We start from the raw sequence: 55,680 nt of genomic DNA, 5'->3' as shown, positions 1-55,680 counted from the left end.
CACATCCATCAACTTAAGGATTTAGACTATTTTTGAAGTTAAAAGCACGTTACTATTTTCTTATGTTAATGAGAAAGGGTGACGTGTTTTTTATGAATATGAATCAAAAACAAGAATTATCTTTATTCGCTGAAGAGTTATATCGATATATGTCTCCCGCTACACTTAATCAATTAGCCATAGAAGCAGGCGGAATGAAACGAAAACGTAAGTGCCACGGGCACCATTTCTTATCTTTGTGTGTATGGCTAAATCAACAAGTTGCTACTACCTCTCTTACTCAACTATGTAGTCAATTAGAAACTTCAACAGGAGTTTTATTAAGTCCGGAAGGACTTAATCGGCGATTTAACTCTGCTTCTATAGCCTTCTTTCGAACTGTATTTACTACACTTCTACAAGCTAAAATTGGAGGCGTATCTAAGATTTCTCATTCTCTTTCTTCCTACTTTGAGCGCATTCGCATCCTTGATTCTACAACCTTTCAGGTTCCAGATCGATTCGCATCTACCTATCCTGGTGCCGGAGGATGTAGTCATAAAACTGGTGTGAAAATTCAACTAGAGTATGACTTGTTGAGTGGGGAATTTTCTGATGTGAAAATTGAACCAGGAAAACGAAGTGATCAGGCGTATGGTGCGACTCGAACAGGCATGATACAAAAGAATGAGCTGTATATTCGTGACTTAGGATATTTTCGTCTACAAGACTTTAAGTCTATTCAAGACAAGCAGGGGTATTATTTATCTCGTCTTAAGTTACCAACTAAAATATATAGAAAAGAGTTCGAAACAGTGGTATTTAAAACAAAACCCTCTCAATTGAAACCGGTATATATACAAATTCATTTGGAAGACATTATGAAACAACTACAACCTGGCCAAGTGTATGAATTACACGATGTATATGTAGGGAGTAAGGACAAATTGCCTACTCGTATTGTAGTTTATAGGTGTACCGAGGAGCAAAAACAGAAACGCCTACGTAACCGAGCTATTCGTGAAAAGAAAAAAGGAATTACATATACAGAGCGTACAAAGCTTTTACAAGGTATTACGGTATATATGACAAACATTCCTACGGAATGGGTACCAAAAGAGAAAATCTATGATTTATATTCATTACGTTGGCAAATTGAGCTTTTATTTAAAATATGGAAATCTTGGTTTCAAATTCATCGTTGTAAATCTATTAAACAAGAGCGATTAGAATGTCATCTTTATGGGCAACTCATTAGTATTCTATTATGTTCTTCTACTATGTTTAAAATGCGAGAACTTCTATTACGTAAGAAACAGAAAGAGCTAAGTGAATATAAAGCGATGTACATAATTAAGGATTATTTTTCACTTTTTTACCAAGCATTACACAAAAACACCCAAGAATTATCAAAGGTTCTCCTTCGTCTGTTTAACCTCCTACAGCACAACGGACGAAAATCTCATCGATACGAGAAAAAGACAGTCTTTGATATTTTGGGTGTTGTCTATGAGTATACCACTTCTACTCATCAGGTAGCATAGTAAAAAATTGAAACCCGTCAGGGTTTATTTGATATGCCCGCTTTTATAAAATCTACAAAAGATAATAAAAAACTATATGGAAAGACCGCATTTTGTTTGAAAATATACCTTAAGTTGATGGATGTGTGGCGGACCCCCATTTTCAGCTTGTTTCAATTCCTTTCTTACTAGATATCCACTCATTTGCCCATGTATTGGCGGAAAAATTCTATTTGTTCGTTGTTAAGTATTGTTGCTTCGTCTTTTCTTAAGTCAAGGTGGAATACATGACCGCTAGCTTTGTCATTATGACCATATTCCTTGTAAATATAATGAAGTCCTGCAGATTCTAATTTACTAAGGAAAACAGGTTGAATCCCAACCAATCCATCATTAACACTACAAGTCACAAAGGACGGAGGAAAAGATGACGTAATGTTTGACTGAAAATCCATTTCCTTTTCATATTTATAAATTTCTGTTCCAAGGTAGTCCTTCATCAAAGCATTTAAAAGACTCCTGTACCATTCTTTCGTTTCTTTGTTTTTTATTCTATCGAGAGGATCATACATTCCGTGGTTTAATCCCATTGCTTTTATTTTTATATCAGGCATTTTGAAGTCAAACAGTTTTGCATACTTTAAATTAGTTATAATTGCTGCATACTGACTTGCAATCTGGGCTCCCGCTGAATCACCTACAATAAACAAATTATTTAAGTCCATATGAAACTTTGTTGAATTATTCTTCACCCAATGAAAAACCGAATTTACATCTTCCAGAGTCGCTGGAAATTTATATTTTGGTGCAAGACGGTAGTTGAAGTTTACTACCGTAAACCCGTACTGGGCTAAATTCATGCAGTAAAATTGATAAGCTTCCTTGTTCCCGTACACCCAGCCACCACCATGAATCGATATAATTACTGGCAAAGGTTTGTCCGTATCCTTTGGATAATACACGTCAAGCAAATGGTCTTCACTTTTATCCCCGTAGTAATCAAGGTTGTCAAACCTTTCGATATTTTCTGGAGTAGTTAACCCTTTATCTCTTTTAGCATCACCCTTTTTAAATAACACATTTAATAAAACTGATGTTAATGACATTTTTCCACACCTCTTTTTGTGCAATGAGAATTACTTAACGGATTATTTTGTTTTGGGGATTATATTTCGATAGAAGAAATAATTTATTCTTGTTCTATTAATCCGCCCCTTTAATGGAATAAGGAATGATTATTTGTTCCTTTCCCATAGCTTTCTATAGTCACCTTTAGGGAGGCATATTAATTTACTAAAAGAATACCATATTAATTTGGATAATGTAGTATCATTAGATTCTTTAAGATCACTAAAACTCTCTTGGTGTTGTTAAAAACTAGGAAATCGTTTTAAAAATGGGCTTATCGTTGTATATCCGCATTTTCCTGATGGTATCCCATGCTCATCAACTCAAGAATTTTATAACACCCCAAAACAAAAAGTCATTAGCTAACGAGCCCATGACTTTTTATATGCTATATCACAAATAATCTGGGAACACTTTACAGCCCTTTTCTTGCTCCATATCATGTCCAAAGAAAATAATCGGATTTTCTTTCCTAACAACATCTTTTAAACGTTTTATTGAAGATAAAGCTAAATCCGAATTAAATCCAGCAAACGGTACTTCATCTTCAAAGTTTTCTTTCGTATATGATGCATCAATAGTTAGTAACACTGGACCTGATTTTTCCGTCTCAATTAATAATGACTGATGCCCTGGCGTATGTCCCGGTGTATATATTAATTGCACACCTGGTACTACTTCATAATCCCCTTCAATTATTTTATAGTTTAAATTCGGCAATATACATTCTTTCAAATATTCCTTTCTGTGGAGTGCTACCTCATATTCAGCACGCTGTACAATAATTAGTGTATTTGTAAAAACACCATTTCCTCCTGCATGATCAAAATGCAAGTGAGAACTAATGATATAAAGAAGATCTTCTGGCTCATATCCGGCACGCTTTAAAATATTTACGATCCTATCGTTCTCATTCATTTTTGGTAAAACTTGTCCTTCAACCCTTGTCACTTTCCTCATTCCACTTTTTTAATTTCTTATTAAATAATTTGATAATAACTCCATAAACTAAACTTACTTGTATCCCATAGGAGTGTATTATTCTTGAAAAAAAATTGGATAGTCCTCATTCTTTTAATCATTTCTTTTTGTTCCACAGAAATACCCATATATGCTTTTACAGATAGTCGTAAAGCGTATGAAAAAACAGGGAAGGTAATTTGGGAAGTAAACGCAAAGGAAAAAACAGTTGCGATAACATTTGATGATGGGCCTCATCCTGTTTTCACCCCACAAATACTTGATATTTTGGCTAAATACAATGCGAAAGCAACTTTTTTCGTAGCAGGTAATAAAGCTACAAGGTTTCCCTCTATATTAAAAAGGCAAGTAAAAGAAGGACACGAAATTGCTAATCATACTTATAATCATATTTATGATAAAAATATTACCGTCGCTAGATTAACTGCAGAATTAGATCAAACGGATAAAATTATCAAGCAAATCACTGGTTATAAACCAACTCTTTATCGTCCAGTTGGAGGCCTTCATAATGATTTAATTATTAATACAGCTATGCAGAATGAGAAACTTGTTAATCTATGGTCATGGCATCAGGATCCTCAAGATTGGAGAAATCCAGCAGCTAGCAAAATTTCTAGATATATAACAAAAGGTGTTAAACCCGGCAATATTATTCTACTCCATGATTGGAATGGGAGTGAATTTTCTCAGACCTCTCAGACAGTTGAAGCTTTAGAAAGTATCATGAGATATTTATACAGAAACGATTATGAATGTGTAACAGTATCTGAAATGCTCTATCGTTCCATAAAAATAATTCCCTCCTCCTTTGATCCTTTTTATTAGTGAATCTAGGCTTATTTACGGAAATTTATGAGAATTTTCTAGAGGATAATATTTTTAGTAACTTTACATACTAGAGATTATAATGAAAAAGGAGAGACGATATGTCTCTCCTTTTTCTCCATGTATATTTAAAGTTAGCGATTAACTCCACTGCCAAGTTGTTGTTCAGCCATTCCCAAAACGCAAATTTTTTGCATTTTGGGGTAACTAGTTCTTTTAGCATAATAGCGATGTGTTAGTTCTAAAAACTCAAGATAGCTTTAGAATACTCTTATAGTTGGTCAAGTACATGAACTAGACATCTAATTATTTCAGAGGATTTCTCGATTTGCTCTGCATCAAAATCTGAAAGGTTCGCATTAAGAATATGTTTTAGTTTTTTCTCTCTTTCTAAGTGACAATTTAAACCACTAGGCGTAAGTTGGACATTGACAACTCTCCGGTCGTTATTTGAACGAACACGCTCAACGTAACCAGCCTGTTGTAATCCATTGATTAATTGAGTAATACCAGCGGCGGTAGTTTCTGCTCGATCAGCTAATTCTTTGACTGACAATTCGCCTTCTTCAGCTAATACTTTAAGGGTTCGAGCATGGACCATTGAAACTGCCCCTAATGTACGAGTAGCTCGCCCTCTTAAACGTCCATCGGCTGCAGTCAAACTATATATAGCCTGACTAAGTTCGTCTATCGCAGTTAACTTATTTGAAGAATTTGTCATAACATCACCATTTTCTCATTAACTAAGTACTTAATTATACGAAATTAACATTAACATATGAAAAAGAGTAGAGTCAAATTAAGTAGAAACTGACTATTCATTATCCAAGCAATATTATATATGCTCACCTTAAGTCATCAATAAAATAATAAAATGACTTGGTTTGTAGTCTTGACAAAAGTACATATTATACTTCATTATTTTAGTTAAGTACTTAATCGTTAAGTACTTAACTAAAAATGTAAAGGATGATTATTATGACTCAACGTTCACAATCTCAAGGATGGGCTTTAGATATAGCCCTTGCACTTGGTGGGTTTGATGCTTTGCATCCTGAAGCAAAGGCAACTATGGAACAGTTAGGGCACGACCACACTGATTTTGATAAAGTTTTTTCTCAAGTAAAGAGTGGAGCAATGATACCAAAAGCATGGGCTACGGTTGCTTCTCAGGCTCAACAACGCGCAAAACATTATGAACAAAAAGGATTCACCGTTACTGCTCGTGATCTATATCAGCGAGCTGCTGTTATGTGGGGACGTGCACAATACTCATATTTTAATGATGATCCACGAAAATTGGCATTTCGAGAACGTTGTAACGAATGTGTGGCAGCTATTTCATCACTTGGAGGAGGAACAGTACAACGTATAGTACTAGAATTTGAAGGCAAACAGATATATGCACTACTTCATTTGCCCTCAGGTGAAGTTCATAATGCACCAGCAGTAATATTAGGTCCAGGTATGGATATGATTAAGGAAGACTATATACAGATTGCGCAACGTTATTATACGTCTCGTGGTATCGTAGCTCTATCAATTGAAGGACCGGGTCAAGGTGAATCTGTATCTGAAGGTCTAAAAGTTGATTTGACTAATTACGAACGCGCCGTTAGTTGTTATATCGATTTTCTATTAAAACGGCCTGAGGTTGATCCAAAGCGGATTGGATTTTTTGGTATCAGTATGAGTGGGTATTGGGGGATGCGAGCTGCTGCGAGTGATAATCGTATAAACGCTATAGCGACTTTTGAAGGTGTATATGGTGAATTTGATACCATCTTTAACAGAGCGCAGCCGAGTTTCAAAGCAAATTTTATGTACATGTCTGGTTACACGGATGAAGTTGCTTTTGAAAACGAATTGAGTAGCCAGATGAATTTGTGGAAATTGGCGCCAAAGATTACTTGTCCAGTCTTCATGGGAATAGGAGAATTTGATGAACTTACCCGTTTGGAAGAAGCATTAAGTCTTTATGAGTTTGTAGAAGCACCAAAGGAAATACGCGTCTATGAGAATGAATTTCACCCGCTTGGTGGAGTAGCTGCAGAAATTTTTCGTTTTGGTGCAGAGTGGGTGGAACTTGCACTTGAAGGAAACTTTAAAGCTAACCATGATGAGCGTTATTACATGCATCGTGATGGCGGTGTTACTGAAGGGACTGCTTTTCCAACTTATTGGCTTGGTGCCCAGCCGGCGGAAATTAAAGGACGAAAAAAGTGTAATACATTAAACGCTTGTAATAATTAATAAATTTATACTGATTAAAAAAGAAAACAACAAAATAGTATGTAGCTTTTATTTACACTATTTTTGTTGTTTTCTTCAAAATTTAGACTCCTCATAATTATGGTTATTGGTGAGGATATTCAAAGTGCGGAAGACTTCGAATTGACGAAAAACATGGAAGAAAGTGCAGGAAATGTTAAGGAATTTATAAAGTAGGGGCTACATACTATGTTTTTTCTTGAGCACAACTAGCATACATATATTCTCTAGGAATTAAGTCCAGAATTGTGGAGACAGACAATGACAAATCTACGATCTGAGGAACATGACTTTCATAAAATGCTAGGTATCATTGGATGGGATTGCAAGACAAATCAAAGTTCCTATTTTTGAATTTTTAAGCTGATGGATGTGGGGTTCGCCACATCCATCAGCTTAAAAATTTTATAACGCTCTCAAAACGTGTAAAGTTTACATTTTTCATCCATCAGCTTAAAAATTTTATAACGCTCTCAAAACGAGTAAATTGTACATTTTTACCTGGAGATATCAATTTTCTCGTTTTGGGGTATTTGCTTTTCTTAGCTTGATAGCGATGTGATGATACCCCACATCCATCAAGCTAAGAAAAAACTGTGTTCCAATAGGAAAATTAAAGAAAAGAATCTCATTGATTTACCGATGCCAGTATCATAATGAATCCCTCCTTCTCCTCTTTTTATCAGTATTGTTAGGTAAAGGGGGGGCCAGGCACAAAAACAGGTTGTGGAGAAAGTCTTCTTCACAACCTGAGAGTAAATTATATATCCAAATATGACCTGTTCTTTTAACTATTAAGTCTTTTATAATCTGTTATAGTCGATATAACTAGAGTCATAATAAATCCACTGCCCTGTTCCAATTCTTAGCCAGCCGTTCTTTTCTTCATATACTGTAACTTTTTCGCCTTTACTTGTCTTTCTAACAATAGAATAGTTTGTACCTGATCCGCTTCGAACATTTACCCCAATACCATTAATTTGAGCCGTTCCAATTACCTTTTCAACACTACCATTTTCAATTACTTGTAGCATATTTAGAATGAATGTTGCTGTTTCACCACGAGTTGTTGTTCCTTTAGGGTCGTATTGATTGTCACCCTTACCTTTTACAATACCTAGGCCATGCAGTCTTTGTACGTCTTCTTTATAAATAATTTGGTCTTTATCTGAGAATGGTAGGTTTACAACTGGTCCCCATATACCTTTATACTGTAAAGCCTTGTTTACAATAATTGCTGATTCTTCTCTTGTAATAGGTGTGTTTGGGTCAAAATAACCATCTCCTCTACCTTGAATGATACCTGCACTTGCAGTACGTTTAATACCATCTCGTAAAGTTGAATTTGCATCGTATAGGTCTTTAAATGAAGCATCTCCAGCTGGCAGGTTTAGAGATTTAGAGATTAATTGAGCAAATTCGGCCCTTGTTATCGCTCTATTGGGTGCGAAAACCCCGTTTCCTTCCCCTATCATAATACCCCTTCTATTTAACTCTCGGATAGCTTCTTCATACCAACCTCCTGTAATGTCATCTTTTGGTTGATAAAGATCATTATAATACCCCTCAACGCTATTTAGGAATACATCCCATTGCCCATTATTAATCATGTTAGCAGGGCAGATTTTACCGCTCCATTTTTGATGTTTTACAATGTTATTTAACGATACACCAGTTTCTTTCATTAAATAAGCTACAAGTTTCTTAGCGTTATCTACCGCTTTACTGTAGTTTCCGTCACTGTTAACTGCGATTTCAATTGCAATAGATTCTCTATTACCTGGACCATCACCGTCTCCTGCGTGCCATCCGTTCTCGTTTAATGGTAGGTGTTGATAAATCTCTTTATCGTCTACTGTAAAATGCCACGATGCAGTTCTGTCTGTGTTGCCTACTGCTTGGTTATATAGGTATTGGGCGTGGTTTCTAGCACCTGCTCCTACACTTGTATTATCAGTTTCATGAATTGTAATGTACTTTGGACTCATATAGTTTTGAGGACGAATATTATCGTTACCTGCTGGAACAATCCATTCAGTGAATGGAACACCATTTATTGTACTAGAGGTGCTAGGTGATATGGGAGACAGACTACGTTTTGTTCTGCTTGAATTGTTAGGAACAGTTAATGTACCTGTTTCTTCATGAATACCTTCTGAACGTTGAAGACTATCTGCTTTCTTATTGTCGACAGTACCTCCACCACGTCCGTCTACCTCTTCAAAACTAGCTTCAATACTTTTTAAAGCCTGTTCATCTGTTGGTTGAAGTTGGTCTGTGTTATCTTGCACTTGAAGGCTTGTAGATTGCTTATTGTTTACTGATTGTTGTTCCTCTGCAAACGATACCAATGGTGAAGATAATACCGTTAATCCTGCCGTGAATGCTACTACTTTTTTATTAAATTTAATATTCATTTTGAATTTGGTATATCTCACTACTTTAATAGATATACCTTCCTCCTTGTACTTCTTTTAGTCTAAATAATAGTGTGAATAATAGTTTAAATAATCATAGCCTAATCCTCAAAGATAATGGATTAATTTTCCACTTCATATGATAAACCGAAATCTTTAAGTCCTACTAGATATATCAGTATTTCAGAATTATAACACAGCACGATTGCAAAAATATAATTAAATAACATAAATAACCTTTAGTGTATAAAACGGTTCTGGTGCAAAAATCCCAAGGCTCTTACAACTAATATCTTAATCTTGAACATACTGATAGTATGACTCTAAAAAGGAGCATAATCAGTTAATCTATTTTTACACCAAAACCATGTTAGCTCCTATATAAAAAATACACCCCTTCTTTTCATTTTAATATTTTTTTACCTAGCGATTTAAGACCACGTTTAATAACATCATAGAAACTTAGAGATTGTGCCATATGACCTGGATCTACATATTCTCGTATAGCCCGAAGAACTCTCTTAGGTTCCTTAGAAGAAAAGGTGAAGATTCCATTTCTCTTGGTTTCAATAGCATAACGTGGAATCCATTTCCCCTTAAACATTACAGAAGCTATAACGTAATCTACTTCCTCCCACGGAATTTGAATAAATTTACGCGTATCACGAGAATTATAAAATTCAAACCCTTTATCACCAATCATAATTTTCCCATAGTCCGTAAGTCCCGTAAAAGCGGTAGCATCTATTACTAAATCTACCTTTGTATTAATTGATTGAACCATCATATCCACTCCATTTCATTTATCCTATTTATAATTCGTAACTTCAAACAATTAAGTCAATACAAAAAGTGGCTGAAGCGATAATCACCAGCCACTTTTTGTATACGAACTATTATCGATTCACAGGCTACTAACCTATACTTCAATCTCAACAATTCCTAAATAATAAATTTTAAGAATTGAAAACGTGAGCAACTTAAATTATAAAAGTCCGATTACGTGACCAACTACCCCAACTACGAATAATGAAAGAATAATAACAATTGGACTGACTTTTTTCTTCAACAGCCACATACAGAAGAATGTCAGAAGCAATGCAGCTAAACCAGGAATTAATTGATCTAAGTTATCTTGCAAGGTAGTTACTTTTGTAGGTGACAGTGCCATTCCTGAGTTTACTTGTTCAAAAGATTGACGAATCCCTTCACCATTTCCAGGAAGTTTGTCCCACTCAACATACGCACCTTTATCTAACTGAACTTCAGATACAACTGGCTTGAATTTAATTGATACCCACCGTTCCACCAAGGCTGCAAGTACAAACATACCAAGGATTGATGCACCTTTTGTAATATCTTGTAATAATCCACCTGAAAGATCATCAGTGATTTTAGAACCGGCTTTATAACCAAACTCTTGTGTATACCACATAAATCCCCAACGAACCAGATTCCAAGCTAAGAAGAAAAGGATTGGCCCAAGGATATTCCCCCCCATTGCTAATGATGCTCCTAAAGCACCTAACATCGGACGTAAAGTAAACCAGAATACCGGATCACCAACACCGGCCAAAGGACCCATCATCCCAACTTTAACCCCCTGAATTGCCACATCATCAACTTCTGCACCATTAGCACGTTCTTCTTCAAGTGCTAATGTAACTCCTAGAATTGGTGAAGCAATATAAGGATGTGTATTGAAGAATTCCAAGTGACGTTTTAATGCTGCTTTTCGATCTTCTTTTGATTTATATAACTTTTTAATCGCTGGAATCATCGAGAAGGCCCAACCACCATTTTGCATACGTTCATAGTTCCAAGAGCCCTGAATAAATGTAGATCGCCATGCAACGGCTAAGCGATCTCTTTTTGTTAATTGAATTTTTTCTGCCATTTGTCTTCTCCTCCTCCTGAATTAATAATCGTTTAAGATATCGTCAAGCGGGTCACCAGAGTTACCTCCACCACCATTTGAAGAACCACCCATTTTAGAAAGACTCAAATAAATAAGAGCTAAAGCCACACCCAATGCACCAAGAGCAATAAGTGTTAATTGAGAAATCGCAGCTATTACGAAACCAATAATGAAGAATGGCCATACTTCTTTTGTTGCCATCATATTAATAACTAATGCATAACCAACAGCAACAACCATTCCGCCACCAATAGCCATTCCATCAGTTAACCATGCGGGCATTGATTCCAAGAATCCTTGAACGCTTTGTGCAGGGATAAATAAAAGTGCTCCGGCAGGAATCGCAATTCGGATGCCTTGTAAACACACCGCAGCGATGTGTAACACTTCAATTTTTTTTATATTTCCTTCTTCAGCTGCCGTATCCATCATGTGTACAATAGGAACAGCAAGTGTACGAACAATCATTGTTAAGAAAAGTCCTGCTACTGCAAGTGGTACCGCTACTGCAATTGCTGATGCAACACCGCTAACACCTTGTCCGCCTAGTACTAAAATGATCGCTGATGCAACTGATGCCAATGCAGCATCTGGCGCTACGGCTGCTCCAATATTTGCCCATCCAAGTGCAATCATTTGAAGTGTACCGCCAAGAACAATACCAGCCTCCAGGTTACCTGTTACTAAACCGATTAGTGTACATGCCACTAGTGGTTGATGGAATTGAAATTCATCTAATATTCCTTCCATACCGGCTAGAAATGCAATTAGTATCACTAAAATTATTTCTATAGTAGACATTATGATCCCCCATTTCATTTAAATTTGCTATGTAACTACGATAATTCAACCTTCGCTTTTTTTAGAATATCATCCATGTTTGCACGAGAATCATTAGGTACTTTACGTACATCAAAATGAATGCCTTTTGCTTTCATTTTCTCGAAAGCCTCAACATCTTCTCTTCCCATAGAAAGAACCTTATTAACAACAACCTTTCCAGTTGAATGAGCCATAGAACCAACGTTAACTTCTTTAATATCCACACCACCCTCTATAACTCTCAGGACATCTAGTGGGTTTTCAAATAATACCAGTGCATTAGTATTACCAAAACGGGGATCTTTTTCAACTTCAATCATTTTGCTGATTGGAATAACATTGGCCTTAACCCCTGGTGGTGCCGCCTGTTCGATTAATTTTTTACGAAGATCGTCTTTAGACACTGCATCTGAAACTACGATAATACGATTTGGTTGTGTAGACTTTGTCCAGGCAGTCGCTACCTGACCATGCAATAAACGAGAATCCACACGGACTAAAACGAACTTGATTTTCCCATCACCAACTACTGTACCGGGAGCTAGTCTGCCTTTTGATTTTCCATCTTTAGCAACTGCGATATCAGTATTTTCTTTGGGTTCCAGCTCTTCAGGTTTAATTCTGACCCCTTCCTTCGCTGTTTTAATGATATGTGCTGCGATCTCTTGAGCAGACGTAATTGATAAACGGGATGCATAAGCTTCAATCACCATTGGTAAGTTCAAACCAGCAACGATTGCCCAATTGTCTTTGTGTTCTTCATACAAGCCATTAGCTTGATTGAATGGAGTACCGCCCCATAGATCGACTAAAAATAATACCTCATCTTGATTATCAAAAGATGCAACTGCTGCTTCCATTTTTGCTCTCAAATCGTCTGGCCCTTCATTTGGCATTAAGGTAACAGCTTTAACGTTCTCTTGCTCTCCAAAAATCATTGCGCCAGATTGTAAAATGCCTTCAGCAAATTGGCCATGGCTTGCTAGGATAATCCCTACCATCTCTCTACCTCCTAAATGTTTCATCCTAATTTTTTTCTGAATTGACGCAACCAACACAACTTTTCTTCTTCATTTCATCAATCTTTAACTATTAAAAACCAACTTTTTCTATCCTTGAGAAAACCACCTCCTAGGCTATTTAAATCTCACTTCTTTTATAAAATTTTGTTTACTACTAAAAATGAGTTTGTGAATCTCCAATTCATCATTTTTCAAATCATTACTTAAAACACATAATTTCTTAGGTAAAAGGTTCATAATCTTATAAAATAACCCACTATAAGAAAACGCTTTCAAAATATAGAAAGAACATACCGTTGAAAATCGTTGTTTCAAATACACTTACTCTAAACCTAACCAACTATAAATAGACTGAGTTGCGTCAAACCAAAATAGGAGTAAAACTCCACTTGCAAATTGCCTTATTGATAAGGAAAACGTTTATCTCGAAAAACATGATTATTAATGCAAACGAACATGACAGAAATCAATTTAAAGTTCTTTCGAATGATAAAAATACCATGTAAGTTTTTAATTACGTATATGTTACTCACCAAAAGTTCAATTGAATGACAGACTATACATATTTATCCTTTTCCTAACTAAAGAAAAGCACTGTTATTCGTATAATGAAATCGATTCCACTTACTAAAAACATTGCCGTTCTATCTGATAAGATGGTTTATATCGCCTGCAAACAAAATTGCAAAGAGAATGGTCTTTGCCTTCTTGAAGTTGTTAATACAAATGGAAATGCACTTCTACTCATCACCTTTCCCTTATACATTTTGGTTAAATAGCAAATAAAAAACAATAAACCTCTCTTACGAATCATACGTTTGCTAGCAGCTGCTTTCTGGAAAACATCTTATACTTGTTAATAGAAGAGCTGGCCCATCGTAAAGGAAAATTTGTCATTAGCATTTTAAATTTTGCTTAAAATGGATATTTTATCAAATTTAGAGAGAGTATGTATCTAAAAAATCACAATTATATTTATAGAATTCTGGCACATAAATATAATAATATGAAAGCAGCTCGTTTATCAGTTCTTAAAAAGTATAAACTCTATAATTCTTGAAAACAGTTATGTTTATATATATTCATTATATCTATTGTGAAAATTTTCACAATAGATATAAATTGAACATTTTATGAATAAAATTTTCAATTTTATGTAGCGTCACATCAATATCAAATTTAACTTATGTAACGTCAACTATAGTAGAGATTGTATTTTTCTAAAAATTATGGATACTTATACACATATCATGATAGTTTGTTATCCTTAGAACAAAAAAGAGACCCTTAAAGGATCTCATAATTAGCTATATTGAAACTGACACACATTTGTCTATTAGAGAGTAAGGCATAAACGCCTAGCTGGAGGGAATGTCATGTATACCAACATAAGAATTTTTCTCAATAAATTTGCCATCAGCAATGCGTAAAAGCATCATAAGAGCGAATCTAATGCCTTTTTAGCCACCACTTTTTTATTTTGGACACTATTAGTATAAGTTTCTAGCTATTTCATCTTTTACTGTGATCCCTACAGCTTCTAACTCCGCAATTTTTTCAGCAAATTGTGGCAGATATCTTTTATGTGCAATTAATAGTTCATCTAGTACACATTTTGCTGTTTTGCCGCTAGGGATTAACGGGTTTATTATAAACGCTTGTAATGCTAATCCGTAATCTCCGGTTACTGCTGCTTCTTCTACACATAGTTCCATATTTTTCATTACTTGCAGCCATCCTCTTTCAGCCGGTTGAAGCGTACCGAAAGCAATCGGTCTTGCTCCTGCAGCACCAATATATGCAGAAACTTCCACAACATCGTCCGGAGCCAAGTCTGGAACAGCACCGTTATTTTTTGTTGAAACTACAATGTGTGTATTTTTATTTGCATAGATGGAAGCAATGGTTTCACATGCTGCATCTGAATAGTGGGCGCCTCCACGTTTAGCCAACTGTTCAGGTTTATAATTTAAGTTAGGATCCTTATACAATTCAAATAGTTCTGCTTCTGTCTGTTTAACTTGTTGGGCTCTTGTTCCAACGTTTGAATCATTGTATTCTTCTAGCAAATGTTCTAACATCTCGTCATAACGGTAATAATAACGGTGATAGCCGCAAGGAATCATGTTCATCTGTTTCAATTGTTCTTTAAAAAACGGAACATCAAAAATATTTGACGGTATACCGGAATCTCCATCATACAATTTATCGATGATTTCGGAAGTTACATCATTTCCCGTCACATCTTTAACTCGATGCCAATGAAAATGATTTAAGCCAGCAAAAGTATATATTAGCTCATCCAAGTTTTTTCCTATTAATTCTGGTTCAGCAATCATGGCATTAACCGGAACATTGCACAAGCCAATAACCCTTTCCCATTTACCATAACGAATAATTGCATCCGTAACCATTCCACTTGGGTTTGTGAAGTTGATTAACCAAGCATTCGGACATAATTCTTTCATATCTTCCACAATGCTTAAAATAATAGGAATCGTTCTGAAGGCTTTGAAAATTCCACCTGCCCCGTTTGTTTCTTGACCCGCCATCCCATAAGATAAAGGAATTCTTTCATCTTTAATCCTAGCATTTAGTAAGCCAACTCTAAATTGGGTAGTAACAAAGTCAGCATCTTTCAATGCTTCACGACGATCTAAAGTTAAATGGACTTTGACATCATATGGAGAAGCGTCCCACATTCTTTGAGCCATCTTACCAACAATTTCAAGTTTTTCCTTTCCAACTTCAATATCAACAAGCCACATTTCACTAATTGGCAATTCTTCATATCTTTTAATAAACCCCTCCATTAATTCAGGAGTGTAACTGCTGCCTCCACCAATTGTTACAATTTTTATACCTTTTGTCATTTTATTTTTCCCCCTTTTTCTCTTTTCATTTTTGTTATCTTTTAATCCCTATTAAGAAAGTGAGCGTTTCTCTTTAGTGCTGTATTTACATAAAAACAAAAAATTTGTAAATTTAATTTAAGAATGGGGATAGTAATATTAAATAGATTGTTACTTCCTCCTTTCTTACCTGTAGTATAAAATAAGGAGAAATATAATCAATATAATAAAGAGGAAATCATTCTTCATTTACATTCTTATTTACAAAATCAAATCAATTTTGTAAATGTAATTTACAAACGGAAATATTAATAGAGGTGATTAGATATGTTACTGATAGAGAAAATGAAAGAAGATATTTTTTCTTCATCTGAAAGTGAAATAATTGTATATTTGTTTAAACAGAGAGAGAATATTAAAGACAAAACAACTAAACAAATTTCTAAAGAAACTTATACTCACCCATCCACCTTAATTAGAATTGCCAAAAAACTAGGATATAGTGGATGGGTGGAATTAAAAAATAGTTTTCTTGGCGAAATTGAATATCTAAATAGTCATTTTTCTTCTATTGATGCTAATTATCCTTTTGACGATCGGGATAGTATCATGACCGTTGCAAATAAGATGGCTTTATTGAATCAGACAACTATTAGCGATACTTTGTCTCTCTTAAATCATAATGATTTGCAAAGGGCAACTAATATGTTGGATGAAGCAACTCATATTAAAGTATTTTCTATGTATCATAATTTATTGATTTGTCATGATTTTAAATCGAAGATGAACCGCATTGGAAAACATGTCAGTCTATGCACAGTTGATCCTCATTTCGAAGCAGTAAATTCTAATACTGAAACTTGTGCAATTGTTATATCTTATAGTGGGGAAAGTGAGGATATTGTCAGTCTGTTGCCATTTCTCAAGAGAAAGAAAGTACCTGTCATTGCTTTAACAAGTATTGGAGAAAATACCCTAACAAAATACGCTGATTGTATTTTGCGAATTACCACTAGGGAGAAATTGTATTCAAAAATAGGCAGTTTTAGTTCGAATGAATCCATCTGTTTTCTTTTAGATCTTCTCTATGCTTGTGTTTTTTCCGAAGACTATAAAAATAACCTCGAATATAAAATTCGTATTTCTAAATATTTCGATCACAGAAAAAGTTCCAATAAAGTTATGCAAGAGGTTAAACACGATAATGTTTAAATAAAGTTGTAACAATTCGTATTATTAATCAGTTAACAATGACACCTCAAAAGGCTTATTTTTTATATTGTAAAGCATTCCACTTAAACTATCGGGTGCTTTAATTTCATTTTCCTTTCCATAATAACAGCTAAAATAATTAGTGGTTTATTTAATTAAAGGGTGCGATTGTGGAGCAACATAGATAGGAAATGATCAAACTTGTTTATAAAAGAATGATCCAACTGAAAATATTAAGAGCGTGTTTTGATCAAACTTTTTTTCAAAACACGCTCTTTTCTATGATCGTTTATCAAGGTTATTAGTATCAATTTGATTAAACTTTATTTTAAAGCAACACCCCCACCATCCGCTTTATCACTTACTTTTATTTCTCCCCCTATATTATAACCAATAGAGGAAGTTATAGTTTTTGTGTCTATCGTATTTATTGGCGAAACTTTATAAAATTGAAAGTTTTCATTTGTTAACTCCATTCCAATGTTATAAGATGAAGCCCATTTTAAAACAGCTGACATATATCCAGCCTCATGTCCATATTCATCTGTTAATCCTTCTACCGATTTATTTGCACTAATATCATTTCCATCGGTTTTAATGACAGCGATTTGTTTATTACTGTATGGATTATCAATTATTGAAACTAAAAGAGAAGTTTTTATTTTTGTTGGTCCATCGAATAGAGTAGAAAAATTATTATATACCTTTGCATTTTGTCCATTTTCTCCAATATCTACAATACTTTCTATTTTTGTATCAGCGTGTGCTGCCGGTAAATTTAAGGTAAAACAATTCCACATTATAATCAAAGTTATAGTAATTTTTTAGCATACATTTTTTATTGTTAATTTAAATACCCCTTTGCATTATATGATCGATAGTAAACGTGGTTAACTAATTACTTTCTAATTGAAGTTTAATATATTAATTGCTTAATAAATCAATTGAAAACATATAGCTCCTATGATTCCTCCTATGGTACTACCAATTATAGGAATCCATGCATATCCCCAATCCGAAGAGCCTTTATTACATATTGGTAAGATTTGATGTGCTAGTCTTGGCCCAAAATCTCGAGCTGGATTTAAAGCAAATCCAGTTGTTCCACCAAGAGAAAAACCTATAGATACTATTAACCCTCCTATTATTATTGGAAGTAGTCCATCTGTAATTTTATTATGACTCATAGCTAAAATTGAAAATACAAATACCGCAGTGCCAATAATTTCACTTAACAAATTGGACGGCCAACTTTTTATTGCAGGGCTTGTAGAAAATACCGACAATATAATTTCTTGATTTTTAGTTTCTTTCCAATGCGGAAAATACTGGAGCCAGACAAATATTGAACCTAAAAAAGCCCCTATCAACTGTGCACCAATATAGGAAGGAACTTCACTCCAAGGAAATAACCCTATACAAGCAAAAGCAATTGTAACTGCAGGATTCAAATGCGCACCACTTATGTTATCTACTATATATATAGCGAATGTAACTGCTAATCCCCAGCCAAGGGTAATTGCAACCCATCCGGAATTTTGTGCTTTGGACTTTTTCAGCAAAGTACCTGCTACAACGCCGTTCCCTAATAAAATAAGAACCAAGGTTCCAATTAATTCCCCCATAAATGGAGACATATTTATGACCCCCTTTGTTATTTCAAAAACCATTGTATAAACACAAGGGCATCATCAGCATCTTCCCCATCAAGAATTACATGTATTTCTGCTCCTCTTTTTACTGCTAAATCGATTAGTTGAAGAGTACTTTTTGCATTAACTTTTTTATCTTTAAATATAAACTGAACTGAACAATCATAATCCCTTAAGCCATCTACAATTTCACTTGCTGATTTTGCATGAATTCCATCCTTACGAGTTACAATTAATTTTCTTTCGATTCTCATAAGATTAGCTCCTTTTATATTTTTATAATGGTTTTCGCTTCAAGTACAGCCTTAAATCTTATATATTTCTTCTAATGTTTTGCCAAACCCTAATTCAACAACTGCTACGTAGGACCCTCTATTGATGGTGAATCTGCTATTTTGATTTAATCACTCTTAATTAGAGCACCTTCCAAATTTATGAATAGCCTCTTGAATTTATCTAATGCTTCAACCTACTTCATCGTTATCTACTTCTCCTGCAGAAACTATTAAAACACTGGAACTTAATTGGACGAGTAAAGCTTTTAAATCTCTTAACTAGTAGATAACCATTAGAAACTAAAGCTATTCCTGCATTACTCATCACAATTGCTCCCTAAGTTCATTAACAATTTCTTTTTCACTTATAAGAGATAAACATAGAGTTTCAAAGATAATAAAAGATGAGACTGCTCCTGGATCTAAATGACCAATAGACCTTTCTCCTAGAAAAGAAGCACGTCCTTTTTTAGCTAATAATGGCTTAGTTTTTTCCATTTGTTCTCTTGCAAAAATGATAAGACCAATAGGTTTTATTTTTTCTCCATTTCTTTGGATATACTTCAAAACAGGATCCCAAACATCAAGCATTGTTTTATCTCCTATCTGAGTTTTTCCCCTTAGACAGATGCCATCTACAGATTCTTGAAAAGCAATCCCCAATTCATTGATTGTAATTTTATTTTTCCCTTTCAAAACACTGCCAGCCCTCAAAAAGGCTGTTCCATATAAAGGCCCTGATGCACCTCCAACCTTTGAAATAAGTATCATTCCAATATCATGAAATACATTTCCAATATCATCATAAGCTGTATATGATATCTTTTTTTCAACCTCTTTAAACCCTCTATTCATATTAATACCATGATCTCCATCACCTATGAATTGATCAAGTTGCGTTAGATTTTTTTTTTGATACTCAAGTTGTTTTGCAGTGAGTTGCATCCAATTGATGATATGTCTTGGTGTAATATACATGTTGCCCCCCTATTGTACTCGCCAGTTAGTCGTATTTGCTGGATCATTAAGCAAAGCAGTTAATTGTTCATCTAATTTTAATAAAGTAATAGAAAAACCGGCCATATCAATCGCTGTCATGTATTCCCCAACATATGTTTTACAGATATCGATACCAATTTTGTTTAATATTGTGTTAATCATTTTATTTAAAATATATAATTCCATTAACGGCGTTCCACCTAAGCCGTTTACCATTACTGCAACTTTGTCACCAATTTTCAATTGCATATCACTTAAAATATGCTCTAAAAGGAGTTCAGCCATTTCATTAGCTGCTATCATACTAATACGATGAGTTCCAGGTTCACCGTGAATGCCTATACCAACCTCTACTTCATTTTCACCAATTTTATAACCGACTGTACCAGATCCAGGTATAGTACACGTTGTTAATGCCATTCCCATACTACGCATATTAGCAATCACTTTATTTGCAACATCTTCAACTTCTTTAAGCGATACACCTTTCTCAGCCATTGCTCTAGCTATTTTATGTACAAATATTGTTCCAGAAATTCCTCTTCTTCTTATGGTGTGTGAACCATTATCAATAGCAATATCATCATTAACAATGACTGTAGCAATTGGGATTCCCTGTGCTTCAGCCATTTCAGCAGCCATTTCAAAATTCATTATGTCTCCTGAGTAGTTTTTTACAATTAATAAAACCCCACTTCCAGCATCCACCTTTTGAATCGCTTTCAAAATCTGGTCTGGTGTAGGAGAAGTAAAAATTTCGCCCATTACAGCAGCATCAAGCATTCCTTTACCAACAAATCCTATATGCGCTGGTTCATGACCACTCCCACCTCCGCTGACAATTGCCACTTTTCCTTGAAATGGACTATTAGCTCGAATAATTATATTTGTTTCAGCCATATTTTGTAGTTTATCAGAATGTGCAAACAACATTCCGTCAATCATATCCCTAACTACTTTTTCTGGATTATTAATAAATTTTTTCATGGCATCTATTCCTTTCCATTAGTCGCCGCTAGTACCCTAACATTTAATTTTATAATTTTATCCCCTCCTACAATTCCCTTTTATTATAAAAACCTATAATGATTTCACTTGGACATTTAGCTTTAAGCCTCCAATTTTATCTAAAAAGATTGTTCCAATGTTTGCTTGCTCAAATTTCCCTTTCCTCATGTGAAGTGCTCCAGTGAATACTCCTTTTTCATGCTCAAATAGCTCACTTTCAATTAAATTAGGGGGGATAGCCGCACAATTTACTAGAATAAACGACTTATCCTTTCTGAAAACAGCTTTATGGATACCTTCGCCTATAAGTTCTTTTCCTGTTTCACTCTCTCCAGTAATAAGAATCGTAGAATCTAATTCTGCCACTTTATTCGCAACAAAGAGCGTCTTCATTAAAGTGTCACTATAAATAATAATGTCTGGAAAAGAGTTGTTTAGTTTTTTATATTTCGACAATTCAAATTCTAAATACTTTATTCTTTTCTTTTCAAGAGTCAATTGGTCTAATAATGATTATGTTTCATGAATAGATTCATCGTTAAAAGTATTCCGCTCAATTTTGCTATAAGTGTAGCTACAGCTCGAGCATGTGGACCATTTGTAATATGAATATTAATTTCAATCTTTTGTATCACAAGAACCTATTTCATAATAATACATGCATAAAAATACATAAAATTCAAACAGTGAATTTTATGTATTTTTATTTTCATTATTAAAACTCTAACTATTATATAATAAGATTATTTATACAAAACCTGATAATATAGGTTTTTAATACTATTTTTCCCATTTCATCTTTCTTTAAAAATAGTATTTGATTTTTGATAATCATAACACTACTTTTTAATCCGTCATATAACAGACGAAAAATATACATAGAATATTCATAATTCTGTACTCAGAATTTTGATAACATTAGATTCAAGGCTAGATTTTCAGCTTACTTACAAAAAAATCAAGGAGTGATTATCATGGAACGTATCCTAATTAGCCCGCAAAAATATATTCAGGGAAGAAATGTAATTAAAAAAATTGGAGAGTATGTAAAACCTCTGGGAACCAATTTATTAGTTATTGTAGATGAATGTGTTTGGCATCTTGTTGGTGAAAAAGTTATGGAAAGCTTTCATAAACAAAATCTAAGCTTTGAAAAAGTCGGTTTTAATGGTGAAAGTTCTGAAAGTGAAATTGCAAGAATTGAGAAAATAGGAAAAGAATTTGGTGCTGATGTAATCATTGGTATTGGTGGTGGTAAATCAGTAGACACAGCAAAAGCGGTAGGAGAAATTCTTTCGGCCAAAGTTGTAAGCGTTCCCACTATTGCCTCAACAGATGCTCCAACCAGTTCTCTTTCTGTTATTTACTCTGATGATGGAGTATTTGAGAAATACAAATTCTATTTAAAAAATCCGGATATTATTTTAGTAGATTCCCAAGTCATTGCACAAGCTCCATCCAGATTTTTAGCTGCTGGGATTGGAGACGGAATGGCTACATGGATTGAAGCTAGAGCAAATTTAGAATCACGAAAACCCGCTATGGCTGGAGGACTCTCTACCCTAGCAGCTGCTAAGATTGCAGAACTCTGCTGGGATACCTTATTTCAATATGGAGAAGCTGCTCTTTTAGCAGTTAAACAAAAAACTGTTACTCCAGCAGTTGAAGCCGTAATAGAGGCAAACACCTTGCTTAGTGGCCTTGGATTTGAAAGTGTGGGGTTAGCTGCAGCTCATGCCATCCATAATGGTTTTACTGTTTTACATGATAAGACTCATGATTTGATGCATGGAGAAAAGGTTGCATTTGGCACATTAGTACAAATGGCATTGGAATCTTGGACAACTGAAGAACTATATAACTACATTGATTTCTGTATCAAGCTTGGCTTACCTACTACACTTGAAGATCTGAACCTAGGTGATGCAAGTAAAGAAGAATTGATGAAAGTGGCTGAAGCTGCCTGTCAAGATGGTGAAACTATACATAATATGCCATTTGAAATTTCACCAGAAATGGTTTTTGATGCAATTATTGCTGCTGATGCTTATGCTACTGAGTATAAATTAAAAAAATTAGTTCAAAATTACAATCCCAAAAATTAATTAAGTGTATATTACACATTATTTAATTTTGTATGTGTCCTTTTAAGAATTTAGCAAAATTACAATACTATATATTAAAAACTAAATAAGCATTAAAATTGTATATATCATGAAATAATCTGAAGACTTCATCCAACATATAAGAGCACGAAATATTTAAATGAATCATAGCATTATGTCAAAATTAATTTTGTAACTGAATTTTCACACCAAAGATAAATATAGAAATTAAAAAAACCTCTTTATGAGGTTTTTTCTAATCCTATACTTTTGATATTGAACTACCCCCACTTTCACTTCGTTTAGAAGTGAGGGATTCCTAAGTAAAGAGTTCTATCGAACTCTAATTGATTAGGCTAACCCCGCAGTCCTTGCGGTTAGAAGCCTTATCGCTTCATTCTTTAGATTGATACTTGCGTTAATATCCCTATCATGGTGTGTACGACAAGAAGGACAGTCCCATTCACGTAGGTTTAGATTTTTAACGTCTTTATTTTGATATCCACAACAAGAACATAATTGGCTGGAAGCAAATGTTTTCGATACGACAATGACTTGTTTGCCATACCATTTTGCTTTATATTCCAACATGGTTCGAAACTGTGACCAAGATACTTCACTAATTGCTTTTGCTAACTTATGATTCTTTAACATATTCGATACTTGCAAATCCTCTATACCGATAACATCGTGGCTTTTGATGATTTCAGTTGAGATTTTGTCTAAGTAATCTTTTCTAGCATTTGATATGTATTCATGAATTCTAGCTACTTTTACTCGTTGTTTATTCTAGCGAGAAGATCCTTTCATTCTTCTAGAAAGAACACGCTGTGCTTTCGCCAACTTATCTTCTAATGATCGGAAAAACTTCGGATTTTCATAGGGTGTTCCATCTGACAAAATGGCGAAATCTTTTAGTCCTACATCTATCCCAATGTAAGAATGTGTTTTCGGAAGTTCTTGTACTTCTGTTTCAACTAATAGTGACACAAAATATCTACCAGAAGGGTTTCGTCTAACAGTCGCATTTACAATACGTCCCTCTACTTCACGACTTTTGGCAAATCGAACAAGGCCTAGTTTGGGCAACTTTATTTTGTTCCCTACAACGGCAATATTTTCATTTGTTTGTTTTGTGGTATAAGATTGTACGTTATTCTTCTTGGACTTGAAACGCGGGGCACTATTTTGTTTTTTGAAAAAGCGCGTATATGCATCCGCAAGGTTGCGAACAGACGACTGAATCGCAATACTATCCACTTCTTTGAGCCAAACGAACTCTTTCTTCATGGCAGGAAGTTTGGCAGAGCATGTACCATATGTTAAACCTTTTCCAGTCTCCTTGTATGCGTGATCCCATAGGGATAGGAAATGATTGAATACAAAGCGAGAACAACCTATCGTTTTGTTAATTAGAATTGCTTGTGCTTGATTTGGATAGATACGAAACTTATAAGCTTTATTAATTATCATTTGATTCACCTCCATTTCGGTATATGACTATTATATACCGAACGTACATTCGATAGGTAGTGGAGTAAAACTTTCTGTAAGTTGAACAATTAAGATGGCTTCCTGCCATCCCTTGTTCGAAGCCAGTTCATCTCCCATCTACTCACTGGACTGTGACCCTTCACGCTCCTTGAGGAAGGAGTCTTCTTGGCTAAAATGATAAAAAATGCAGGAGAAGTAAAGGACTTAATTTATGGTGTTTCCAGTTTACCTACTCAACTAAAGTAAGACAATTTTAGAAAATCTAAAAAGAATAATCTCATTTTATTACTAAAAAATACAACAAATTGTTTAGATTTAGTAATAGAAGTAGTTAGTCTTGTACTCAAGATAAAAATTTTTTAGCCAAACTAGATTATTAGAATCGACACTTTTGTGTACATTTATATTACTTCTAGCTCACTATTCATCCCCACCTTACAAAAATGGTATATATATGTACATTTTAATTCGATTTTCTGTAGTTTATGAGAAGAAATATATTGTTTTTGAATGAATATTATTATATTTCCCTCTAATTTGTTTCATTTTATGTAAGTTGTTATCCTACTAAATGAGGGTAATCATCACGTATAAAAGTATCAGTATTGGGAGTTACGGCAATAATTCTTCAAAATATATATTAAAAGAATTTTAATAATGCCAAATATAATTTCTTTTTTTAATTATAAATTAGAAGTGAGGAGATATTATTATGATTAGAAAGAAACATCCATTTTGTACTCTAGCAAAAACAGCTATTGCATTAACTATGATCATTCCTACATCCCAAGGCATTAGCCATACGTTTGCCTACGCTCAAGAAAATATAGCGAATTCTCAACAACAAGTAGCGCCATTTTGGAATAAAAATAAAGATTATCCAGGTGAATCTTACGTTACATATGAAGGTAAGATTTATCATTCTGTATATTGGGTAAATGCAGGTACACTACCTACCCAACAATTTAGCGGTTGGGAATTATATACTGGTTCAGAATATATACCTGACAATAGCGATCCTAATGATTTATTTGGTGAAGGAATCACTTGGCCAACTCATGTTTTTGCACCATATGTAGATAACGGCATGAATCCTCAAAATCTATTAAAATATGCTCAAGAAACAAATACTAGTTTCTTCACGCTTTCCTTTATAGTGGCTGATAAAGATGGAAATCCAGTATGGGGAGGAAGTCATACCCCTATTGGAGATGGTAACTTAGATGATCAAATTAAACAAATTAGAAAAATAGGTGGAGATGTTAAAGTATCTTTTGGTGGAGCAAATGCTGGTAATATCCCTGGATTAGGTGCAGATCTTGCCGCAGCTATTACAGATGTGAATAAATTAAAAGATGCTTATAAAAGTGTAATTAACACATTACATTTAACACACATGGATTTTGATATTGAAGGCGCCTTAGTTGCTCACCCAGAATCTATCGAAAGAAGATCAAAAGCAATTGCGTTATTACAAAAGGAATTAAAAGCTGAAGGTAAAGATGTAAAAATTGGTTATACCTTACCAGTAATGCCATATGGCCTAACTAATGATGGACTAAATGTGATTCAAAGCGCTATAAAACATGATGTAGATTTAAATTCAGTTAATATTATGACTATGGATTACGGGCAACAAAACCAGCAAATGGGACAAGCTGCGATAGATGCTATTAATAGCTTGCATGGACAATTAACTAATTTATATAAAGGTACTATTAAAGATTCTGACATTTGGAAAATGATTGCTGTTACACCTATGATAGGAAAAAACGATACTCAAAATGAAACTTTCACATTAAATAATGCAAAAGAATTGTTCCAATTTGCCAAAGAAAAAGGTATTGGGGAAATTAGTATGTGGTCAGTGTATCGTGATAAAAAAGCTACTGAAAGTTGGCAAATCGGTCAGGCAACTGGAGATGCTTCTGGATTACCCGATGTAGACGACGGTGCCTTTTCTAAACTATTTTCTGCTTTTAATAGTAGTACTGAAATTGACGTAATCGCTCCAACTGCTCCTTCTAACCTACGTTCTGTTAGTAAAACAACAACAACTGTTGAGCTACAGTGGGAGGCTTCCACAGATAATATTGGTGTGAAAGAATATGAAGTTTATCGTGATGGAAAAAAAGTAGGAACAACAAAAACAACACGTTATGAAGATGCTGGATTACAAGCCAAAACAAAATATAATTATACAATTAAAGCTACAGATGCAGCAGGAAATAAGTCAAAAAGTAGCAATGAAGTTTCAGTTACAACAAAGGAAGAGAATCCAGAACAAATAGCTCCAACAGCTCCAACAGGATTACAAGCATCAGAAACTACTACAAACAGTGTTCATTTAATATGGGAAGAATCCATAAGTAATGTTGGTATAAAAGAATATGAGATTTATCGTAACGGTACGAAAATAGCTACAAGTCCTTCAACTTACTATACAGATGAAAATTTACTTTCTAGTACAGAATATAGATATATGGTAAAAGCTATAGATACTCAAGGAAAAGTTTCAGTTGCGAGTAATGAAATCAAAATCACAACAAAAGATACCCCCTCTTCAGAGTATAAAGCATGGGATTCGTATGCTGCATATAAAAAAGGAGATAGAGTAGAACATCAAGGTAAAATTTATGAAGCAGTTCAAAGTTATCAAGGATACGGTGATCCAAATTGGATTTTCTCATTAGCTTTATGGAAAGTAATTAAATAAACCGTAATACTATTAAATAAAAGACATCTTTCTTTTCAGATTGATGTCTTTTATGAATTAAAAATTATATTTTACAAATCTATTCTTTCATTTGCCCTAGACTGTATATTTTCTATAGGTAATTCTTATTTTAAATTACTATGATTTGATTAAGCATCATATTTTCTAAGTTAAGACAGAGTTTACATTTTTAATAGTTCGGACGAAAGTCCTAACATCAAAATCTATTTAACTATATATACAATTAAAAGAAGGTCCTAAGATGCAGACGAACACTAATACTATAGAGGACATCTATCAGGAGATATTAGATGGAAAAAGAAATAGATTCCCACCAAACACTTGGAAATTAGATAGAAATAATCAATTGGCCAGAAGAGTAACAAAGTATTTAGTAACAAAAATTTTGAATTGGAATGAAGAAGAGATAAAACAGAATTGGAATAACAAATTGATTGCAAAGTATCGATTACGTGGTGTATTGAAGCACAAATATAATAATAGTCCATATGCGATGATTAATGATTTATATCCGAATCAATTTAAAGAATGGGAATTTAGAATGACACCATTAAATTTTTGGACGAAAGAAAAGGCTCTACAATTATTAAAATGGTTAATTGAAGAAGAGGAGAAATTACCACCACAAAAACTCTTACAAATTTATGGGCAAAAATGGTTAATTGAACATCGACTAAGTGCACCTCTAAGGGTGATTTGGAATGGAAGCCCGTATGCGATGATTAATGATTTATATCCAAATCGATTTAAAGAATGGGAATTTAATAAGGCTCCTAATAAGTTTTGGACGAAAGAAAAAACATTACAAGCACTAAAATGGACAATTGAAGAAAAAGAAAAATTAAATCTGGATCAATTGAAGAATATATACGACAATAAATGGTTAGCCCAATCAGGATTGCGTGGAGCCTGTCAATTATATTGGAATGATAGTCCATATGCAATGATTAATGATTTATATCCAAATCAATTTAAAGAATGGGAATTTAAGATGACACCTAGTGGTTTTTGGACGAGAGAAAAAGCGCTAGATGCATTACGGTGGACAATTGAAGAAAAAGAAAAGCTGACAGATAATCAATTATTACAGCAATACACAATGCAGTGGCTTAAAAGCCATAGACTATGGACACCTGTAGTAAGATACTGGAATGGAAGCCCATACGCAATGATTAATGAGATATATCCAAATAAATATATAAAAAGTTCATTCAGAGGATATATAAATAAAGCTTAATATTATTAGACATAACTTAATTAAAATGAAAGCTTAACTTGATAAACAGCAAACTATACTTTCTTGATGGGAGAAATATCTAATAACTAATTGGCACGATTAATAACAATAGAAAAACAGTAAAAAAATGCTACTAGTTTAAAAATGAATTTAAGGTTTTAGAGGAGGATATTTATGCAAGCAAAAAAAATTCTATTTATTTTTAAAGTGATTAGGCTATTAGCAATAGTTATCTTATTTCTTCTCTTTTATTTTACACATCAATTTTCTTATCTCTATTTCTCAATTCCTTTCATTCTTGGAATATTCACTAGTATTATTTTAAAAAATAGCAAAAAAAACAAAATTTTATAGATGAACTTGATAAACAAGCTATCAACTTCAGCAATGAAGCAATAGCTTGTTTTTATCTATCCTTAACCCCATTTTTACATATTTATTACTCCTTTTCATATGTCTCACAAGTCATTAATATAATTCCACCATTTAAGCTCCTCTGCCCCAGTATCTAAAACTTAAGATTTTAGCATTATATTAATTAAAAAAGTAAGAAATTTATATGAGGATTTCGTTATAGATTTTTCTAAAATGAAAATTTTGTGAACTTTATAACAAGATAACTTGTTAAACCATTTTCAATAACTTATAATCTTAACTGTGTATGGTGTGTATAGTGTGCATCATAGACAGTCACACTTGTCGATGGAGAGGTATTTAAATGAAAATTATTTTAAATAATGCATCAAATCAACCTTTATATCAACAAATAAAGGAACAAATTAAAGATTCTATATTTAATAATGAATTGACGGAAGGTGAACAATTACCATCAATCCGTGTATTGGCTAATGATTTACATGTAAGTATGTTAACCACAAAAAGAGTTTATGCGGAACTAGAATCCGAAGGTTTTATCGTTACCAGGGTTGGAAAAGGTACTTATGTAGCATCTACAAACTTGGAATTATTAATGGAATCTAAGCGTCATATGGTTGAAGTAAAATTGACAGAAGTGTGCAAAATGGCTCGAAGTATTGGAATCCATAATGAGGAACTCTATTCGATGTTAGATTTAATCTTAAAGGAGGAAAATGAAGAATGAATGCAGTGTTAGAAGTGAAGAATCTAAACAAAGCTTATGAGAATTTTTCATTAAAAGACGTGACATTTTCACTTAACCAGGATTGTATAACTGGTTTTATTGGTACTAATGGTTCTGGGAAAACTACTACTATTAAAGCTATCCTCGGGCTTATACTCAAAGATTCGGGTAAAATTAATTTTTTAGAAAAGGATATAGATAAACATGAACGAAAATTCAAAAATAAAATTGGTGTCGTGTTAGACGAAGGGTACTTTTACGATGAATTAACATTAAAAGAAATGAAGAATGTAATCGCCCCTTCCTATACTGAGTGGGATGAGCAGGTTTTTTTAAAGTATATTAAACGATTTAATTTAAATCTAGGACAAAAAATTTCTACCCTCTCCAAAGGAATGCGAATGAAATTTGCAGTTGCTCTAGCTTTATCCCACCACGCAGATTTATTAATAATGGATGAACCCACAAGTGGACTTGATCCATTGGTTCGAAGTGAACTAATAGACATACTTCTAGATTTTATGAAAGAACCAGGAAAGAGTGTCTTTTTTTCTACTCATATTACCTCAGATCTAGATAAAATAGCAGACATGATTATTTTGATAGATGATGGTCAAATATTAATTGATGAAGAAAAAGATGCACTAGTGGAAACACATGCATTAGTAAAAGGTGATAATCAATTGATTAATAATCAAACAGAAAAACTCTTTTTGAATTTGAGTCAAACTAAATATGGATTTGAAGGGATTACTCATAAAATAGATGATGTGTGCCGGCTTATGCCTGGTGTTTTGATGGAAAGACCAACTATAGAAGATATAATGCTTTCTTATATTGGAGGAAACAACTATGCTAATTAATCTTGTTGTAAAAGACATACTATTAGTAAAAAGATATTTTTCTATTTTACTCGTTTTCGCAGCTATTGCACCAATCTATCTTTCTACTCAGTTACAACTCAACGATGGTGGACTTATTGGTTTTCTTTTAACAGTAGTTTTTATGGAGCATATTTTGTTTGGTACAATATCCAAGTTCGAAGACCAATACAAAGGAGCAACTCTACTTTGTGCAACACCATATACTAGAAGTGCCTTTGTAAAAGCAAAATATCTCTTTCTATTGGTAGTTTTTCTTTGCGCCTCAATTATTAGAATGATAACTTCAATTATTATACCATCTGGTATCGAGAATCTTAGTATAAACGCTCTCGGAATAACATTCTTAGTTGTTAGTATTTTGTTTGGAATACTACTCCCTTTCCAATTTAAATTTGGTTTTGATAAAACAAGAATGATTTCTTTTATTGTTGTCTTTTTGACACCTTTTGTAGCTCCTACTCTTATAAAAGAAATTCAGTTGAGCCATCTGAATTTTACACTCCCTCTTCCATTCCCATCAATTATCATGGCATGGATGCCTTGTCTCATTTCAATAGTTATTAGCATTATATCAATGATAATTTCACTGAAGATATATGCAAAAAAAGATTTATAATTAGTTTAAGGGGCATTTTAAAAAATATGTTTTATCATCCCACACTTATCGAAGTTACGTCAATGCACAAGATACTTCAGTTCTCAGCGTAGGAACTACTGACAAAGCCTGCTAAGAAAGCTGGTAGATACATCGATGTTAGCAGGTATCTGTCACTTCAAACATTTCGTTATTTACTTTCTAAACTGAGCATCGATCTATGTCTCGATTAAAATGCATCCCTTATCAATTAAGTGATGTATTTTATATATTTATTTGATAAAAAAGGAAGGATGAATGTTCAATCAACCGACACAACTACTTCTTAGGAATTGTGTTATAGTTAATTCAGAATCAATACTGCTTAGCAGCATTAATTCTCACCTATCTTTTATTTATTTGTTTTTACACCAACTTAAAGGAAAGACCAACTATATTTTTAGTTGGTCTTTCCTTTTGTTATTAGAATACGATTAAGAATCACTTAGTTATATACAAATTACTGTTTATTTTACGATAATGTACATATACTTCCGATAGAATTCTACCGTTCTCTTAATAAAATATGAAAAACATAACTAGTTAAGGTATCTATCAAAAAAATCGAAACAAAAAGAACTTGTAATATATAATTACAAGTTCTTTTTATCGTAGCTTCAAGACATTGGAACTATAAACTTGTAAACAACAACATGAGAGGAAGGGTGAATTATCCCCTTAAAATAATTATATAACTAATATTCATATTTTGAGATTGAAACCTTGAACATTTCGTTAATTTTAACGATCACTTTAATATTCTGCATTTTTAATTTGCATAAACATTTATAATTCTGTACATTACAATAAAATCAAATAACCTAAAAATATATGTGAAATTTTTTATATTTTTTTGATATTAATTGAATATTTTATGATTATCATTTCATTTTCACTCTAATATTGCCATGTTTCTAGATTGCTATTAGAGATTTACCTTCTAAAACTTACTTAAAATTGGTTAGTATTGAATACATTGACTGAAAATTGAGAAATCAAATGCATATTGATACTATTATGATATAAATTATCTGTCAGTCTAACTTCCATTACCCACAATAATGTTTTTCTATCTATGTATAGAAATAATTTATCTGTCAGTAATTTATAGTTTATTATCATACATTAAAAAGGAGGAAGTAAAATTATGAAGAAGAAAATCATTACAGCAACTGCTCTGGCTGCAACATTAGCTACAGGGGCCTTACCTACAACATCAGTATTTGCTGCTGAGACAGTTGCTCCTATCCAACAACAGGAATCACAAGTTAGTATTCAACCGTTTGCACAAAGTAATCTAGAAACGGCTGTTCAAGCTGCATTAAATGGTCCCGAAGTAAAAAAAATAAAAGTATTTGAGCATGAATTTAATGTAAAAGAAATTGAAGTTGTGGATCGAGGTGCAGCTGGTAAAGATGTATACGGACAAATCTCTCATCATTTAAGCTTCCGTCCAGATGATCAACTTTACTATAAATTCACAAAAAAAGATGGTGAGGTAACGGGGTTCGAATTCCATATTGATAGAGGGGGTTGGACACCAATTGTGGCTCCACTTTTATCAATTCTTGCTGCATATAACGGAATTCCTGTTAATCCAAATGATTTAACCTCACTCGGTCAACAACTTGGAAAAGTTATCGATGGTAGTTGGGAACATGCAGGACAATCTATTGCTACTGCAGTTAGTTTAAGCTTTAATGAGAAATAAGCTTACAGGCATTATTTAGGGTTACAGAGAAGTATTATTCGTAAATTTTTCTAAAATGATATTATATGTAACAAATCCATTTCTAAATTCAATGCAGTAATAAGAGAGAGACTCTCCCCAAAAGTCTTTTGATCTCAGATATGGGATTCATATAATTTTGTCACATGATATCTTAACAAATAAAAATTTACATTAATAATTATGTAAACATTACCAATTTTAATAATTCATTGTACTTCGGAAAACAGACGTCTAGTTTAAGACTTCTGTTTTCTTTGTATAATATTAGATTTGAATTGTATGCCTTATAAAGTACATGAAGTATGATAATATACTTTGTCATCATTTCACTAAACTTGCACATGATTATTTTGGCCTTTCCACCCTTTTATGATTACATTTCTAAACTTATGTTCCCAGTGCACGATGGCTTTTGAGCAAATCTAAATGAGAATATCCCACTCTAAATTTTAAAGCTAACACAATATTTTAAGGCAAATGAAAATAGTAAATCTGATGGTAGCTAACATATTATCTTATTTGACTTACTTTCTTTTTTACTTTACAAACCTTTTGGTACCTATTATAAATTTGGCACTACTTATAAAAACTAAATTTTCAATTAATACAGTCTATTATTCTCATGCTGGACTTTATGCATATGGTAAAAGCACCTAAATTATTATATAAGACTAATCTGTTTAAAATCAGGAGAGATATAATGAAGAAAATAAAAATTATAAAACACTTAAAATTCGGGATTCTTACTTGTTTTACACTAGCGAGTTTATGTACAACTTCAATAGTATTTGCTGATAGACATTCAGGTTATTCATATGACTCCGATTTAGGTTATCGAAATCCAAACTGGATGTCAAAATTGGAAGATACAAAAAGAATAAGCGAATTATCTATTCCAGGTACTCATGGTTCTATGGCTTTACATGGAGCGAGTTTTATTGATGAGAATTTGACAAGAAATCAAACAATGCCCCTACCTCAGCAGTTCAATGCAGGAATACGGTATGTAGACATGCGTGTTAAACGTGTGAAAAATTCTTTTGCCATGCAGCATGGTATTGTGAATCAAAAAGCAATGTTTGAAGATGTATTAAAAGAAACAATCCAATTTTTAAGAGAAAACCCTCAAGAAACAATTTTAATGCGCTTAAAAGAGGAAACTGATCCAGAGAACGGCTCACAGTCATTCGAGGAGATATTTAAAAGTTATAAAGACCGTAATGTGTCCTATTTTTGGGAACCTAATTCTGTGCCATTTTCAGAAAGAAATAACCCTAAGTTAGGAGATATCCGTGGAAAAATTGTAATACTACAAAACTTCTCAGCAGTTGAAGAATACGGAATTAATTATGAATCATTAAATATCCAAGATAATTTTGAAGTTAGCGCTGGACCGGATGGAATGTATGAGAAATGGAGTGCAGTAAAAAACCAGCTTCTAAAGGCAAATAACGACTCTAACAATAATCATATCTATCTCAACCATTTTAGTGGTACAGGTGGCGCTACAGCATTATGGAATAATTATTATCCTTGGTTTGTTGCAAGTGGAAAGGAAAATCGAGATACTGGTAGTAACCCACAGTTAATTCAAAAAAACACAACAAATGAATGGAAAGACTTCCCTCGTGATACAAATGGTCAAGTATTTTATGGTGGAATGAATACAATGGGGACAGATTTCATACTACAAGGTGGTATCAGACATTCTGGTATCATTGCAGCTGATTTTCCAGGTCCAGGTTTAATAGATAGTATCATTAAATTAAATGGGATAAACGTTAATGAAAAAGAGATATTAATTTCCCAAATTTCTTCTGACTCTAAGCCATTGCCTGGAGAAAAGAACCGATCCAGCCAAAACTTTAGTATAAATAATTTACCCCCAGGGACAATCGGTTTAAAATGGATTATTGAACCTACCCAGGGAGAGACTTCTGACAGTATCTCTTTCAATATTATGGTCGATGTTTCTCTGGGTCTAGATCGTGTTAGTTGGAGCAATATTTCAAATGAGTCCAGGACTGCAGCAGATAAAAATTCTAAATATTATATCGCAAATCCAAGTGGTGTGAATCACCCATTTACAGTAAAAGTATATGCTATCACCAATTAAATTTTTTAAAGGATTTCTTTATCCCTCCGTCGGCTTAAGAAGTTCAATTACCTTATGTATCAAAAGAGTATTCTCTCCAGGTATGCTATATTAAAGGAAATAAAGAATCTAGTGAACTTAAAAAAATTTCATGTGACATATCTTTAGGATTTTGAACTACCCCCACTTTCACTTCGTTTAGAAGTGGGGGATTCCTAAGTAAAGAGTTCTATCGAACTCTAATTGATTAGGCTAACCCCGCAGTCCTTGCGGTTAGAAGCCTTATCGCTTCATTCTTTAGATTCATACTTGCGTTAATATCCCTATCATGGTGTGTACGACAAGAAGGACAGTCCCATTCACGTAGGTTTAGATTTTTAACGTCTTTATTTTGATATCCACAACAAGAACATAATTGGCTGAAAGCAAATGTTTTCGATACGACAATGACTTGTTTGCCATACCATTTTGCTTTGTATTCTAACATTGATCGAAATTGCAACCAAGATACCTCACTAATTGCTTTTGCTAACTTATGATTCTTTAACATATTTGATACTTGCAAATCCTCTATACCGATAACATCGTGGCTTTTGATGATTTCAGTTGAGATTTTGTCCAAGTAATCTTTTCTAGTATTTGATATGTATTCATGAATTCTAGCTACCTTTACTCGTTGTTTATTCCAGCGAGAAGATCCTTTCATTCTTCTAGAAAGAACACGCTGTGCTTTCGCTAACTTATCTTCTAATGATCGGAAAAATTTTGGATTTTCATAGTGTGTTCCATCTGACAAAATAGCGAAATCTTTTAGTCCTACATCTATCCCAATGTAAGAATATGTTTTCGGTAGTTCTTGTACTTCTGTTTCAACTAATAGTGACACAAAATATCTACCAGAAGGATTCTGTCTAACTGTAGCATTTACAATACGCCCCTCTACTTCGCGACTTTTGGCAAATCGAACAAGGCCTAGTTTCGGCAACTTTATTTTGTTCCCTACAACGGCAATGTTTTCATTTGTTTGTTTTGTGGTATAAGATTGTACGTTGTTCTTCTTAGATTTAAAGCGCGGTGCACTGTTTTGTTTTTTGAAAAAGCGCGTATAAGCATCCGCAAGGTTGCGAACAGACGACTGAATCGCAATACTATCCACTTCTTTTAGCCAAACAAGCTCTTTCTTCATGGCAGGTAGTTTGGCAGAGCATATACCATAGGTCAAGCCTTTTCCTGTCTCTTTATATGCGTGATCCCATAAGGATAGGAAATGATTGAATACAAAGCGAGAACACCCAATCGTTTTGTTGATTAGAATTGCTTGTGCTTGATTTGGATAGATACGAAACTTATAGGCTTTATTAATCATTATTGAATTCACCTCCATTTCGGTATATGACTATTATACACCAAACGTACATTCGACAGATAGTGGAGTAATACTTTCTATATGTCGAACAATTAAGATGGCTTCCTGCCATCCCTTGTTCGAAGCCAATTCATCTCCCACCTACTCACTGGACTGTGACCCTTCACGCTCCTTGAGGAAGGAGTCTTCTTGGCTAAAATGATAAAAATTTGAATTTCAAAACACCCAGGAATACAATGAATATAGTATGTACCTTATTTTTTAGAAAGAAGGATTGAACATGAAAACCAAAGTAGCTAAATCAATTCAAAATTTGCAATTGAAATCATTTGAAATGATGACAAATTCTGTTTCTTTTAAATCTATTTTGCGTGGAACTGGTATGACTTTTGTAATTATTTTTGGATCATCTTTCATTAACAACTCTTCTTTATTTTCATTAAATTCTTTGATGGTGATATTGGGTTTCTTTTTAATCTTTACGCCATATATGTTTAATATTGCTGAGAAGTCTAATATATAACTTAATTTCCGACGTTTAATCATTGACTTAAAAATTTTAAGCACCCAAAACAAGAAATTCACACACTTTTAATTAAAAGGTGTGAATTTTTTTGTTTGGGTCTATTTCCTCTTAAATTTATAGTTAAGTGTTACTACTTCAATTAATTAATTTTTATTTCTAGTTTAAAATTATGCAAATGGGTAGCCTGTATCTTCTCTACAATACAATTCCCCTTATTTAACTATTTATATAGTATAGATTTAAAAGTAAACATACCTAATCCCCCTATACAAAACTGTAAGAGTATCTTCAACTTTTTAATATTATATTTATATAAAATTTATCCTTTCTTGAAAACATACTATACTATAAAATTAAATTAACAAATATTATTTAATGGAGGTTCATAATGAATAAAACTGAACTAATTAACCAAGTATCCGAGAAAACATCACTTACTAAAAAAGAGGCTACCGCATCTGTACAAGCTATCCTAGATCAAATTACACAATCTCTTCAAAAAGAGGAATCCGTACAGTTAATTGGATTTGGTACATTTGAAGTACGTGAGCGTTCTGCACGTACTGGGCGCAATCCCCAAACGGGCGAAGAAATGCATATCCCAGGAGGAAAAGTACCTGCATTTAAAGCTGGGAAAGCTTTAAAAGAGGCTATTAAATAAGGCTTAAATTATCTATCTAAAAAGGAATGGAGATTTTTATCTCCATTCCTTTTTAGATTAATCATATTTTTTTCGGAAAATAATTAACTAGTTTTTTATCATTTTCACGATTTCCATACCCTGCAAACTCTTCTAATCATAGAATTTGTTTTTAGATGCTAGACGCATCTTTTACTGCTAATTTTTTCTTACTTAAATAAACAGCTCGATCTGATTTTTTTGCAACTTCTTGTGAATGTGTCACAACAATTACACATTTATTTTCTTGATGAGCGAGCTCCTGGAACAAATCAATAATGTCATTTGCTGTTTCTTCATCAAGGTTTCCTGTCGGCTCATCCGCAATTAGTAAATCAACATTACAAGATAGTGCTCGAGCAATTGCTACACGTTGTTGTTGTCCGCCGCTCAGTTGCAAGACATTTCGTTTCGCTTCTACTTCTGTGAGTCCTACCTTCTCTAATAATTCTAATGCTCTTGCTTTTTTATTTTGTACCTTCACACCTGTAATTTCCATTGCTGTTAGGACATTTTGAAGAGCAGTCATATAGGTAATCAAATTATAAGATTGGAAAATTACAGATACATTTTGATTACGGTATCGATCCAAACCAATTTTTCGAATATCCTTGCCATTATACAGTACATAACCATTTTTAGGTATATCCAGCCCACAACCTAAGCTAAGAGTTGTAGTTTTACCAGATCCAGATGGCCCTAAAATCGTGTAGAAATGCCCTTTTTGAAAAGAAAAATTAACATTATCTAGTATCGTTACTTTTTTTCCGTTACTTTCATAATAATAATCTAAGTTTTTAAATTGTAAAATTGTCTCCATATCGAGCCTCCTTATTCATCTTTTAAAAGAATTTGTTTTGGATTTAAGCGCAGAATAGATAATGCCGGAAGAAGCGTTGCTAATATAGCAATAGCTAGTCCAATTCCCCCCATTTTCCCTACATCTTCTCCTGTTACACTTACATCAATTTTATCAATTGGCTCTTCTTTTTGGTCTTGCAGCGTACCACCAGGCCCCGACATCATTACAGTACCATTTTGTGGGGTGTCTGTTTCTTCGCTTGCTGTAGCAATTTCACTCGAAAGTAAGTTATCCCCTACGAATTGAGATACTTTAGCTCCTGTTGTTATGGATAATCCAAATGCTAAAATAGCAATACATACTACTTCTACTACGAACTGCGCCATCAGTTTCCATTTTTTCTCTCCAATGGACAATAAAATTCCCATTTCCTTACGACGTGCTTTAATCGATAACATAATGATTAATCCTAAGATAATTGCACCTGCACTAGAAACCATATAGATAATCATTTGAGAAGTAGAAGCAATATTTTCGATAGGACCAATCATTTGTTTGTACAATGAATCATGCGCATCTAACTTAAAATAATTAAAATCAATATCAGATTTTTTTGCTTCTTTTTTAAATGCATCAATGTATTGTGGGTCGTTCAATAAGTACACAACTTGAATACTACTCATACCTTCATCTACTTCTAATTTTTTTAAAGTAGAGTAAGGCATATATAATTTATTAGCTGGATTCATCATAGGAGGGGTATTTTGACCCATTGGTTGCTCATTCGTTTCGTAAATACCGATAATTTCAATTTCAAGAGTTTCCTTCTTATCCCCTGATTGAACTTTAACTTTATCCCCTACTTTCAAATTGTTTTGTTCCGCTAATCGTTTTTCCATTAAAGCTACATTTTGATCTTGCATCTGTTCTGTAATTGGTTTTCCATCAACGATTTTACTTTTTCCATTTTTAAAGCTTTCTTGTAATGCAGTCTTGCGAACTCCTTCTATCATAAGAGAAGAATTCATATCTATTTCTGTACCCGAACCTGATCCACCTGCTGCTGCCACCATTCCTGCTTTACCTTTTCCTTCTTCACCTTCTGAAGCACCTACTAGTTTAAATCCACCTGCAATTCCGAAATTATGGGTTATATAATTATAGTCTTTTACATGCTTGGACTTTGCTATTTGATCTGTTTCTTTTGTGTTGAGCTTTGGCGGTTTAGGCATCTCTCCAGTTTCCCTTGCTTGTTTTCCTAATTTATCAAAATCAAAACCTAAAGTAACATCAGCACCCAGTTTTTTTCTTGCTGCATCCGCAGCTTTTTTTGATGCATTTTGGATTGTAAATCCTGCCAGGACTAAGTTTGTAACAATCAGAAAGACCGCCATCAAAATTAATGATGTTCCTATCCTTTTTTTCATACTGAGAATTGCGCGTTTTATAAAATTCACTTTTCCTAACCTCCTTGATAGTTGTTATTCTAAATACACTATCTGGAGTTTATATGAAGATATTCAGTAGATTATCTAAAGATATTAGGGCTTATCTGGAGTGCATATGTAGTGGTTCGTTAATATAGTCAAGAAAGGCTGGAACACAAATTAAAATATGTAATCGATTTTGAACATTGGTAAAGAGTCAGTCCATTTAATGTAGAATGAGAACAAATGGAATAATAATGTGGGCATTCTTTTTGCTTCATGACATTTACCACCTCTGATATATCTAGTACCCACACAAAAAGCACATATAAAAAAACCACCGAAAGGTGGCTATATTTTTATGCGGCACTTGTTTAATCCGCTAATTTCACGTTTTTTATTAGTTTTTCACCATTTCGATAAACTGTTACTTTAATTGTATCCCCCAATTTTTTCTTTTCATATAAATATTTTCGGAATTGAACGACATTTTCTATTTTTTGTCCATCTAATGCAATCACAACATCATATTGTTGCAATCCACCTTTTTCTGCTGGTGATTGGTATGAGATATTCCGCAATACTGCACCATTTGATATCTCTTTTGGTAATTTTAATTGATTGCGTGCAGAATCTGTCATTTTCTCCACATCTAATAACTGTACACCCATCATCGGACGTTTAACTGTTCCATCTTTCTCAAGAGACTCTAGGATCGTTTTGGCTATATGAATCGGAATTGCAAATCCAATTCCTTCAACAGCTTGTTGTGCAATTTTACTCGAATTAATTCCAATGACTTCACCCTGTTCATTAAACAAAGCTCCTCCACTATTCCCAGGATTAATAGCTGCATCTGTTTGAATTACCTGTGCTTGCCAATCAACTTGTTGATCTCCAAGAGTACTAACAGGTATTTCTCGTTCCTTACTACTAATAATACCCTTTGTTACACTACCTTCTAACCCCAATGGATTCCCAATAGCTATTACCGTTTCCCCTGTACGAATTTTTTCTGAGTCTCCAAGTGTTGCGACTCTTTTTACATCTGCCCCATCAATTTCTAATACTGCTAAATCTAATAATGGATCTGTCCCTACTACTTTAGCGGGAACTTTTTTACCATTATTCAATTTCACTTCTACTTTATTCGCACCGTCTATCACATGATTATTTGTAACAATGAAAGCCTTATTGCCGTTTTTTTTATATATGACCCCTGATCCCGAACCAGCTTCTTCTGATTGAACTTGCGCATTAAATGAATCTGCATTTTGTTTATAGTTAATGACACCTACGACAACTTCTTTTGCAGATTCAATCATATTTTGAGGATTGCTCACATCTTCTGGTTTGTAAGAGATCGGCGTAGCCTGATTTACTTCGTTGTGCTTAGAAGATTGATCTGCACCTCCTTTGATTTCATTTATATAAGGAGTGGTCAATCCAATGGTAATTGCACCAATCACTGCACCAATTATTCCTGTGAAAAAATACCCTGTTTTTTTATAGACTTTACGCCTATTGCTTTCTGTTTGATTTGTATCATCGTGTCCCATTATGAACATCCCTTTCTCCTTTAATTTACAATTGAATGTTTTTATCTTAATATTTGAAATACGATGTATGAATGTAATATTTAAGAATCACCATTTCAAAAAAAGAAAATTTCACCTTTAGGCATGTTTAAACATAAATCAACTGTTTTTTCGTAGGGGTAACATTATATTTGAAATTTCCTATGAATATATGTATGACGATATTCAAACCCACTTCGAGCTTGTCTCTAAAAAAAAGAGCCTATTTGGCTCTTAACAAATAGAGTATTCAATGTACAAAGTAGGATACGTGTTTATACAGGTGTTTTGCAAAAAGTGGAAACAAGGGACAATAAACATCCATTAGCTTATTTATTCTTTTGTTATAAACTTAGATTCTAGCATTCTCGTGAGAATGGATGGTAATAGGTTTGTGTGTAAATAAGAAGGAAGGGATAAAATTTGATAGATTGTGTAAGTCGTCAACATCATGTATCATTCCTTTCTATTTGGTACATGTATCATACAAACTTAATCTGTATTCTATATGGAGCTAATCTAGAGTTATAGTAAAGATTTTCAGTACCTAATTATGGAATACAAAAATAGAGAGAATCAATTTAATCCTCCCTATTTTTGTTCACTAGACTTATATAGCTTTCTTTTATTTACACTTGTGTATTTGTTTAAGCCCGGTGCTGGTTTCAATTTTTGTTTTTTCTCTTTTATGCGTCTAATATTCGAATGAGGTGCCATCCACAGTTGTACATCTAATAAAGAAAGAATGATGTTTGCTTCTAGTGACATCTTAATTACCTCCCTCTGTCTTGTTATGTATATAAACTATCTCATGCATCTGGAGCTAATTTGAAATACATGTAGTCTTCTTGTGAAGTTTTTATAGTGTTTCTAATACGTCTCCACATCAACTCCAGATTGGAAGGTTATAATGACTACAAGAGGTGATATTATGAAGAACTATCACATTCTGGTGGTAGAGGATGATCAAGAAATACAAGAATTAATCAAACAATTTTTAATGACACAACAGTATAAAGTTATAGTTGCATCAGATGGATTAGAGGGCATGAAACAATTTAATAAGCAGTCCTTCGATTTAATTCTTCTAGATGTGATGATGCCAAACCTGAATGGGTTTGAAGTTGCTAAAATGATTCGAAGTCAGTCAAATATACCAATTATTATGCTAACTGCGCTAGAAGAAGAACAAGATCAAATGAAAGGATTTGATCTTGGAATCGATGATTATATTACGAAACCTTTTTCTTTTCATGTTTTGATGAGACGAGTCGAAGCAGTACTGAGAAGAAGTAATAATCAAAGTACAGATAATCATTTTGTATTTAGAGAACTACATGTCGATGGCGATGCATATAAAGTATATGTAAATAAAGCTGAAGTTCCCTTAACGACGAAAGAATTTGAAATTTTGCAACTACTACTTAAAAATGAAAAAAAGGTACTCACAAGAGAAAATATTGTAGAAAAAATTTGGGGATATGAGTATGCCGGAGACACACGAATGATTGATACGCATATGAAAAACATACGAAAAAAATTAGATATACCCTATATTAAAACAGTAAAAGGCATTGGTTATAAAATCGATGAATAAGATTGTAAAAATCATGAAGATGAAGAGAATTACCTATAAACTCTTTATGACTACATCCCTTATTTTGTTAGCCTTTGCAACCTTAATTTATGTAACTTTATACTTCTTTCTCCCTAAATTTTATGAGAAATACAAAACAGATCAGCTTCAAACGGGAATCGAAGAAATAATTGATAAATCTAAAAATCTTACGCTTCAAAATGCAACACCACTTGTTGATGAATACGCACAAAAAAATAACGCAATAATATTTCTTCAAGATAATGAGGGAAGGCTTATTTATTACCCTTTTCTTCAAAGTACTACTCAAGGGAGTACTATTCAAGAGGGTACTGTTCGGGGGCGGACTGTTCAGGGGGGGACTCCAGCAAAAGGTTTTGTTACAACAGTACCAATAAAGGGTTTGGCTCAATCTCGTAATTCATATGAGGCTACCAAGCCAATACAATTCCAAGATGTTAGCTTAACGGTTGTGGTGTTCGCAACATTTCAACCAATCGATGAAGCTTCACAGGTCTTGGTACGTTTTCTACCCTATATTAGTATCATTGTACTGGTTATTGGTTTAGGAAGTGCTTATCTCTATTCAAGGTTTATTACTAAACCACTTATTTATATTAATAAAGGTGCACAAAAGATGGCAAACTTGGATTTCTCCGAAAAAATTGAGGTTCGTTCTATGGATGAATTAGGGGAATTGTCCAATAGCTTGAATGATATGTCCATAAATTTACAACAGGCAATTTTTGATTTACAAAAAGCGAATCAGCAATTAAAAAGTGATATTGAAAAAGAAAGAGAAATAGAAACAAAGCGAAGGGAATTCTTTGCTATTGTAGCACATGAATTAAAAACTCCTCTTACTGTTATGAAAGGATACTTAGAAGGAATGATATATAATATCGGCCCTTATCAAAATCGTGACCAGTATTTAAAGAAAAATTATCAAATAATTGAAAGTCTGGAACAACTGGTTCGCGAAATTTTAAGCATGTCAAAATTAGAACAACATACCTTTAAACTTCAAGTGGAAGAAGTGAATCTTTCGAAATCAATAGATACAATCACAAAAAAACTCGAATTTTTTGCTTCTCAAAAAGGCATTCAAATAATAAAAGAAGTCGATTCTGACATTTTTGTTTATACGGATTATGTTCTTTTAGAAAAAGCTTGTAAAAACATCATTCATAATGCGATTATGTATTCACCATATAACGAAAAAGTCTATATAAAGTTAACAAAGGATTCTAAACAAAACAATATCCAAATGCGAGTTATCAATACAGGTGTCAAAATAAAAGAAGAAGATATACAACATATTTTCAAACCATTTTATCGAATCGAAAAGTCAAGAAATCGAAATACGGGAGGGAGTGGCTTAGGGTTATATATTGTAAAACAAATTTTTGAATCCCTTTTTATCACGTATTCTATAAATAATACCAAACAAGGCGTAGAATTTTTAGTTACCATTCCATTATCCAGCAAATAAACAACAAAAGAGTCTCAATCTCATTTCATCCTATAAAAATGAGATTGAGATTTTTCATATTATGTTGGGTATGGCAACCCAAACATAATTTGGGGTACAGAGATATTAACGTTGTTTAAATTACATTAAAATGCTTTGAAAAATAATAAAGTTGTTTTATTATTTTTAGCTTTACCGCAACAATAAGACCTATTATCCTTTCACACTGACAGTAAGTTTGGCGTTGACGGGCTTTTTTGATATTTTGCATGTGGAGCATCAATTAAAAAATAATATGAATCCTACAAACCTAGTCATCTCAGTGAAAAAATAATTAAATTTGTAGACGGGATAGAAATATTTTTTGTTACACAAACTGGCCGACTGTACTTTTTTCACTACAAACTGATAACTTAACAGCTGGGTAGAAAATGATGAGTATACTGGACCAGATATGACTGATTTCGGATTTCATATTTTTTGTTAGTATTTCCTTTCATCATATCTAAAACAAATTTATATGCTTAGTGACAAGGTCGATCAAACTATATAAGCAGATAATCCATTCTACTCATTCGCCATATTATGCATAATAATCTATAAAATACGTATCTATAAATTAAAAATCTAAAAAAGAAAAAATCTGAAGATCCTTCTGACGTAAGGAGTTTCAGATTTTTTTATTTTAGTAATACCCTTTGCAACAAGTTGCCATTAGGATAGTGTATCAGCAACTTGTAGCTATTACTATGAATGCTAGATTCCTCAAAATTATTCCATATTTTTTCATTTTATTTATATTATTCTATGCTTTGTTCTAAAGTATAATTCCATATTTATGGACAAAAGTTTAAATTTATGGAATTTTGTACAAGCTATTTATACGCTATTTTTAATTAGGAGGGATTCTTTATGTTTGGTCTAGGAAAAAAAAGAACTCCATTTGGGGAGTATTTAGATCACAGAGGAATCAAACAACAATGGCTTGTACAAAGAACTGGATTAAGTAAATCTCTGATAAGTGATTTAGCAAATAAAAAGGATCGTATTCCCACTTTAACATCTGCAACTAAAATCATTAGAATACTAAAAAAATTTGATAAGCATATTGATTATCAAGATTTTTGGAATATTGATATTTAATACCTCTAAAATGTACTGCACATCTAATTGTCTCTAATCCAATTGTGTAGATTACTAAAAACATAGATTTTTCCCTTTATAAATAATGATTATTTAACACTTATAATACAAAAATTCCTTTTATTAAAAAGGATATAAATTTCTATTTAGCTCTGTTCATATCCCTACTCAAAATAATTAACGATTACATCCCACTTCATTTTTGAGAAATCAATTCTTTAAAGACATTTTTTATTAGAAAATCTAAATTTCATTGTTTTTTATCCAGAAGCCTAAATATACATTTGATATTATTCTAAAGTTTATAGCGCACTATTCGAACATTTTGTGAAAATCAGCAAAAAACATCACAAACTACTAGTAGTAGGTATTAATTTCCTAGTGTTTGTTCCAAGCACTGTGTTAAACTGAGAGGGTTTAACAGATCTACTCTAATAACATTAATGAAATGGGGTATTTACTTGAACTTTCCACAATTAAAAATCGGTCATATGATGCCAAAGGTCCCAATTATGCAGGGAGGAATGGGCGTAGGCATTTCATTAAGTAAACTTGCATCTGCAGTTGCAAATGCTGGAGGGATTGGGATTATATCAGGAACTGGTATTTCCATAGATGAAATGAGAATGCATATTAGGAAGGCAAAAGAAAAGATCCGGAATACTGGTTATATTGGAGTAAATGTCCTTTTTGCTATGAATGATTTTGCTGAAAAAATGAAAGCAGCTATTGAGGAAAAAGTTGATTTCATCATATCTGGTGCTGGCATTTCACGAGATATGTATACTTGGGGAAAAAATGCCGACATACCAGTTATTTCAATAGTATCCTCAGCCAAACTCGCTAGATTATCTGAACGCTTGGGTGCGGCCGCTGTTGTAGTAGAGGGTCATGAAGCAGGAGGACATCTGGGTACCGATCGACCTTTATTCGATATATTACCGGAAGTAGTTGCAGCAGTCAAAATCCCCGTAATTGCTGCTGGAGGAATTATGACTGGGAAAGATATTGCGCATGCCTTAAAAATGGGTGCATCTGGTGTGCAAATGGGTACAAGATTCGTTGCAAGTAATGAGTGTGACGCACCACTATCCTTTAAGGAAAAATATATAAATGCTCGATTAGAAGATACTATATTAGTCAAAACAACTGTCGGTCTTCAAGGTCGTGCGGTTAAAAATAACTTTACTAAATTAATAGCTGATAATAATAAAAAAATAAAAATAAAAAAGTGTATAAATTGCTTAAAAAACTGTTCTTATCGTTTCTGCACGCTAGATTCTTTGATAACCTCTATGGATGGTGATTGTGAAAATGGTCTTGTTTTCGCAGGTGCACGAGTAAATGAAGTCAAAGAGATTTTGCCCGTCCAAACAATTATTAACAATATTATGATGGAATACAGAGCATGTATTTAAGGTAGCAGCCATATATAGTTCTTTAAAAAATATTTAATGTTGTAAATTCTTATTTTCCTGACGATACATCAATTAATAATTATGGGCATTATTGGTCATAAAAAAGAACACCTACAAATGCTGTAGGTGTTCTTTTTTATTTATAATTGGATAATTTCTCTTATTTCTTCTATAGGTAACTTCGTAAATTTCGCAATATCCTCTACAGACATTCCATTTTTATACATACCGCATACCAATTGTATACGTTCGGCTTTTTTGCCTTCTTCAATCCCCTTTTCAATACCTTTTTTGATTCCTTGCTCCTCTGCGTGAGCAAACTTTGCAGCTTCATCCATTAGGGTTTTTTCCCTCGCTTCATAGGCTTGTCGGAAAGTCGAATCTTGACTCATTCGCTCCCACTTATTCATTGCTTTTTGTAAAATCGGATCTTGATTCATCGCAATGTCCTCCAATGTTTGAGTTAAGTGTTCATCTTCATTTGCCGGAAGTAATAACAGCCAACGAACAAATGAATCTTCCCACGGATTAACTTTCTCTTCCCGCCATTGTTCCATTAATTTAGGAAGCTCTATAACATGAATCTCTATATCATCACTAAACTGCTTTTGCTGTTGTACATTCCATAGCTTTCCCGTTGTATGAAATTCCTCGTATTCGGGAAAAAGTACGAAGTTTAACAAATTAATAGTAATTGTTTTACTAAGAGAGCTGTAAGGCATCCCTTTTTGTAACTGTGAAGTATATAATTTACCCCAGTAATACAAACTTCGTTTAATCATGTCGTGATTATTATTCAGCTGAATTTCTACGTTTACTTTAGTACCTGTGTCTAATGTGGCTGAGACATCTAAAATTGATAATTTATCATCCTCATGTTCTCGATGTAAATGTGGATCCTCTAATTGTAGTGACATAATAGGTGATTCTAATGAATTCTTTAGCATAGCATTTAAAAATGTGATAAGAATATCCTCACTACCACTTGTCCCAAATAATTGCTTAAAAGCAAAATCAATTCGTAAATTTACTAATGACTTGGTCATGACTTTCCTCTTCCTGTCTAAGAAACTCTCTTTTCTTTATTGTACATAAAAATTGGGTAATCATGCAAATAAGAAAATATACAAAAGATAACGCTACCATTATTTTCAAAAATATATATTCACTAGAAGATAAAAGTACAATTAATAGTTAATTTGGTGAATTATAACATATATTATCTTTAAATAATACCCATTCAAAAAAACAATGGATTATTTGTTACATAATTGTTAAATTTAGGGATATAAAAAGGCTTTCTATATAAAAAATAGAAAGGTGATGGTGTACGGATAAAATATAAGGGGGATTTATATTATGTTTTCAAAAAAACAAAAATTAGTAACAGTGGTTACCACTCTGACGCTAGGATGTGGATTAACTTTCGGATTAACTCCTACTTCGGCAGATTCTATAAGTAATCCTACTCCTATAAAGGAAGAACAAGTAAGAATACAGATACCTTTCACTGAATATGTTATTTCAGCAGATGATAATTATTTGGTTGTAGCTGACACTACTACAAAAGAAGAGGCACTTTCTTATCAAAATAATTGGTGGGAATTAGCTTCTCAGAATAAAATTTTACGTGTTCCTATTACTAGCAAAGATAACTATAGCGTAGGTGAAAAACTAAATATATTTTCCGTAGGATGGACTCACTCTATTCCACCAATCGCTGTTATGCCTGTTATCGAAAAAGTAATTGAATAAATTATATATTTTTTACAAAAGAAGATAGCCATTACAAATGGCTATCTTCTTTTAAACTCATTTATTCTAAATTGGACTAAAGAATTTTTGTTTGTAACTATCTTTATAAATTTATGCTATAACAACGCTTGTGCACTTTTGTATTTACTGAACTATGGCTTGTTCTTCCTTCTTCATAACTCTAATGGATTGAGCTACTTTAACCATCATAGAACATTCTATCCTCTTGCGGAAGATTTTACAGCTGAACTCATGTGTTCCCTTAAGGGAACCCGTTGCATGTATTGTATTAGCTGGGCAACCGCCGCTACAGTAAAGCTGTGCCCAACATTCCTGACATTCCGGTTTTGAATAGCAATTACTCTCCTTAAATTGAGACTGTATCTCTGTTTTTGTAATGCCATCCCAGATATTCCCCATACTATATTCTTCTTCCCCAACAAACTGATGACAAGGAAATATCTCCCCCCATGGGGTAATAGCAAAGTATTCAGTCCCAGAACCGCAACCAGAAATTCTCTTTTGAACACATGGACCTTCTGAAAGGTCAAGCATGTAATGATAGAAAGTAAAACCGTTACCTTTTTCCTCACGGTTTAGCATTTCCTTCGAGAGAATTTCATATTGATTATAAATTTCCAAAAGATCTTCTTCACCGAGCGCATATGGTTCTCGTGGATTACAGATAACTGGTTCCATTGAGATCTTATTAAAACCTAGATCAGCGATGTGATAAATATCATTGGTAAAATCGACATTATTATGGGTATAGGTTCCACGTACATAGTACTCTTTATCTCCACGCTTCTCAACAAATTCCTGAAACTTTGGAACGATATAATTGTAGCTACCCTTCCCATTGACAGTTTTACGTAGATAATCATGAACTTTTTTTCTTCCATCAAGACTTAATACAACATTGTGCATTTCCTGATTCAAGAATTCAGTAATTTTCTCATTAAGCAGCATACCATTTGTAGTAAAGGTAAAACGAAAAGTTTTTTTGTATTCTTTTTCTTTATTTCTTGCATAGGCGACAAGCTGTTTGACAGTCTTCCACGCCATGAGTGGCTCCCCACCAAAAAAATCAACATCGAGATTTCGATGATTACCTGAGTTTTCTAATAGAAAATCGATGGCTCTTTTTCCAACTTCATAACTCATGATGGCCCTATTTCCATTGTACTTTCCTTGGCTAGCAAAGCAGTATTCACACGACAGATTACATGTATGCGCGACATTAAGGCAAAGAGCCTTCACATAAGTGGGACGATTTATCAAATCAATTGAAAGATCCTTATAATCATCATCGGTAAAAAGCTTCCCATCTCTTTTTAGTTCTTCAATATCCGCAATTGTTTCTCGAATTTCCTTCTCGGAAACGTGGAAATCATATTTATATTTTTCTTGTATCGTTGACAGGATTTCTTCCATAGGAGTATTCTCATATAGCATAATTATTTCATAAGCAAGATCGTCAACAACATGTACCGAACCGCTATAAGTATCTAATACGATATTGTATCCATTTAATTTATATTGATGAATCATACTGGATAATCAAACTCCTTTTTCATAAAGATTGCCGCCCATGTAAAATATAACTGCGTACAATACTACTTGTTTCCTATCTATTTATTGTATTTTCACACTTTTGATTTGCAACTCCACATGAGGTTTTACAAGCGGACTGACAAGATGTCTGACATGCACCACATCCACCATGTTTTATAGTATCTTGCAGTTTACAAGTGCTCAGTGTTATAATTCTTTTCATTACCCATAACCTCCTTTTGAAATAATTTTGAAGAACTACGGTATATGATTGTGAAATTAATCACAATCATATACCGTAGTTCTTCAATTTCCCACCAATTATCACTAATATCTTGATATATTAACAAGCTACTTTTACTTTCCTTTCTTTTAACCATAATTTAAAATATCACGAGAATATCAAATATTATCTATTTAACAGTTACATACCACAAAAGCTACATATAGACTACTGTTTGTTGTACTTATTTATATATTCATAAGTACGGTACGTGAAATTACAACATTTATCCTATAAAAAAATATGGACGTTTATAGCTTTCTGCTACAACTATAAAAAGTCAACCCCAATGGAATTGACCTTTTATAGACTGTGGCAACAGAAGGATGTCATAAAACTAGGATTTGATATTGTAGCGTTTCACTTGTGAAAAGTATAACATGATTAAACAAAAATAGATGTGTCGATCCTTGGAACATTAGTTATAACTTGATTTTTTGATTATGTATAGATATATATAATATTTAATGGGCCTATAGAATTCATCATACATCACTATCAATAATTAATGCTTTTTTAATAATAAAAAAGATGTCCAAAAAAATTCTATTTTTTTAGACATCCTTTTAATCTATTTTATTAATAATCCCGTAGGAGTAACTTGATATGTTTTTTTCTTACCCACAAATTCCTGTTTACTATTCTCAAGATTTGTAAGTGTGGCACGTGTCTTTTCCTTTTGTGCTTCTCCCTCTATATGAGTAAACTCAATATAATCTCCTACTTTGACGGGAACGGTTTGGTTTTCAGCAGCTTGTTGTCTATTTCCTACAATTTCTTTATTATACAAAATATTGCCCGATGAGTTTTGAACTTTAATGCTTGCATACGTACTAGTAAAATAGGAATGGGGTATACCCGCTTCTAATTTAATCTGCATTTTTTCTGTTGCTTTGTTATACTCTACTTTTGCGATTTCTCGATCATTATATCCCTTTAAAGACCACGCAAATTGATTTCCATCTAAAACTGTTGTTTCTGGCATTTTCTCTACTTTCTTCAGGCCTTCTTTTGTAACTTCGTACATGGCTTTTTTTCCAAAACTCTCTTGTTTACTATTATCTACATTTGTGAGAGTAGCTCTATGCACACCTTCTAGATGTGTTAACTCTATATAATCTCCTACTTTGACTGAAACTTTTTGCGATTCAGCATTTTGTTGTTTGTTTCCGTAAATATCCTTATTGTATACTACTTTCCCTGATGCATTTTGTACTTTAATACTCGCATATGTTTCATTAAAATAATGATGTGGTATGCCTGATTTTAAATCAACTTGCATTTCTTCTGTCGACTTATTGAAATTGATTTTTGCAAACTCAAAATCACTGATTCCTTTTAGCGACCAAGCAAATTGATTTCCATCTAGAATTGTTGCTTCTGGCATCTTTTCTACTTTCTTCAGGCCTTCTTTTGTAACTTCGTATATGGCTTTTTTTCCAAAGCTCTCTTGTTTACTATTATCTACATTTGTGAGAGTGGCTCTATGAACACCTTCTAGATGTGTTAACTCTATATAGTCTCCTACCTTAACCGAAACTTTTTGCGATTCAGCATTTTGTTGTTTGTTTCCATAAATCTCTTTGTTATAGACCACTTTACCTGATGTGTTTTGCACTTTAATACTTGCATATGTACTATCAAAGTAGTTATGTGGTACACCTGCCTTTAAATCAATTTGCATTTCTTCTGTTGATTTATTTAAATTTACTTTTGCGAATTCAAAATCTCCAATCCCTTTCAGCGACCATGCAAACTGCTTTCCTTCTAAAATATTAGAAGAGTTCGGTATATCTGGATTAAAACCTAAGTTATCTAATATAGATTTTAGATCAGGTAAAACACCTATTCTATCATTCCACGGATCTTGAGATTTTGTTCCTGTATTTGGATTACTTAAGATATTTCTTAATTCGGCTGGTGTATAAGGAGAACCTCGATGTTCTTTAGCAATACCTTGAATCGAAGTTGCTGCTCCAGCAATAATTGGTGAAGCACTTGATGTTCCACCAAATGTTGATGTATATAAATTTGTAGTATTTTGACTTGGATTTGCTGATGTTGTATCAACATTTTCTCCCCATCCATATACATCTAATCGGCTTCCATAATTTGAAAACCATAAACGTTTATGTGGAACAGTTGATGTTCCCGCCCCAACCATAATAGCACCTGAATCCTTGAAGTCTGGACTATTTCGATTTAAGGTCTTTTTTCCATTACGATCTTTAAAATTATCTAAGTCGTTTGAACCATTTGCGCCAGCTTCTATAATAATAATCCCTTTATCTGCACCAACACGAATTGCATCAAAAATATCTGGATGTACTTCTACAGGTAAATATTTATCCCCATACCCATCATACGAAGCTTGTGCCTCTAATAAAAGAATATCTCCCGCTTGTAAATTATGTACAGCACTTAAAATAGCATCCGCTGTATTATAAATTCCATTATCCCTAATCTGGGATATTACTTTTACATTTGCTTTTGGTGCAATTCCAATATTTCCAATTTGATTATCTTCAGATGAAACAATTCCTAATACAGAAGTACCATGAGCTCTATGCTGGCTTATATTTTGTCCCGACATAAGCTTAATATTTTTATTGACTAAATCCTCATGGTTCAATAACCATCCGTATTCCATATCCACAAAAGTTGTATTCTTCCCATCACCACCTTTAATGCTCCAAGCATGCGAGGCATTAATTCCCTTTGGTGCCGCTTCAAGATATCCTTGATTTTTAAATCTAGGATCATCGTAAGGATTAACAGATAAATTTGGTAACTGTATTTCAGGGGGTGTCAAAATTTGTTTTTCTTGTATATAAGCCTCCTCTACGAGAGGAGATGTTTCAAATTTTTTCAGTAATAATTCTATTTCTATGTTATTAGGAGCTTGTACAATATAATAATTTAATAAATTATTAGCTGATTCATTAGCAACTGATTTAGATTGTACTGATAACTTTTCAATCTCTATCGGATTTACAGATGAGAACAGACGATTCAAAGTGAGTTCTGTATTTTCGGAAAATAACTTCTTTAAATTGCTATCATAATCTCCATTTTTTATTCGTTTCTCAATACCATCTTCATAAGGTAAGTCAATTTGATTTTTAAACTTTACAATTAATCTTTCTTCCTGTGAATCTCTTTCTTTGTATGTGACATTATAAGATTCAGCGTAAACTTTATTATGAATACTATCATTTTGTAGGATTAGATCTGTTCCTACAAATGTGGTCATTGCAATTGAAGAAATTAAAAACCCTTTCAATATGTTCATACTATACCCGCCAATCTATCTTCTCTTGACCATTTTTTTATGCATATAATAGTTAAGATTTTAATATAATATATAAATCTACAATTTAAGTTTTAAGGTGAAATCTATGACTTTATTAATAATCCCATAGAGGTAACCTGATATATTCTTTTCTTCCCTATATACTCCTGTTTACTATTCTCAAGATTAGTAAGTGTGGCGCGTGTCTTTTCCTTTTGTGCTTCTCCCTCTATATGAGTTAACTCAATATAATCGCCTACTTTGACTGAAACGGTTTGGCTCTCAGCAGCTTGTTGTCTATTTCCTATGATTTCTTTATTGTACAAAATATTACCGGATGAATTCTGGACTTTAATGGTTGCATACGTATTAGTAAAATAGGAATGGGGTACTCCCGCTTCTAATTTAATCTGCATTTTTTCTGTTGCTTTGTTATAATCTACTTTTGCAATTTCTCGATCATTATATCCCTTTAATGACCATGCAAATTGATTTCCATCTAAAACTGTTGTTTCTGGCATTTTCTCTACTTTCTTCAGGCCCTCTTTTGTAACTTGATACCTTGCTGTTTTTCCAATGGTTTCATTTTTGTTATTTTCAAGGTTAATTAAAGTTGCTCGCGTTTTTTCCTTTGTTGCTTCTCCTTCTATATGGGTAAATTCAATGTAATCCCCTACCTTGACGGACACAGTTTGGCTTTCAGCAGTTTGTTGTTTATTTCCCACAATTTCCTTATTGTACAGAACGTTACCAGAAGAATTCTGGACCTTAATACTCGCATACGTACTAGCAAAATAGGAATGTGGTACACCTGCTTCTAGTTTTACCTTCATCTCTTCTACCGTTTTATCATAATCTACTTTTGCAATTTCTCTATCACTATATCCTTTTAATGACCAGGCAAACTTGTTTCCTTCTAAAATTGTTGCTTCTGGCATTTTTTCTACTTTCTTCAGGCCTTCCTTCGTAACTTCGTATATTGCTTTTTTTCCAAAGCTCTCTTGTTTACTATTATCTACATTTATAAGAGTAGCTCTATGTACACCTTCTAGATGTGTTAACTCTATATAATCGCCTACTTTGACTGGAACTTTTTGCGATTCAGCGTTTTGCTGTTTATTTCCATAAATCTCTTTGTTATAGACCACTTTACCTGATGTGTTTTGCACTTTAATACTTGCATATGTACTATCAAAGTAGTTATGTGGTACACCTGCTTTTAGATCAATTTGCATTTCTTCTGTTGATTTATTTAAATTTACTTTTGCGAATTCAAAATCTCCAATCCCTTTCAGCGACCATGCAAACTGGTTTCCTTCTAAAATATTATTTACATTAGGCATATCTGGTTTAATTGGATTAGAATCCGTCCCCTTCCAAATCTCTGCTGTTAAAACTGGATATTCTAATGCAGCTACTTTTTGAATGGTATCGTTATTTGGACGTAATCCCCACTTCTCAAAGAAAGGAATCAAATTTTGTTTGGCTACTTTTGATGCTGAAATCATAAATAATTGTTTTTTATTTTCATCAGTTTGTGGAAGTTCACTTGAAGGCATGTCTCTATACAATTGATGCAATTTAGGATAAAAATCCTCTCCATACGCTAACTGTAGTTGCCAAAGCATAACAAGCTTTACAAAAACATCGCTAATTTCATCATAATTTTTATTCACTTGCTCTAGATATTGAAATGCTTTTGGATAAATTCCACTTTTCTCTAAGTTGGATGGTTGATTAAATGCTTTTTCTACAGAAAGGCTGTATATATTATTTTGTACTTCTGTCATATTATAAAACTTCCAGGGTGATTGTTGTCTCAAATGTCCTGCCTCATGCCAAGGGCCCCAGCCATCTGTTATGAATTTATTAATATCTAACAC

At 33.3% G+C, this 55,680-nt stretch carries 43 protein-coding genes and 2 pseudogenes; 19 read left to right on the top strand and 26 right to left on the bottom strand.

The genetic code is table 11. The annotated features are described in order from the left end of the window. Positions 1-92: 92 nt before the first annotated feature. Positions 93-1,523 carry an IS4 family transposase gene (locus DN401_RS04430; protein WP_149287578.1) on the top strand — a complete coding sequence of 477 codons (1,431 nt, stop codon included), beginning with the start codon at positions 93-95 and terminating at the stop codon, positions 1,521-1,523. Positions 1,524-1,702: 179 nt separating this feature from the next. Here DN401_RS04430 and DN401_RS04425 read toward each other — a convergent pair whose 3' ends face one another. Together DN401_RS04425 and DN401_RS04420 are read right to left on the bottom strand one after the other, a co-directional pair. Continuing rightward, positions 1,703-2,608 (bottom strand): alpha/beta hydrolase, encoded by a 906-nt coding sequence (locus tag DN401_RS04425; protein ID WP_149287577.1) that lies wholly within the window; start codon positions 2,606-2,608, stop codon positions 1,703-1,705. Between the two features lie 415 nt (positions 2,609-3,023). Further along, a pseudogene (locus tag DN401_RS04420) lies at positions 3,024-3,578 on the bottom strand (N-acyl homoserine lactonase family protein); the annotation flags it as partial. A gap of 96 nt (positions 3,579-3,674) precedes the next feature. On the opposite strand from DN401_RS04420, the gene DN401_RS04415 reads away from it, so the two are divergent. Further along, on the top strand, positions 3,675-4,439 hold the full coding sequence (locus DN401_RS04415; RefSeq protein WP_149287576.1) for a polysaccharide deacetylase family protein: 765 nt from the start codon (positions 3,675-3,677) through the stop codon (positions 4,437-4,439). A 271-nt stretch (positions 4,440-4,710) separates the two neighbouring features. On the opposite strand, the gene DN401_RS04410 is transcribed toward DN401_RS04415, so the two are convergent. Then, the gene (locus DN401_RS04410) at positions 4,711-5,160 is read right to left on the bottom strand and encodes a MarR family winged helix-turn-helix transcriptional regulator (RefSeq protein WP_000185335.1); all 450 of its coding nucleotides are present in this window, start codon (positions 5,158-5,160) and stop codon (positions 4,711-4,713) included. Positions 5,161-5,417: 257 nt separating this feature from the next. Here DN401_RS04410 and DN401_RS04405 point away from each other — a divergent pair, with 257 nt between their 5' ends. Then, the gene (locus DN401_RS04405; RefSeq protein WP_149287575.1) at positions 5,418-6,692 is read left to right on the top strand and encodes an alpha/beta hydrolase; all 1,275 of its coding nucleotides are present in this window, start codon (positions 5,418-5,420) and stop codon (positions 6,690-6,692) included. Between the two features lie 821 nt (positions 6,693-7,513). Here DN401_RS04405 and DN401_RS04400 read toward each other — a convergent pair. The 6 genes from DN401_RS04400 to DN401_RS04375 all read right to left on the bottom strand — a co-directional run bounded on the left by DN401_RS04400 (position 7,514) and on the right by DN401_RS04375 (position 15,762). Beyond that, complete coding sequence (locus tag DN401_RS04400; protein ID WP_149287574.1) at positions 7,514-9,127, bottom strand: S-layer homology domain-containing protein; 1,614 nt, start codon at positions 9,125-9,127, stop codon at positions 7,514-7,516. Between the two features lie 403 nt (positions 9,128-9,530). Further along, complete coding sequence (locus DN401_RS04395; protein ID WP_255481227.1) at positions 9,531-9,914, bottom strand: DUF956 family protein; 384 nt, start codon at positions 9,912-9,914, stop codon at positions 9,531-9,533. Positions 9,915-10,112: 198 nt separating this feature from the next. Then, positions 10,113-11,024: a PTS system mannose/fructose/sorbose family transporter subunit IID gene (locus tag DN401_RS04390; protein ID WP_000818327.1), complete on the bottom strand. Its 912-nt coding sequence runs from the start codon at positions 11,022-11,024 to the stop codon at positions 10,113-10,115. A 21-nt stretch (positions 11,025-11,045) separates the two neighbouring features. Then, positions 11,046-11,846, bottom strand: a complete 801-nt coding sequence (locus DN401_RS04385; RefSeq protein ID WP_000103758.1) for a PTS mannose/fructose/sorbose transporter subunit IIC — start codon at positions 11,844-11,846, stop codon at positions 11,046-11,048. A gap of 35 nt (positions 11,847-11,881) precedes the next feature. Beyond that, positions 11,882-12,868 (bottom strand): mannose/fructose/sorbose PTS transporter subunit IIA, encoded by a 987-nt coding sequence (locus DN401_RS04380; protein WP_149287572.1) that lies wholly within the window; start codon positions 12,866-12,868, stop codon positions 11,882-11,884. Between the two features lie 1,511 nt (positions 12,869-14,379). Further along, positions 14,380-15,762: a 6-phospho-beta-glucosidase gene (locus DN401_RS04375; protein ID WP_149287571.1), complete on the bottom strand. Its 1,383-nt coding sequence runs from the start codon at positions 15,760-15,762 to the stop codon at positions 14,380-14,382. 306 nt (positions 15,763-16,068) lie between these two features. Here DN401_RS04375 and DN401_RS04370 point away from each other — a divergent pair, with 306 nt between their 5' ends. Then, positions 16,069-16,953, top strand: coding sequence for a MurR/RpiR family transcriptional regulator (locus DN401_RS04370; protein ID WP_149287570.1), 885 nt, complete (start codon positions 16,069-16,071; stop codon positions 16,951-16,953). Positions 16,954-17,276: 323 nt separating this feature from the next. On the opposite strand, the gene DN401_RS29700 is transcribed toward DN401_RS04370, so the two are convergent. The 6 genes from DN401_RS29700 to DN401_RS04340 form a co-directional block, all read right to left on the bottom strand. After that, positions 17,277-17,753, bottom strand: coding sequence for a leukocidin family pore-forming toxin (locus DN401_RS29700; RefSeq protein WP_255481228.1), 477 nt, complete (start codon positions 17,751-17,753; stop codon positions 17,277-17,279). 132 nt (positions 17,754-17,885) lie between these two features. Further along, positions 17,886-18,590: an MIP/aquaporin family protein gene (locus DN401_RS04360; protein WP_149287569.1), complete on the bottom strand. Its 705-nt coding sequence runs from the start codon at positions 18,588-18,590 to the stop codon at positions 17,886-17,888. 17 nt (positions 18,591-18,607) lie between these two features. Continuing rightward, on the bottom strand, positions 18,608-18,859 hold the full coding sequence (locus tag DN401_RS04355) for an HPr family phosphocarrier protein (RefSeq protein WP_065705945.1): 252 nt from the start codon (positions 18,857-18,859) through the stop codon (positions 18,608-18,610). Between the two features lie 345 nt (positions 18,860-19,204). Then, positions 19,205-19,858: a dihydroxyacetone kinase subunit DhaL gene (gene dhaL, locus DN401_RS04350; protein WP_149287568.1), complete on the bottom strand. Its 654-nt coding sequence runs from the start codon at positions 19,856-19,858 to the stop codon at positions 19,205-19,207. A gap of 9 nt (positions 19,859-19,867) precedes the next feature. After that, entirely contained in the window at positions 19,868-20,866 is a 999-nt protein-coding gene (gene dhaK, locus DN401_RS04345) for a dihydroxyacetone kinase subunit DhaK (RefSeq protein ID WP_149287567.1), read from the bottom strand. 93 nt (positions 20,867-20,959) lie between these two features. Continuing rightward, on the bottom strand, positions 20,960-21,280 hold the full coding sequence (locus DN401_RS04340) for a sigma 54-interacting transcriptional regulator (protein WP_255481226.1): 321 nt from the start codon (positions 21,278-21,280) through the stop codon (positions 20,960-20,962). A 581-nt stretch (positions 21,281-21,861) separates the two neighbouring features. Between DN401_RS04340 and DN401_RS04335 the strand changes: the two genes are divergently transcribed. After that, complete coding sequence (locus DN401_RS04335) at positions 21,862-22,992, top strand: glycerol dehydrogenase (protein ID WP_149287565.1); 1,131 nt, start codon at positions 21,862-21,864, stop codon at positions 22,990-22,992. Between the two features lie 351 nt (positions 22,993-23,343). Here the strand turns inward: DN401_RS04335 and tnpB (DN401_RS04330) are convergent. Further along, positions 23,344-24,465 (bottom strand): annotated as a pseudogene (gene tnpB, locus DN401_RS04330) (IS200/IS605 family element RNA-guided endonuclease TnpB). A gap of 733 nt (positions 24,466-25,198) precedes the next feature. On the opposite strand from tnpB (DN401_RS04330), the gene DN401_RS04320 reads away from it, so the two are divergent. The 7 genes from DN401_RS04320 (at position 25,199) to DN401_RS04285 (ending at position 34,928) form a co-directional block, all read left to right on the top strand. After that, positions 25,199-27,202: a fibronectin type III domain-containing protein gene (locus DN401_RS04320; RefSeq protein ID WP_149287564.1), complete on the top strand. Its 2,004-nt coding sequence runs from the start codon at positions 25,199-25,201 to the stop codon at positions 27,200-27,202. Positions 27,203-27,464: 262 nt separating this feature from the next. After that, the gene (locus DN401_RS04315) at positions 27,465-28,460 is read left to right on the top strand and encodes a DUF4046 domain-containing protein (protein WP_149287563.1); all 996 of its coding nucleotides are present in this window, start codon (positions 27,465-27,467) and stop codon (positions 28,458-28,460) included. Between the two features lie 718 nt (positions 28,461-29,178). Then, entirely contained in the window at positions 29,179-29,562 is a 384-nt protein-coding gene (locus DN401_RS04305) for a GntR family transcriptional regulator (protein WP_000691660.1), read from the top strand. Beyond that, on the top strand, positions 29,559-30,425 hold the full coding sequence (locus DN401_RS04300) for an ABC transporter ATP-binding protein (protein WP_149287561.1): 867 nt from the start codon (positions 29,559-29,561) through the stop codon (positions 30,423-30,425). Before DN401_RS04305 ends, DN401_RS04300 begins: the two co-directional genes overlap by 4 nt. Next, complete coding sequence (locus DN401_RS04295) at positions 30,415-31,062, top strand: ABC-2 transporter permease (protein WP_149287560.1); 648 nt, start codon at positions 30,415-30,417, stop codon at positions 31,060-31,062. Before DN401_RS04300 ends, DN401_RS04295 begins: the two co-directional genes overlap by 11 nt. 1,165 nt (positions 31,063-32,227) lie before the next feature. Continuing rightward, the gene (locus DN401_RS04290) at positions 32,228-32,791 is read left to right on the top strand and encodes a methyltransferase (protein WP_149287559.1); all 564 of its coding nucleotides are present in this window, start codon (positions 32,228-32,230) and stop codon (positions 32,789-32,791) included. Positions 32,792-33,512: 721 nt separating this feature from the next. Further along, a complete protein-coding gene (locus DN401_RS04285; protein ID WP_149287558.1) occupies positions 33,513-34,928 on the top strand; it encodes a phosphatidylinositol-specific phospholipase C in 1,416 nt (471 codons plus the stop codon). 226 nt (positions 34,929-35,154) lie between these two features. On the opposite strand, the gene tnpB (DN401_RS04280) is transcribed toward DN401_RS04285, so the two are convergent. Continuing rightward, positions 35,155-36,273, bottom strand: coding sequence for an IS200/IS605 family element RNA-guided endonuclease TnpB (gene tnpB, locus DN401_RS04280; RefSeq protein ID WP_149287557.1), 1,119 nt, complete (start codon positions 36,271-36,273; stop codon positions 35,155-35,157). Between the two features lie 280 nt (positions 36,274-36,553). Here tnpB (DN401_RS04280) and DN401_RS04275 point away from each other — a divergent pair, with 280 nt between their 5' ends. Further along, positions 36,554-36,796 carry a hypothetical protein gene (locus DN401_RS04275; protein ID WP_016083289.1) on the top strand — a complete coding sequence of 81 codons (243 nt, stop codon included), beginning with the start codon at positions 36,554-36,556 and terminating at the stop codon, positions 36,794-36,796. A 391-nt stretch (positions 36,797-37,187) separates the two neighbouring features. Further along, a complete protein-coding gene (locus DN401_RS04270) occupies positions 37,188-37,460 on the top strand; it encodes an HU family DNA-binding protein (protein ID WP_098103698.1) in 273 nt (90 codons plus the stop codon). A 151-nt stretch (positions 37,461-37,611) separates the two neighbouring features. On the opposite strand, the gene DN401_RS04265 is transcribed toward DN401_RS04270, so the two are convergent. From DN401_RS04265 to DN401_RS29695, 4 genes are all read right to left on the bottom strand, one after another. Next, complete coding sequence (locus DN401_RS04265; protein ID WP_149287556.1) at positions 37,612-38,298, bottom strand: ABC transporter ATP-binding protein; 687 nt, start codon at positions 38,296-38,298, stop codon at positions 37,612-37,614. Positions 38,299-38,309: 11 nt separating this feature from the next. Then, a complete protein-coding gene (locus DN401_RS04260; RefSeq protein WP_149287555.1) occupies positions 38,310-39,737 on the bottom strand; it encodes an ABC transporter permease in 1,428 nt (475 codons plus the stop codon). Positions 39,738-40,081: 344 nt separating this feature from the next. After that, on the bottom strand, positions 40,082-41,275 hold the full coding sequence (locus DN401_RS04255; protein ID WP_149287554.1) for a S1C family serine protease: 1,194 nt from the start codon (positions 41,273-41,275) through the stop codon (positions 40,082-40,084). 600 nt (positions 41,276-41,875) lie between these two features. Beyond that, positions 41,876-42,052, bottom strand: a complete 177-nt coding sequence (locus DN401_RS29695; RefSeq protein ID WP_179953569.1) for a hypothetical protein — start codon at positions 42,050-42,052, stop codon at positions 41,876-41,878. A gap of 163 nt (positions 42,053-42,215) precedes the next feature. Here DN401_RS29695 and DN401_RS04250 point away from each other — a divergent pair, with 163 nt between their 5' ends. From DN401_RS04250 to DN401_RS04235, 4 genes are all read left to right on the top strand, one after another. Further along, positions 42,216-42,881, top strand: coding sequence for a response regulator transcription factor (locus tag DN401_RS04250; protein ID WP_149287553.1), 666 nt, complete (start codon positions 42,216-42,218; stop codon positions 42,879-42,881). 13 nt (positions 42,882-42,894) lie between these two features. Next, positions 42,895-44,373, top strand: a complete 1,479-nt coding sequence (locus tag DN401_RS04245; RefSeq protein ID WP_149287579.1) for a sensor histidine kinase — start codon at positions 42,895-42,897, stop codon at positions 44,371-44,373. A gap of 891 nt (positions 44,374-45,264) precedes the next feature. After that, positions 45,265-45,495, top strand: a complete 231-nt coding sequence (locus DN401_RS04240) for a helix-turn-helix domain-containing protein (RefSeq protein ID WP_000467334.1) — start codon at positions 45,265-45,267, stop codon at positions 45,493-45,495. A gap of 443 nt (positions 45,496-45,938) precedes the next feature. Beyond that, positions 45,939-46,913, top strand: coding sequence for an NAD(P)H-dependent flavin oxidoreductase (locus DN401_RS04235; RefSeq protein WP_149287552.1), 975 nt, complete (start codon positions 45,939-45,941; stop codon positions 46,911-46,913). Between the two features lie 140 nt (positions 46,914-47,053). Here the strand turns inward: DN401_RS04235 and DN401_RS04230 are convergent, their stop codons facing one another. Then, the gene (locus tag DN401_RS04230) at positions 47,054-47,959 is read right to left on the bottom strand and encodes an Rpn family recombination-promoting nuclease/putative transposase (protein ID WP_000167466.1); all 906 of its coding nucleotides are present in this window, start codon (positions 47,957-47,959) and stop codon (positions 47,054-47,056) included. Positions 47,960-48,272: 313 nt separating this feature from the next. Here DN401_RS04230 and DN401_RS04225 point away from each other — a divergent pair, with 313 nt between their 5' ends. After that, entirely contained in the window at positions 48,273-48,668 is a 396-nt protein-coding gene (locus DN401_RS04225; RefSeq protein ID WP_149287551.1) for a DUF3221 domain-containing protein, read from the top strand. Between the two features lie 144 nt (positions 48,669-48,812). On the opposite strand, the gene scfB is transcribed toward DN401_RS04225, so the two are convergent. The 4 genes from scfB to DN401_RS04205 all read right to left on the bottom strand — a co-directional run. Next, positions 48,813-50,219: a thioether cross-link-forming SCIFF peptide maturase gene (gene scfB / locus DN401_RS04220; RefSeq protein ID WP_149287550.1), complete on the bottom strand. Its 1,407-nt coding sequence runs from the start codon at positions 50,217-50,219 to the stop codon at positions 48,813-48,815. Positions 50,220-50,295: 76 nt separating this feature from the next. Beyond that, entirely contained in the window at positions 50,296-50,445 is a 150-nt protein-coding gene (gene scfA, locus DN401_RS04215; protein ID WP_000821352.1) for a six-cysteine ranthipeptide SCIFF, read from the bottom strand. A 631-nt stretch (positions 50,446-51,076) separates the two neighbouring features. After that, positions 51,077-53,797: a putative mucin/carbohydrate-binding domain-containing protein gene (locus DN401_RS04210; protein ID WP_149287549.1), complete on the bottom strand. Its 2,721-nt coding sequence runs from the start codon at positions 53,795-53,797 to the stop codon at positions 51,077-51,079. A 104-nt stretch (positions 53,798-53,901) separates the two neighbouring features. Next, on the bottom strand, positions 53,902-55,680 hold a 1,779-nt coding region (locus DN401_RS04205; RefSeq protein ID WP_149287548.1), incomplete at its 5' end, for a putative mucin/carbohydrate-binding domain-containing protein.

Origin of the sequence: Bacillus sp. BF2-3 (assembly GCF_008368795.1) — a bacterium.
GTDB lineage: Bacteria > Bacillota > Bacilli > Bacillales > Bacillaceae_G > Bacillus_A > Bacillus_A cereus.
Note: the sequence above shows the minus strand (reverse complement) of the source record. Positions and strands in the feature narration are given on the sequence as shown.

What these genes read in the sequence shown, in the direction of transcription:
- scfA (WP_000821352.1), bottom strand. Translation starts at nt 50,445, where the DNA reads ATGAAAAGAATTATAACACTGAGCACTTGTAAACTGCAAGATACTATA.
- DN401_RS04315 (WP_149287563.1), top strand. Translation starts at nt 27,465, where the DNA reads ATGCAGACGAACACTAATACTATAGAGGACATCTATCAGGAGATATTA.
- DN401_RS04425 (WP_149287577.1), bottom strand. Translation starts at nt 2,608, where the DNA reads ATGTCATTAACATCAGTTTTATTAAATGTGTTATTTAAAAAGGGTGAT.
- DN401_RS04385 (WP_000103758.1), bottom strand. Translation starts at nt 11,846, where the DNA reads ATGTCTACTATAGAAATAATTTTAGTGATACTAATTGCATTTCTAGCC.
- DN401_RS29695 (WP_179953569.1), bottom strand. Translation starts at nt 42,052, where the DNA reads ATGTCACTAGAAGCAAACATCATTCTTTCTTTATTAGATGTACAACTG.
- DN401_RS04340 (WP_255481226.1), bottom strand. Translation starts at nt 21,280, where the DNA reads ATGAAGACGCTCTTTGTTGCGAATAAAGTGGCAGAATTAGATTCTACG.
- DN401_RS04230 (WP_000167466.1), bottom strand. Translation starts at nt 47,959, where the DNA reads ATGACCAAGTCATTAGTAAATTTACGAATTGATTTTGCTTTTAAGCAA.
- DN401_RS29700 (WP_255481228.1), bottom strand. Translation starts at nt 17,753, where the DNA reads ATGTGGAATTGTTTTACCTTAAATTTACCGGCAGCACACGCTGATACA.
- DN401_RS04305 (WP_000691660.1), top strand. Translation starts at nt 29,179, where the DNA reads ATGAAAATTATTTTAAATAATGCATCAAATCAACCTTTATATCAACAA.
- DN401_RS04360 (WP_149287569.1), bottom strand. Translation starts at nt 18,590, where the DNA reads ATGTCTCCATTTATGGGGGAATTAATTGGAACCTTGGTTCTTATTTTA.
- scfB (WP_149287550.1), bottom strand. Translation starts at nt 50,219, where the DNA reads ATGATTCATCAATATAAATTAAATGGATACAATATCGTATTAGATACT.
- DN401_RS04320 (WP_149287564.1), top strand. Translation starts at nt 25,199, where the DNA reads ATGATTAGAAAGAAACATCCATTTTGTACTCTAGCAAAAACAGCTATT.
- DN401_RS04245 (WP_149287579.1), top strand. Translation starts at nt 42,895, where the DNA reads ATGAAGATGAAGAGAATTACCTATAAACTCTTTATGACTACATCCCTT.
- DN401_RS04225 (WP_149287551.1), top strand. Translation starts at nt 48,273, where the DNA reads ATGTTTTCAAAAAAACAAAAATTAGTAACAGTGGTTACCACTCTGACG.
- dhaL (WP_149287568.1), bottom strand. Translation starts at nt 19,858, where the DNA reads ATGTATATTACACCAAGACATATCATCAATTGGATGCAACTCACTGCA.
- DN401_RS04265 (WP_149287556.1), bottom strand. Translation starts at nt 38,298, where the DNA reads ATGGAGACAATTTTACAATTTAAAAACTTAGATTATTATTATGAAAGT.
- DN401_RS04295 (WP_149287560.1), top strand. Translation starts at nt 30,415, where the DNA reads ATGCTAATTAATCTTGTTGTAAAAGACATACTATTAGTAAAAAGATAT.
- DN401_RS04375 (WP_149287571.1), bottom strand. Translation starts at nt 15,762, where the DNA reads ATGACAAAAGGTATAAAAATTGTAACAATTGGTGGAGGCAGCAGTTAC.
- DN401_RS04235 (WP_149287552.1), top strand. Translation starts at nt 45,939, where the DNA reads ATGAAATGGGGTATTTACTTGAACTTTCCACAATTAAAAATCGGTCAT.
- DN401_RS04240 (WP_000467334.1), top strand. Translation starts at nt 45,265, where the DNA reads ATGTTTGGTCTAGGAAAAAAAAGAACTCCATTTGGGGAGTATTTAGAT.
- DN401_RS04395 (WP_255481227.1), bottom strand. Translation starts at nt 9,914, where the DNA reads ATGATGGTTCAATCAATTAATACAAAGGTAGATTTAGTAATAGATGCT.
- DN401_RS04285 (WP_149287558.1), top strand. Translation starts at nt 33,513, where the DNA reads ATGAAGAAAATAAAAATTATAAAACACTTAAAATTCGGGATTCTTACT.
- DN401_RS04255 (WP_149287554.1), bottom strand. Translation starts at nt 41,275, where the DNA reads ATGTTCATAATGGGACACGATGATACAAATCAAACAGAAAGCAATAGG.
- DN401_RS04355 (WP_065705945.1), bottom strand. Translation starts at nt 18,859, where the DNA reads ATGAGAATCGAAAGAAAATTAATTGTAACTCGTAAGGATGGAATTCAT.
- DN401_RS04290 (WP_149287559.1), top strand. Translation starts at nt 32,228, where the DNA reads ATGAAGAAGAAAATCATTACAGCAACTGCTCTGGCTGCAACATTAGCT.
- DN401_RS04430 (WP_149287578.1), top strand. Translation starts at nt 93, where the DNA reads ATGAATATGAATCAAAAACAAGAATTATCTTTATTCGCTGAAGAGTTA.
- DN401_RS04335 (WP_149287565.1), top strand. Translation starts at nt 21,862, where the DNA reads ATGGAACGTATCCTAATTAGCCCGCAAAAATATATTCAGGGAAGAAAT.
- DN401_RS04390 (WP_000818327.1), bottom strand. Translation starts at nt 11,024, where the DNA reads ATGGCAGAAAAAATTCAATTAACAAAAAGAGATCGCTTAGCCGTTGCA.
- DN401_RS04275 (WP_016083289.1), top strand. Translation starts at nt 36,554, where the DNA reads ATGAAAACCAAAGTAGCTAAATCAATTCAAAATTTGCAATTGAAATCA.
- DN401_RS04270 (WP_098103698.1), top strand. Translation starts at nt 37,188, where the DNA reads ATGAATAAAACTGAACTAATTAACCAAGTATCCGAGAAAACATCACTT.
- DN401_RS04410 (WP_000185335.1), bottom strand. Translation starts at nt 5,160, where the DNA reads ATGACAAATTCTTCAAATAAGTTAACTGCGATAGACGAACTTAGTCAG.
- DN401_RS04405 (WP_149287575.1), top strand. Translation starts at nt 5,418, where the DNA reads ATGACTCAACGTTCACAATCTCAAGGATGGGCTTTAGATATAGCCCTT.
- dhaK (WP_149287567.1), bottom strand. Translation starts at nt 20,866, where the DNA reads ATGAAAAAATTTATTAATAATCCAGAAAAAGTAGTTAGGGATATGATT.
- DN401_RS04300 (WP_149287561.1), top strand. Translation starts at nt 29,559, where the DNA reads ATGAATGCAGTGTTAGAAGTGAAGAATCTAAACAAAGCTTATGAGAAT.
- DN401_RS04250 (WP_149287553.1), top strand. Translation starts at nt 42,216, where the DNA reads ATGAAGAACTATCACATTCTGGTGGTAGAGGATGATCAAGAAATACAA.
- tnpB (WP_149287557.1), bottom strand. Translation starts at nt 36,273, where the DNA reads ATGATTAATAAAGCCTATAAGTTTCGTATCTATCCAAATCAAGCACAA.
- DN401_RS04380 (WP_149287572.1), bottom strand. Translation starts at nt 12,868, where the DNA reads ATGGTAGGGATTATCCTAGCAAGCCATGGCCAATTTGCTGAAGGCATT.
- DN401_RS04210 (WP_149287549.1), bottom strand. Translation starts at nt 53,797, where the DNA reads ATGAACATATTGAAAGGGTTTTTAATTTCTTCAATTGCAATGACCACA.
- DN401_RS04370 (WP_149287570.1), top strand. Translation starts at nt 16,069, where the DNA reads ATGTTACTGATAGAGAAAATGAAAGAAGATATTTTTTCTTCATCTGAA.
- DN401_RS04400 (WP_149287574.1), bottom strand. Translation starts at nt 9,127, where the DNA reads ATGAATATTAAATTTAATAAAAAAGTAGTAGCATTCACGGCAGGATTA.